General features: G+C 67.0%; 43 protein-coding genes (1 of these 43 only partly in view). 17 read left to right on the top strand and 26 right to left on the bottom strand.

The window, feature by feature from the left end; all coding sequences use genetic code 11:
* Positions 1-78 precede the first annotated feature (78 nt).
* The 7 genes from CHB64_RS12450 to CHB64_RS12420 form a co-directional block, all read right to left on the bottom strand.
* Positions 79-954: a hypothetical protein gene (locus CHB64_RS12450; RefSeq protein ID WP_143266017.1), complete on the bottom strand. Its 876-nt coding sequence runs from the start codon at positions 952-954 to the stop codon at positions 79-81.
* A gap of 138 nt (positions 955-1,092) precedes the next feature.
* Complete coding sequence (locus CHB64_RS12445) at positions 1,093-1,773, bottom strand: TonB-dependent receptor plug domain-containing protein (RefSeq protein WP_159462498.1); 681 nt, start codon at positions 1,771-1,773, stop codon at positions 1,093-1,095.
* Between the two features lie 459 nt (positions 1,774-2,232).
* Positions 2,233-2,850 (bottom strand): 30S ribosomal protein S4, encoded by a 618-nt coding sequence (rpsD, locus tag CHB64_RS12440; RefSeq protein WP_089412938.1) that lies wholly within the window; start codon positions 2,848-2,850, stop codon positions 2,233-2,235.
* Between the two features lie 208 nt (positions 2,851-3,058).
* Positions 3,059-3,676 (bottom strand): VPLPA-CTERM sorting domain-containing protein, encoded by a 618-nt coding sequence (locus CHB64_RS12435; protein WP_089412937.1) that lies wholly within the window; start codon positions 3,674-3,676, stop codon positions 3,059-3,061.
* Positions 3,677-3,882: 206 nt separating this feature from the next.
* Positions 3,883-5,376 (bottom strand): flavin-containing monooxygenase, encoded by a 1,494-nt coding sequence (locus tag CHB64_RS12430; protein ID WP_089412936.1) that lies wholly within the window; start codon positions 5,374-5,376, stop codon positions 3,883-3,885.
* A gap of 65 nt (positions 5,377-5,441) precedes the next feature.
* The gene (locus tag CHB64_RS12425) at positions 5,442-6,200 is read right to left on the bottom strand and encodes a queuosine precursor transporter (RefSeq protein ID WP_089412935.1); all 759 of its coding nucleotides are present in this window, start codon (positions 6,198-6,200) and stop codon (positions 5,442-5,444) included.
* Between the two features lie 40 nt (positions 6,201-6,240).
* The gene (locus CHB64_RS12420; protein ID WP_089412934.1) at positions 6,241-7,020 is read right to left on the bottom strand and encodes an RNA methyltransferase; all 780 of its coding nucleotides are present in this window, start codon (positions 7,018-7,020) and stop codon (positions 6,241-6,243) included.
* 117 nt (positions 7,021-7,137) lie between these two features.
* Between CHB64_RS12420 and CHB64_RS12415 the strand changes: the two genes are divergently transcribed.
* Positions 7,138-8,352: an NADP-dependent isocitrate dehydrogenase gene (locus CHB64_RS12415; protein WP_089412933.1), complete on the top strand. Its 1,215-nt coding sequence runs from the start codon at positions 7,138-7,140 to the stop codon at positions 8,350-8,352.
* A 32-nt stretch (positions 8,353-8,384) separates the two neighbouring features.
* Here the strand turns inward: CHB64_RS12415 and CHB64_RS12410 are convergent, their stop codons facing one another.
* On the bottom strand, positions 8,385-8,588 hold the full coding sequence (locus CHB64_RS12410; RefSeq protein WP_089412932.1) for a hypothetical protein: 204 nt from the start codon (positions 8,586-8,588) through the stop codon (positions 8,385-8,387).
* Positions 8,589-8,778: 190 nt separating this feature from the next.
* On the opposite strand from CHB64_RS12410, the gene topA reads away from it, so the two are divergent.
* From topA to CHB64_RS12355, 11 genes are all read left to right on the top strand, one after another.
* The gene (gene topA, locus CHB64_RS12405; RefSeq protein ID WP_089412931.1) at positions 8,779-11,409 is read left to right on the top strand and encodes a type I DNA topoisomerase; all 2,631 of its coding nucleotides are present in this window, start codon (positions 8,779-8,781) and stop codon (positions 11,407-11,409) included.
* 160 nt (positions 11,410-11,569) lie between these two features.
* Positions 11,570-12,160, top strand: coding sequence for a M23 family metallopeptidase (locus tag CHB64_RS12400; RefSeq protein WP_159462497.1), 591 nt, complete (start codon positions 11,570-11,572; stop codon positions 12,158-12,160).
* A 43-nt stretch (positions 12,161-12,203) separates the two neighbouring features.
* Positions 12,204-14,474 (top strand): ribonuclease R, encoded by a 2,271-nt coding sequence (rnr, locus tag CHB64_RS12395; RefSeq protein WP_089412929.1) that lies wholly within the window; start codon positions 12,204-12,206, stop codon positions 14,472-14,474.
* 66 nt (positions 14,475-14,540) lie between these two features.
* Entirely contained in the window at positions 14,541-15,833 is a 1,293-nt protein-coding gene (locus CHB64_RS12390; RefSeq protein WP_089412928.1) for an MFS transporter, read from the top strand.
* A 96-nt stretch (positions 15,834-15,929) separates the two neighbouring features.
* Positions 15,930-16,799: an RnfABCDGE type electron transport complex subunit D gene (locus CHB64_RS12385; protein WP_089412927.1), complete on the top strand. Its 870-nt coding sequence runs from the start codon at positions 15,930-15,932 to the stop codon at positions 16,797-16,799.
* Positions 16,800-16,820: 21 nt separating this feature from the next.
* Entirely contained in the window at positions 16,821-18,185 is a 1,365-nt protein-coding gene (locus CHB64_RS12380; protein ID WP_089412926.1) for a DUF2330 domain-containing protein, read from the top strand.
* A 487-nt stretch (positions 18,186-18,672) separates the two neighbouring features.
* Positions 18,673-19,248, top strand: a complete 576-nt coding sequence (gene pgsA / locus CHB64_RS12375) for a CDP-diacylglycerol--glycerol-3-phosphate 3-phosphatidyltransferase (RefSeq protein WP_089412925.1) — start codon at positions 18,673-18,675, stop codon at positions 19,246-19,248.
* Between the two features lie 5 nt (positions 19,249-19,253).
* Positions 19,254-19,952, top strand: coding sequence for a response regulator (locus CHB64_RS12370; RefSeq protein WP_234993357.1), 699 nt, complete (start codon positions 19,254-19,256; stop codon positions 19,950-19,952).
* 4 nt (positions 19,953-19,956) lie between these two features.
* A complete protein-coding gene (locus tag CHB64_RS12365) occupies positions 19,957-21,267 on the top strand; it encodes an ATP-binding protein (protein WP_089412924.1) in 1,311 nt (436 codons plus the stop codon).
* 123 nt (positions 21,268-21,390) lie between these two features.
* Positions 21,391-22,578 (top strand): efflux RND transporter periplasmic adaptor subunit, encoded by a 1,188-nt coding sequence (locus CHB64_RS12360; RefSeq protein WP_089412923.1) that lies wholly within the window; start codon positions 21,391-21,393, stop codon positions 22,576-22,578.
* On the top strand, positions 22,575-25,742 hold the full coding sequence (locus CHB64_RS12355) for an efflux RND transporter permease subunit (protein ID WP_089412922.1): 3,168 nt from the start codon (positions 22,575-22,577) through the stop codon (positions 25,740-25,742). The genes CHB64_RS12360 and CHB64_RS12355 overlap by 4 nt, the downstream gene beginning before the upstream one ends.
* A 13-nt stretch (positions 25,743-25,755) precedes the next feature.
* Here CHB64_RS12355 and CHB64_RS12350 read toward each other — a convergent pair whose 3' ends face one another.
* The 4 genes from CHB64_RS12350 to lgt form a co-directional block, all read right to left on the bottom strand.
* Positions 25,756-26,700, bottom strand: coding sequence for a ribose-phosphate pyrophosphokinase (locus CHB64_RS12350; RefSeq protein WP_089412921.1), 945 nt, complete (start codon positions 26,698-26,700; stop codon positions 25,756-25,758).
* Positions 26,701-26,768: 68 nt separating this feature from the next.
* A complete protein-coding gene (gene pgeF / locus CHB64_RS12345; protein WP_089412920.1) occupies positions 26,769-27,554 on the bottom strand; it encodes a peptidoglycan editing factor PgeF in 786 nt (261 codons plus the stop codon).
* Complete coding sequence (locus tag CHB64_RS12340; RefSeq protein WP_200815365.1) at positions 27,551-28,666, bottom strand: class I SAM-dependent methyltransferase; 1,116 nt, start codon at positions 28,664-28,666, stop codon at positions 27,551-27,553. Before CHB64_RS12340 ends, pgeF begins: the two co-directional genes overlap by 4 nt.
* Complete coding sequence (lgt, locus tag CHB64_RS12335) at positions 28,663-29,562, bottom strand: prolipoprotein diacylglyceryl transferase (RefSeq protein WP_234993356.1); 900 nt, start codon at positions 29,560-29,562, stop codon at positions 28,663-28,665. The genes CHB64_RS12340 and lgt overlap by 4 nt, the downstream gene beginning before the upstream one ends.
* Positions 29,563-29,704: 142 nt before the next feature.
* Here lgt and CHB64_RS12330 point away from each other — a divergent pair, with 142 nt between their 5' ends.
* The 3 genes from CHB64_RS12330 (at position 29,705) to proC (ending at position 31,423) form a co-directional block, all read left to right on the top strand.
* Positions 29,705-29,959 (top strand): accessory factor UbiK family protein, encoded by a 255-nt coding sequence (locus CHB64_RS12330; protein WP_089412918.1) that lies wholly within the window; start codon positions 29,705-29,707, stop codon positions 29,957-29,959.
* A gap of 67 nt (positions 29,960-30,026) precedes the next feature.
* Positions 30,027-30,530, top strand: coding sequence for a type III secretion system chaperone family protein (locus CHB64_RS12325; RefSeq protein WP_089412917.1), 504 nt, complete (start codon positions 30,027-30,029; stop codon positions 30,528-30,530).
* Positions 30,531-30,607: 77 nt separating this feature from the next.
* Positions 30,608-31,423, top strand: a complete 816-nt coding sequence (gene proC, locus CHB64_RS12320) for a pyrroline-5-carboxylate reductase (protein WP_089412916.1) — start codon at positions 30,608-30,610, stop codon at positions 31,421-31,423.
* Between the two features lie 71 nt (positions 31,424-31,494).
* Here the strand turns inward: proC and CHB64_RS12315 are convergent, their stop codons facing one another.
* The 11 genes from CHB64_RS12315 to CHB64_RS12265 form a co-directional block, all read right to left on the bottom strand.
* The gene (locus CHB64_RS12315; protein WP_089412915.1) at positions 31,495-34,032 is read right to left on the bottom strand and encodes a glycoside hydrolase family 3 protein; all 2,538 of its coding nucleotides are present in this window, start codon (positions 34,030-34,032) and stop codon (positions 31,495-31,497) included.
* Between the two features lie 60 nt (positions 34,033-34,092).
* The gene (locus CHB64_RS12310; RefSeq protein WP_159462496.1) at positions 34,093-36,534 is read right to left on the bottom strand and encodes a glycoside hydrolase family 3 protein; all 2,442 of its coding nucleotides are present in this window, start codon (positions 36,532-36,534) and stop codon (positions 34,093-34,095) included.
* A gap of 21 nt (positions 36,535-36,555) precedes the next feature.
* On the bottom strand, positions 36,556-37,425 hold the full coding sequence (locus CHB64_RS12305; RefSeq protein WP_089412913.1) for an aldo/keto reductase: 870 nt from the start codon (positions 37,423-37,425) through the stop codon (positions 36,556-36,558).
* A complete protein-coding gene (locus tag CHB64_RS12300; RefSeq protein WP_089412912.1) occupies positions 37,422-38,621 on the bottom strand; it encodes an AGE family epimerase/isomerase in 1,200 nt (399 codons plus the stop codon). The genes CHB64_RS12305 and CHB64_RS12300 overlap by 4 nt, the downstream gene beginning before the upstream one ends.
* Positions 38,618-39,808 carry a glycoside hydrolase family 130 protein gene (locus tag CHB64_RS12295; RefSeq protein ID WP_089412911.1) on the bottom strand — a complete coding sequence of 397 codons (1,191 nt, stop codon included), beginning with the start codon at positions 39,806-39,808 and terminating at the stop codon, positions 38,618-38,620. Before CHB64_RS12295 ends, CHB64_RS12300 begins: the two co-directional genes overlap by 4 nt.
* 29 nt (positions 39,809-39,837) lie before the next feature.
* The gene (locus CHB64_RS12290) at positions 39,838-40,941 is read right to left on the bottom strand and encodes a glycosyl hydrolase (protein ID WP_159462495.1); all 1,104 of its coding nucleotides are present in this window, start codon (positions 40,939-40,941) and stop codon (positions 39,838-39,840) included.
* Positions 40,938-42,809, bottom strand: coding sequence for a sodium:solute symporter family protein (locus CHB64_RS12285; RefSeq protein ID WP_089412909.1), 1,872 nt, complete (start codon positions 42,807-42,809; stop codon positions 40,938-40,940). Before CHB64_RS12285 ends, CHB64_RS12290 begins: the two co-directional genes overlap by 4 nt.
* A 52-nt stretch (positions 42,810-42,861) precedes the next feature.
* Entirely contained in the window at positions 42,862-44,235 is a 1,374-nt protein-coding gene (locus tag CHB64_RS12280; RefSeq protein WP_089412955.1) for a glycoside hydrolase 5 family protein, read from the bottom strand.
* The gene (locus CHB64_RS12275) at positions 44,232-45,176 is read right to left on the bottom strand and encodes an ROK family protein (protein WP_089412908.1); all 945 of its coding nucleotides are present in this window, start codon (positions 45,174-45,176) and stop codon (positions 44,232-44,234) included. The genes CHB64_RS12280 and CHB64_RS12275 overlap by 4 nt, the downstream gene beginning before the upstream one ends.
* A 287-nt stretch (positions 45,177-45,463) precedes the next feature.
* Positions 45,464-46,645, bottom strand: coding sequence for an ROK family transcriptional regulator (locus CHB64_RS12270; RefSeq protein WP_200815364.1), 1,182 nt, complete (start codon positions 46,643-46,645; stop codon positions 45,464-45,466).
* Positions 46,646-46,965: 320 nt separating this feature from the next.
* Positions 46,966-47,349: a hypothetical protein gene (locus CHB64_RS12265; protein WP_089412906.1), complete on the bottom strand. Its 384-nt coding sequence runs from the start codon at positions 47,347-47,349 to the stop codon at positions 46,966-46,968.
* 232 nt (positions 47,350-47,581) lie between these two features.
* Between CHB64_RS12265 and CHB64_RS12260 the strand changes: the two genes are divergently transcribed.
* A complete protein-coding gene (locus CHB64_RS12260; RefSeq protein WP_375790386.1) occupies positions 47,582-49,048 on the top strand; it encodes a helicase HerA-like domain-containing protein in 1,467 nt (488 codons plus the stop codon).
* 9 nt (positions 49,049-49,057) lie between these two features.
* Positions 49,058-49,675 (top strand): CPBP family intramembrane glutamic endopeptidase, encoded by a 618-nt coding sequence (locus CHB64_RS12255; protein WP_089412904.1) that lies wholly within the window; start codon positions 49,058-49,060, stop codon positions 49,673-49,675.
* On the opposite strand, the gene CHB64_RS12250 is transcribed toward CHB64_RS12255, so the two are convergent.
* The 3 genes from CHB64_RS12250 to CHB64_RS12240 form a co-directional block, all read right to left on the bottom strand.
* Positions 49,676-50,473 (bottom strand): NUDIX hydrolase, encoded by a 798-nt coding sequence (locus tag CHB64_RS12250; protein ID WP_089412903.1) that lies wholly within the window; start codon positions 50,471-50,473, stop codon positions 49,676-49,678.
* Positions 50,470-50,856 carry a hypothetical protein gene (locus tag CHB64_RS12245; RefSeq protein ID WP_089412902.1) on the bottom strand — a complete coding sequence of 129 codons (387 nt, stop codon included), beginning with the start codon at positions 50,854-50,856 and terminating at the stop codon, positions 50,470-50,472. Before CHB64_RS12245 ends, CHB64_RS12250 begins: the two co-directional genes overlap by 4 nt.
* A gap of 73 nt (positions 50,857-50,929) precedes the next feature.
* Positions 50,930-51,712, bottom strand: the final stretch of a protein-coding gene (locus tag CHB64_RS12240; RefSeq protein WP_089412954.1) for a 3-hydroxyacyl-CoA dehydrogenase NAD-binding domain-containing protein. It continues 1,425 nt past the right edge of the window; the window shows 783 of its 2,208 coding nt (coding positions 1,426-2,208); its start codon lies off the right edge, out of view; its stop codon occupies positions 50,930-50,932.

Below are 51,712 nucleotides of genomic sequence, written 5' to 3'. Positions count from 1 at the left end.
TCTTCTGGGCGATATCGTTTTCCCGACATTCTCTATCTCCTTGAATGCAGCCATTTGTTTCCTTGTTCGTGGCTGCGTTCAAAGGGGTCGGGTCACGAGGTCAGACCGGCAAACAATGTTGCCCGTCCCGTCGTCCACCGCATCAATGGCCGCATACAAGCGGTCCATGATGATGGCGTTGCCGTCGAACGTATCCGCCGTCGTGCGGCCGTAGTTCACGGCGAGCTCATAACGATAGACGTCGCCGAATTCGCCTTCGAATCCGCCGACAAGCCTGATCGTCTCCCGCTTGACCTCGTCAATGTTCGGGCCGAAATCCGTAAGGTCGCGGCCTACGAACAACAGCACGTCGTCAAGATCGAAAAACGCCGGATTGTCGTTGACGAAAGTCTCAATGGTGGTCCTGAGATTGTCAGGAATGTATGGGTTGTCGATGCGGATCGGGATCGAATCGTAAAAGCTGTTGACCCCGGGACCGGAAGTCGTCGCTTTCGTGCGCGAATATTTCCCTTCAAAGAAGAAAGACATATTCGGCGTCAGATCGTATTTGGCCGTCGTATTGAACGTGAACCGGCGCTCTTTCGGGATCAGCGTAAGCCCGTCGAGCCCCGTATTGGTTCCGTCGCCTCCGAACTGATTGATCTCGTCTGCGATCAATCCGTCAACGAAGGGGCGGGCCGGCCCGCCGGGCGTATCGACGATATGGCACCCTGCAAAGCCGGCGAAACGTTGATTGAGCGTGCCGTTCGCCGTCTGAAGACAGTCTTCGATACCGTTGTTGTCGAAATCGAAGATGAGACCGTCTGCGCCGAGATTGATGCCGGACAGATCGCTTCCGAAGATGTCTGTAAACGGATCGCCCGGATAGTAGGACAGGAACCCGTCGCCGAAAAAGTCGACGCCGATAAGGCTGCCGTAATTCGACACGCCGAAGCGCGGAAATTCGCCCACCATTCGCGGCGGCGCGCCTTCGATGCGCCCGCATAAGACGTCTCGGCCGGCGCCGAGCGTCGTATCTCCTGCGCCGCAGAAGAACTCGATGCTGTCGCCGAGAAGCAAAGGATCGAGACCGAACTGTGCGATATCGGCCGCCTAGATGCGCAAGGCGGGATTCGGCCAATCTGTCGCGATCCGGTCGCCGCGCGTGTGAGCGCGGTCGCCCTGCCTAAGCCGCTCGTTCTCTTCGAAGGTGAACGAGCCGGTAATGTTGCCGCGGCCGTTATCAAAGTTCTTTCCCGCAGTCGCGGAAAAGTAATAGATCCCGGCGTCGCCTTCATCCGAGATGCTGGCCTGTCCGCGCGCGGTTACGCCTTCGAAATCGTCCTTCATGATGAAATTGACGACCCCGGTCACGGCGTCCGCGCCGTAGATCGCCGAAGCGCCGCCGGTGAGAACATCTACCCTTTCCACAAGAGCCGCGGGAATCGTGTTCACGTCCACCGTCGAGGTGCCGGCGACGCCCCCTACGTGCCGTCGACCGTTCACGAGCACCAGGGTGCGTTCCGTGCCGAGATTGCGCAGATCAAGGGTGGCCGCGCCAAACGTGCCGAACGCGACGGAATTCTGCTCGCTGTTGGCGGAACCGATGAGCGCCGGAACGTCGTTGACGATGTCGACGACGTTCACGTCGCCCGAAAGAGTCACATCGGTCGAATCGACGGACTGGACTGGGTTCGGCGATTGAAGGTTGGGGCGCGTGATGCGCGTCCCGGTCACCACGATTTCATCATCCGACGCCGCATCCTGTCCGAATGCAGGCGCGGCCGCAGTCATAGCGAGTACTGACGAACCGGCGCACAGCGCTGCGAGCGCGATGCGTCGATGAGTGTTGATGGTCATGTCCCTTCTCCAGTTCCTCAGCGTCTAACAGACGCAGTTCAGGAAACTCCGAGCATATATCCGGCATCGCAGCGGCGAGCCGTAATGTAATTTTATCGGCGTATGGCGGAACCTCACTGCGGCTTGCTCGCATGTGCAGCAATTTGCGCAGGAAGCCGGTAATCTGGCCGCGATTTTCACGTCAAGCGTTGCCAAGCCGCAACATTGCTATGCTTGGCGATGCGCGGCGAACGAAATCGCAGGCATGCGTCGCCGTCTGCGACGGTCATGTTGCAGCCGGCGAGGCCACGGGCAGGGCCCTCGCGTGAGAACGTATGACGGTTGGCGAAAGGAAAGGCCGCCCTCGAAGGGGCGGCCTTCAGACAGATCCGCAGTAAGGGCGGAGGCGGTCCGTCACGATGCGTAGTATTCGACGACTAGGTTCGGCTCCATCGTGCACGGATAGGGCACTTCGGCGAATTCCGGTACGCGCAGATAGGTCGCCGTCATCTTCTTGGGATCGACTTCGATATAGTCTGGGATGTCGCGCTCGGGGCTCTGCAGGGCTTCGAGCACAAGAGCCATGTTCCTGGACTTTTCCTTGATTTCGACCACATCGCCCGGCTTGCAGCGATAGGACGGGATGTTGACCCGCCGGCCGTTGACCTTGACATGGCCGTGATTGACGAACTGGCGCGCGGCGAAGATCGTCGGCGTGAATTTCGCCCGATAGACGACGGCGTCAAGGCGGCTTTCGAGCAGTCCGATGAGATGCTCGGCGGTGTTGCCGCGCCGGCGCACCGCCTCGTTATAGATTTTCTCGAACTGGCGCTCGGTGATCTCGCCGTAATGGCCCTTGAGCTTCTGCTTGGCGCGCAGCTGCAGGCCGAAGTCGGACAGCTTGCCCTTCCGGCGCTGGCCGTGCATGCCGGGACCGTAGTCGCGCTTGTTGATCGGAGATTTCGGCCGGCCCCAGACGTTCTCGCCGACCCGGCGGTCAAGCTTGTGCTTGGCGCGAATGCGCTTGGTCATCGTTCCTCGCTTTCGGCGCGGCCCGGCCCCGGGGCCCATCCCCGAGGCGATCGCAACGGCGGTCCACGCGCCACCCGTTTTGAGAGGCCGGCTGATAGCGGCCGGCGGGCGGCCTGTCAACGCGAGGCGTCGCGGGTTGAGCGCTTCAAAGGAAAAGGGCCAGCCAAGCGGGCCCTTTCCAGATCCTGCAAACGGAATTCCGGGCGGATTACGCCGTCTTCCTGCGCCGGCCAGCGAAGCCAAGCCCGGCGAGGCCCGCCAGCATCAGCCATGCGGCGGCCGGCAGCGGGATGACGGTTTCACGGTAGTAGACGGAGACGTGGCTGATATCCTGCACCTGCCCGCTCGGCCCGAAGAACGGCGACAGATAAGAGCCCATGATGTCGGCGACCAGATAAGCGATCAGCGGCGCCGGATCGGCGATCGTGCCGCCCTTGAAAACGAGCATCACGTCGAGGCCGGCGAGCGATGAGATCCCCGTCAGCGCCCAGGTCCCGCTCTGAGCGTCCCCGGTCAGGACGAGGCCGAGCGTGTTCGCCCCCTCGTCGACCCCGTCAAGGTCATTGTCTTTGGCGTCGAAAATCCAGTCGCTGAAGCCGAAGAAAGCTTCGGTGTTCACCACCGTCGGCGCCGGCGCGTCATTCTGGAATGTATCGGAGAACTGACAGCCCGCATTCGGCGTCACCCGGCCTGTCACGTCCGGCGACCCGTCGCTGCAGGCGACCGCAGCCGCCTGGGCGGGCGCGGCGGCGGTCAGCGCGAGAAAAGCGGCGAGCCCCGCGGCCGCGCATGTCACGACCGCCGAGGCGGACTTGAAAATTGTCATGAAAACCTCCCCACGCCACCACGGGCAGGCGACACCCGCCCGTCACGATGCACTGACGGAAGAGTAGAGCGCCGATTTGAGCAATTGTAAAGTCGCTGAACAGAGAAAATTCACTTTCCTGCAGCTGGCGCAAATCGTTCTCGCCTGACGACAGTACGGCGCGAAGCGGAACAATCAGAGGTTATGGTTACGATCCCGCCCAGCGATCAGACGGCCGCGGCGACTGTCTCTCGCAGGACATATTCTTTCATGTCCGGCGCCTTCATTTCTTTCAGGAACCGCCGCACCGTATGCGGATAAAGCGTATAGTTCCGCCCGCGTTCGTCGACATACCAGGCGCCGCAGCCCGCCGCCCAGACCCGCTGCGAAAGCTCCCTCTGGATGCGGGCGTCATAGGCTGCGGCCGCTTCCGGCGTCGGCTCGACCAGCGCCGCGCCGCTCGCCTTCATCTTTTCGATAAGCTGCAGGACGTATTTCACCTGCGCCTCGATCATCAACACGACGGAATTGTGCCCGAGTCCGGAATTGGGACCAAGCAGCATGAAGAAGTTGGGAAAGCCGGGCGCGGCCACCGTGCGATGCGCCTTGATTCCGTCGGCCCAGACTTCGCGCAGGCTCGCGCCTGACGGACCGACCGCCTCGACCGATTCCACCAGATTGAACGGCTTGAAGCCGGTGGCGAGGATGACGACGTCGACCTCGCGCAGGCGCCCGTCTTTCGTCCGTATGCCGCTTTCCTCGAAGCGATCCACGCCTTCGGTGACGAGTGCGACATTGTCGCGCTGGATGGCGGGAAAGTAATCGTCGGAGATGAGAATGCGTTTGCAGCCGACCGGATAATCCGGCGTGAGCTTCGCTCTCAGCTCGGGATCGCGCACCTGTTCTTCGAGATGCCTGGCGAACTGTCTGCGCACGAAGCGCTTCATAAAGTTATCGTTCCTGTGAAACGCCAGATGCCGCGACTCGAGAAGGAAGAAATAATAAGCGCGATAGAGCCGCGCGAGCGGCGGGATCATCTTGAACAGCTTGCGCGCCCAGGCCGGATAGGCGTAGCTCTGGCGCGGCATCACCCAGTTGGGCGTGCGCTGATAGACGTCGAGCCGCGCGACCTTCGGCGCGATCTCGGGAATCGCCTGCACGGCGCTCGCCGCCGAGCCGATGATCGCGACCCGCTTGCCGGCGAGATCGACGTCGTGGCGCCAGCGCGCGGTGTGAAAAACCGGCCCGGCGAACGACTCCATGCCGGGGAAATCCGGAATGTTCGGCTCATGCAGCCCGCCGAGCCCGCTGACCACGATGTCGGCCTGCGCGGTCCCGCCGTCGGCGAACTCGATCGTCCAGCGCCGCCCGTCATGCCGCAGGCGGACGGCTTTTCGGCCGAACTCGGTCTTTTCGTAAAGCCCGTGCTTTCGGGCGCAGCGCCGCATGTAGTCCCAGATCTCCTGCCCGGACGAATAGCGGCGCGTCCATTCCGGATTGATGTCGAAGGAGAAAGAATAAAGATGAGACGGCACGTCGCAAGCCACGCCCGGATAGGTGTTCTCCCGCCAGGTGCCGCCGACGTCGTCGGCCTTTTCGTAAATCACGAAATCATCAAAGCCGCGCCTTTTGAGCGCGACGGCCATGCCCATGCCGGAAAAGCCGGCGCCGAGTATGGCGATCCTGAAGCCGCTGTCCGGCCGGGTCTGATCGAATGGCATAGACTGAGGAGTTTACTTGCATACGCCGCGCCGCGCCACGGCGAACAGCAGCGGCGAAACCAGGATCATAGCTTGAACGGCGTAAAATCGGCGTTCCGGTCGTAAACGTCCACGCCTTCGGCCTTTTTCAGAAAGCCCACCACCCGATAGGTGACCGGGGTCAGCGCCGCCTCCCAGCCCACCTTGAGGGCGTAGTTCGTCGCCATGACGGCCAGAACCACCTCGTTCGCCCAGACCCCGCCGAAGGCGAGAGGGTAGAAAATGAGCGTGTCGACGCCCTGCCCGACCGCCGTCGAGCCGATCGTGCGCCGCCACAGATGCCGGCCGCCCGAGGCCACCTTCATCCGCGCCATGACATAGGCGTTCGCCATCTCCCCCGCCCAGATGGCGAGACACGAGGCGAGCACGATGCGCGGCGCCTGCCCGAAGTCGAGCGCGAAAGCGGTCTGCCGGTCGATCCCGCCGATATCGACGTTCCACCCCGGCGCCGGCGGCATCGCCGTGATGAAGGCGGCCATGCCGGCCGCGAAGGCCGCCGAAACGAAACCCGCCCAGACCGCCCGGCGCGCCCGCTCATAGCCGTATACCTCCGTCAGCACGTCGCCGAGCACATAGGACAGCGGAAAGAACAGCACGCCCGCGCCGAAGGCGAAGCCCGCGACGCTCGCCACCTTCCCGGCGCCGATGATATTGGAGCAGACGATGATGACGCAGGTCGCCGCCAGCGCGAAATCGTAATAGCGGAACCGATGGTCTTTCAGCGTATCCGCGCGGTCGATGCGCCTGATCGAGGCCGCGTCAGTCTTGCCGTCCGCATCATTCATGGCAAATAATCCGCATAATGATTGAATTTCGGATGCGGTCTCAACACTCCTTACGCGGCCCTCCTGCGAGCGCCTTGACGACGCCGCGCAGCGTGCGAATCTCGCCTTCGGCGAATCCGGCCCGCGTGAAGGCCGCGCGCAGATTGCGCTCCATCACGGGACGCTTCTCCGGCGGAAAGAAATAGCCGGCCGCGTCGAGCGCGCCGATGAGCTGATCGAGCAGTCCCTCGAGCGCCGCGCGCGTCGCCGGGACGGCTTCTTCGAGCCCGCTCGCGAAGCCTTCGCGCCCGTCCGCCTTCGCCCATTCATAGGCGAGCACGGCGACCGCCTGAGCGAGATTGAGCGAGGCGAAAGACGGATTGACGGGGATCGAGACGATCGCGTCGGCGCGCGCCACCTCGTCGTTGAGCAGGCCCGAACGCTCGCGCCCGAACATGACCGCGCAGCGCGCGCCCGCGTCGATGCGCGCCTTGAGCGCCGCGGCGGCTTCTTCCGGCGACAGCACGGGCAGCAGGATTTCGCGCGGGCGCGCCGTGGTCGCCAGCACGTAATTGCAATCCGCCAGAGCTTCCTCAAGGCGGCCGAAGACCTGCGCGCGCTCGATTACGACATCGGCGCCCGAGGCCGTCGCGGCCGCGGCCGGATTGGGCCAGCCGTCGCGCGGCGCGACGAGACGCAGCTGTGCTGCGCCGAAATTGAGCATCGCGCGCGCGGCCGCGCCGATATTCTCGCCGAGCTGGGGCTCGACCAGAACGAACGCCGGCGCGGGCCTGAGCGCGCCCCGCCCGTCGCGTCTGCTTGTCCTACTCGCTTGGGCCATTGCGTCCCGCCGCCCCTTTTTTCCCGCGGCGCCCGGTGCTATAGGCGCCGAGCCTCCTCCCCGGCGCCGCTCCCGCGCGCCCGTCATGCTGATTCGCGAAACCCGGTAGGACCTTCGATGCAGAAAATCAAAGTCGAAAATCCCGTCGTCGAAATGGACGGAGACGAGATGACCCGGATCATCTGGAAGATGATCAAGGAGAAGTTCATCCATCCCTATCTCGACATCGAGCTGAAATATTTCGACCTCGGCATCGAAGAGCGCGACCGCACCAACGATCAGATCACCATCGAGGCCGCGGAAGCCACGAAGAAATACGGCGTCGCGGTGAAGTGCGCGACCATCACGCCCGACGAAGCCCGGGTCAAGGAATTCAACCTCAAGGAGATGTGGCGCTCGCCCAACGGCACGATCCGCAACATCCTCGGCGGCGTCGTGTTCCGCGAACCGATCATCATCCGCAACGTGCCGCGGCTGGTGCCAAGCTGGACGCAGCCGATCATCATCGGCCGTCACGCCTTCGGCGATCAGTACCGCGCCACCGACATCGTCTTTCCCGGCAAGGGCAAGCTGACCATGAAGTGGGAAGGCGAGAACGGGGACGTGATCGAAAGGGAAGTCTTCGACGCGCCGTCGGGCGGCGTCTATCTGGGGATGTACAATCTCGACTCTTCGATTCGCGACTTCGCCCGCGCCTGTTTCAACTACGCCGTCCAGCGGAAATATCCGCTTTATCTGTCCACCAAGAACACGATCCTCAAAAAGTACGACGGGCGCTTCAAGGACATCTTCCAGGAGATCTACGAGACCGAGTTCAAGGCGACGTTCGACGAGCTCAAGCTGACCTATGAGCACCGCCTGATCGACGACATGGTGGCGGCCTCGCTGAAATGGGCCGGCGGCTATGTCTGGGCCTGCAAGAACTATGACGGCGACGTGCAGTCCGATACGGTCGCGCAAGGGTTCGGCTCGCTCGGCCTGATGACCTCGGTGCTGATGACGCCGGACGGCAAGACCGTCGAGGCCGAGGCCGCCCACGGCACGGTGACGCGCCATTACCGGGCGCATCAGCGCGGCGAGGAGACTTCGACGAACCCCATCGCCTCGATCTTCGCCTGGACGCGCGGGCTCGCCCATCGCGGCAAGCTCGACGGCAACGAGGCGCTCATCAGTTTCGCCCGGACGCTGGAGGAGACCATCATCAAGACGGTCGAGGCCGGCCACATGACGAAGGACCTTGCGCTGCTCATCGGCGCCGAGCAGAGCTGGCTGACCACCACCGGCTTCCTCGACAAGGTGGACGAGAACTTCCGCAAGGCGATGGGCGTCTGAGTCGGCCGCAAACCGGAACCCCGGCGCGGCGGTCAGCGGCCGAGGGCCAGCCGCCGCGCTTCGGCCTCCGCCAGGCGCAGAAGATCGCGCAGCCTTTCGAGACCGGGCCCGGCGGCGAGATTCGCCATCTCCCGCGTCATTTCCTCGATATAGCCGGCGCGCTCGGCCGGGCCGGCCTTTCTCCAGAAGGCCGGCGGCGCGGCCGGCGCGCCGCGTTTGCTGCGCGTGAGCGACATAAGGGGACCCCTCTTTCGGCGCGTGTCGTTCCGATCCTGCGGCAACAACCTTTAATAACATATAACGCTGATACCTATACCATAGGTTGCGCGCCGGACAACCCGGCCAGTTGACAGCCGGCCGGCGCCCGACGCAGGGTCGCCGCCCGCCGCTCACCCGTCCCTCAGCCGACACGGAGCCTTCCGGCGCATGCAGGTCGTCATCGTCGAATCGCCGTCCAAAGCGAAGACCATCAACAAGTATCTGGGCGCCGGCTACAAAGTGCTCGCCTCGTTCGGGCATATCCGCGACCTGCCGTCCAAGGACGGCTCGGTGCGGCCCGAGGAGGATTTCGCCATGACCTGGGAGCTCGATCCGGGCTCCAGAAAGCGGGTCAACGAGATCGCCGAGGCGGTGAAGAAGGCGGACCGGCTGATCCTCGCCACCGACCCCGACCGGGAAGGCGAGGCCATCTCCTGGCACATCATCGAGGCGCTCGCCCGGAAGAAGGCCCTCAAGGACATCCCCGTCGACCGGGTCGCCTTCAACGCCATCACCAAATCCGCCGTGCAGCAGGCGATGGCCAATCCCCGGCGCATCGACCAGTCGCTGGTGGACGCCTATCTGGCGCGCCGGGCGCTCGATTATCTCGTCGGCTTCACCCTGTCGCCGGTGCTGTGGCGCAAGCTGCCGGGCGCGCGCTCGGCCGGCCGGGTGCAGTCGGTGGCGCTCCGGCTCATCTGCGAGCGCGAGATCGAGATCGAGCGCTTCACGCCGCAGGAATACTGGACCGTCGCCGCTCAGGTCGCGGCGGAGGACAGCCAGCCCTTCGAGGCGCGCCTCGTCGCGCTGAACGGGGAGAAGGTGCAGAAATTCTCCCTCGGCGACGAGAAAGCGGCGATGGCGGCCAAGCGCGCGGTGGAGACCGCCGCCTTCACGGTCGAGGCGGTCGAGGCCAAGCCCGCGCGGCGCAATCCGCCGCCCCCCTTCACCACCTCCACCCTGCAGCAGGAGGCCGCCCGCAAGCTCGGCTTCAACGCCGAGCGCACCATGCGCGTCGCCCAGCGCCTTTACGAGGGCGTCGAGATCGACGGCGAGACCACCGGCCTCATCACCTACATGCGCACCGACGGGGTGGACATGGCGCCGGAGGCGATCGCCGAGGCGCGCCGGGTGATCGGCCGCGAATTCGGCGCCGACTACGCCCCGGAAAGCCCGCGCGCCTACAAGACCAAAGCCAAGAACGCGCAGGAAGCCCATGAGTGCATCCGGCCCACTTCCTTCGCGCGCCTGCCCGAAACCCTGCGCCGCCTCGACGACGACCAGCGCCGGCTCTACGAGCTCATCTGGAAGCGCGCCATCGCCGCCCAGATGGAGTCCGCGAGGCTGGAGACGACGACCATCGACCTTCTGTCTGCGGACAAGAAGACGGCTCTGCGCGCGACCGGATCGGTCATCCTCTTCGACGGCTTTCTGAAGCTTTATGAGGAAGGCCGGGACGACCCGGAAAGCGAGAACGGCGCGGGCGTGCTGCCCAAGGTCCGCGTCGGCGCCGAAGCCGAAGCGAAGGAGGTGAAGGCCGAGCAGCACTTCACCCAGCCGCCGCCGCGCTATTCCGAGGCGAGTCTGGTCAAGCGCCTCGAGGAGCTGGGCATCGGCCGGCCCTCGACCTACGCCTCCATTCTCTCCACCCTGCGCGATCGCGGCTATGTGCGCATGGAGAAGAACCGCTTCATCCCGGACTCGAAGGGCCGCATCGTCACGGCGTTTCTCGAAAATTTCTTCCGACGCTATGTCGAATACGACTTCACGGCCAATCTCGAGGAGACGCTCGACGAGATCTCCAACGGCGAGGTCGACTGGAAGGCGTTCCTGCGCGATTTCTGGAGGGACTTCCACGCCGCGGTCGAGGATATCGGCGATCTGCGCGTCTCCGACGTGCTCGAAGCGCTCAACGACTCCCTCGCCCCGCTCATCTTTCCGTCCAAGGAGGACGGATCGGACCCGCGCGCCTGCCCGTCCTGCGCCGACGGCCGGCTGTCGCTGAAGCTCGGCCGTTACGGCGCCTTCATCGGTTGCTCGAACTATCCCGACTGCAATTACACCCGCCAGCTCTCCGCCGCGGAGAACGGCGAGAACGGCGAGGCGCAGGCCGACCGCGCGCTCGGCGTCGATCCCGAAACGGGCGAGCAGGTGTTTCTCAAAACCGGCCGGTTCGGACCTTACGTTCAGCTTGGCGAGCAGGACAGGGACTCCGGCGAAAAGCCCAAGCGCGCCAGCCTGCCGCGCGGCTGGAGCCCTGACGACGTCGATCTCGAAAAGGCGCTGCTGCTGCTTTCGCTGCCGCGAACCGTCGGCCCGCACCCGGACGACGGCGAGCCTATCGAGGCCGGCATCGGCCGCTACGGGCCTTATGTGAAGCACGGCAAGACCTACGCCAATCTTCCCTCCGTGGACGATGTGTTCGAGGTCGGCCTCAACCGCGCCGTCGCGCTGATCGCGGAAAAGCGCGCCAGTCCGCGCGGGGCCCGGACGGCCGCCAAACCCCTCAAGGAGCTCGGCGCCCATCCCGAAACCGGCGAGCCGGTCAACGTGATGAACGGGCGCTACGGGCCTTACGTCAAATCGGGCAAGACCAACGCCACCCTGCCCGCCGGCGTTGATCCGCAGACCGTCACGCTCGAAGAAGCCCTCGCTCTCGTCGCCGCCAAACAGAAGAAACCGGCGAAGAAGAAGGCGACCAAGAAGACCGCCGCGAGGAAAAAATCTGCGACGAAGAAAACCGCCAGGACCCCTGCAAAGACGCCAAGCAAGACGGCGAAAAAGGCGGCGGCGAAGTAATTCCCCGACGCACGACTTCGCCCGCTCGTCCCGGCGAAAGCCGGCATTCATGCCGCGCCGTACTTTCCGCCGCGCGCCGCTTCGCTTCCAGGTCCGCGCGATTCTCAAATCTTCTCGCCGGATTAACTTCCCGTGCGGGCTTCGCCGCTTATCATGGGGCATGGTCGCGTTGGTTCCGTCGTTGCGTATCGTCGCCCCCGCTGTCGCTCTGGCTGTCCTCGCCGGCTGCGCCACGGCGCCGCGGCCGGCGGGCGGCGACTTTCCGCAAACGCTGCGTCTGTGTCCCGGCGGCGGGATCGCGAACGCGCCGCCCGCCCATGGCGACGGGCGCGTTCGGGACTTCGACCCCATGATCGTCGCGCGCGGCGTCATGCTGGCCCGGGCGCCCGTCGAGGGATGTCTTTCTTCCGGCTACGGACCGAGACGCGGCGGCGCCGGCGCGTTCCATAAAGGCGTCGATCTCTACACGGGCCGCCCGCGCCCGGTGCTCGCCGCCGGCGACGGGATCGTGGCCGAAGCCGGAAAGCGGCGCGGCTTCGGCGACACGATCCTCATCCGCCACCGCAACGGGGTGGAGACCCGCTATGCGCATCTGTCGGGCTTCGCGCCTGGCATGCGGCGCGGGGCGCGCGTCAGAGCAGGCGACGTGATCGGACGGACGGGGCGGACCGGCAACGCCACCGCCGTCCATCTGCATTACGAAGTGCTGATTGACGGGAAGGCGTTGAATCCGCTTACGGTCGGCCGTTAGCCTCTCTGGCCCGCGCGCGCGCAGGCCGTTATGAAAGTCGGTTGTGGCCAAGCGATCCCAATCCTCCTCTCTGCCGACCAAACAGGAGATTCTCGACTATCTGGACGCCCATCCCGGCGAGGCGGCGCGGCGCGACATCGCGCGCGCCTTCGGCGTGAAGGGCGCGCAGCGCACGGCCCTGCGCGCGCTGCTGAAGGAGATGGAGCGCGCCGGCGAGCTGCGGCGCGCGGGCGCGCGGCGGGTCGCGCCGGCCGACCGCCTGCCGCCGGTGACGCCGGTCGACATCATGTCCGTGGACGAGGACGGCGACATGCTGTGTCTGCCGGTCGGTTGGAAAGGCGACGGCAAGCCGCCGCTCATCCGTCTGTCGGCGCGGGCCGCAGCGAAGATCAGGCCGGCGCCGGGCGTCGGCGACCGCTTTCTCGCCCGCCTGCGCCCGGCGGGCGACGAGGGCTACGGCGCGCAGTTCGTCAAGGCGCTCGGCAAGGGGGCGCATCGCTTTCTCGCCGTTTACCGCGCGAACCGGCATGGCGGCGTCGCAGAGCCCGTGGAGCGGCGCGCGCGCAACGTCTTCACGATCGACAAGGGCGACGCGGCCGGCGCTTCGGACGGCGATCTCGTCTGGGTGGAGACGAAGCACGCCCGCGGGTATGGTCCGGCCCGCGCGCGGGTGCGCGAGATCGCGGGCCATGTCGAGGATCGCGGCGCCTATTCGCTGATCGCGCTCGCCAATCACGGCATTCCGATCGACTTTCCCGAAGAGGCGCTCAAGGAGGCCGAGCGGGCGCGCCCGCCTGCCGCGCAGGGCAGGCTCGATTTGCGCGACACGCCGCTTCTCACCATCGACCCTGAAGACGCGAAGGACCATGACGACGCGGTCTGGGCCGCGCCCGACGACGACCCGGCCAACGAGGGCGGCTACAAGGTCATCGTCGCCATCGCCGACGTAAGCTGGTTCGTGCGCCCTGGCGGCGCGCTCGATCGCGAGGCGCTGCGAAGGGGAAACTCCGTATACCTCCCGGACCGCGTCGTGCCGATGCTGCCCGAGCGGCTGTCGAACGATCTGTGCTCGCTGCGCGAGGGCGAGGATCGGCCCTGCCTCGCCGTCGAGATGACCGTCGACGCCAAAGGCCGCAAGCGCGCGCACCGCTTCCATCGCGCGATCATGCGCTCGGCCGCGAAGCTGTCTTACGGCGATGCGCAGGCGATCATCGAGGGCGGCCAGGCGCCGGCGGCGGTCATGGCGACGGTGCGCCATCTCCACGCCGCCTTTCGCGCGCGCTGGGAGGAGCGCAAGCGCCGCGCGCCGCTCGATCTCGATCTGCCCGAACGGCGCATCGTGCTCGGCCCCGACGGCGCCGTGGCGCGCGTCGAGCGGCGCGAGCGCTTCGACGCCCATCGCGTCATCGAGGAGTTCATGATCCTCGCCAATGTCGCGGCGGCGGAAACGCTGGAGCAGCGGCGCACGGCGCTGATCTACCGGGTGCACGACTCGCCCGACCCGGAGAAGCTGGAGGCGCTCAGAGACTATCTTGCGAGCCTCGATTATTCCTTCGTGAACAGCCCCGCGGTGCGGCCCTCGCATTTCAATCAGATCCTGCGCAAGGCCGAAGCGCGCGACCAGAAGGAAATGGTTTCCGAAGCGATCCTGCGCTCCCAGAAGCAGGCGGTCTACGCGACGGAAAACCTTGGCCATTTCGGCCTCAACCTGCCGCGTTACGCGCACTTCACCTCGCCCATCCGGCGCTATGCGGATCTGACCGTGCATCGCGGCCTCGTCGCCGCCTGCAAGCTCGGCGCGGGCGGGCAGACGCCGCAGGAGGCGGCCGCCCTGTCCGATATCGCCGAGAAGATTTCGGACTTCGAGCGGCGCGCCGTCGCGGCCGAGCGCGAGTCCAGGGACCGCTATCTCGCAGGCTATCTCGCCGGCCGGGTGGGCGCCGAGTTCGACGCGCGGATCACGGGCGTGACGCGCTTCGGCGTCTTCGTGGCGCTCGACGAGACGGGCGCGGACGGCTTCACGCCGATGCGCGCGCTCGGCTTCGAGCGCTTCCGGTTCGACGAAAAGTCTCACGCCGTCGTCGGCGAGACCACGGGCGGACGCTACCGGCTGGGCCAGACGGTGCGGGTGCGCCTCGCCGAGGCCACGCCCCTCACCGGCGGCCTGCGCTTCGAGATGCTGTCCGATCCGCTGCCGCCCGACGCAGGAGCCAAATCGCGGCGCAGGCGCGCACCCGGCGGCAAGAGCGACGGGAAAAGCAAGATGCGGCGCAGGAGCGGGAAAAAGACCGCGCGCAAAAAATCCCGCGCGTGACGGCGCGCGGTTGCATCGCCGCCGCGCGCGGTTAGATATGCTCGCCTCTTTCCGCTCCCCCGCTTTATGGCCCTCGCACCCTCTCTCGCCGTTTTCCGGCACAGCGCCTATCTGCGCTACTGGATCATGCGCCAGCTCCTGTCCGGCGGGCGCCAGATGCTGGCCGTGGCCATCGGCTGGCAGGTCTATGACCTTGCGCGCCTGACCCGCTCGATCGAGGAGTCGGCCTTTCTGCTCGGGCTCGTCGGACTCGTCCAGTTCCTGCCCGTGCTGCTGCTTTCGCTGGTCGGCGGACAGGCGGCGGACCGCTTCGATCGCAAAACCATCCTGATCGTTAGCAATCTCGTCCGGCTTGCGGCCGTTCTCGGCCTGCTGGCGACGGCGGGGATGCCGGCGAACATCGCGCTGCCGGCGATTTTCGTCGTCGCGGCGGTCTTCGGCGGGGTCAACGCCTTCACGCCGGCGGCGAGCAATTCGCTCTATCCGACGCTTGTGCCGCGCGCCGAGCTCCATCAGGCCATCGCCTGGAACTCCCTCGGCTATCAGGGCGCGGCGATTCTCGGCCCCGCCCTCGGCGGCGTTCTTTACATCTGGGGTCCGCAGGTCGTGTACGGAACCGCGGCGGCGATGACCGTCGCGGCGATCGTCTCGATCGCGGCGGCGAACACCCCGAAGCCGGCGCCGGTCGCCGGCGCCCGCGGCCTGGCGATGGTCTTTGAGGGGCTTCGCTATGTGCGCGACAACAAGACCGTCTTCGGCGCCATCTCGCTCGACCTCGTCGTCGTGTTGTTCGGCGGGGTGACGGCGCTGCTCCCGGTCTTCGCCCGCGACATCCTGCATGTGGGCTCGGAAGGGCTGGGCGCGCTGCGCGCCGCGCCGGCCCTCGGCGCGGCTCTCGTCGCGGCAGCCCTCGCCGCGCGGCCTCTTTCGCGCAAAGTCGGCCCGTGGATGCTCGGCGCGATCGGCGTCTATGGCGCGGCGATGCTCGTTTTCGCCTGGTCGCCGCTGTTCTGGCTGTCCATCATCGCGCTCGCCGTCACCGGCGCCGCGGACATGATCTCGGTCTATGTGCGCCAGTCGCTCATCCAGTTCGCCACGCCGGACGCGATGCGCGGGCGCGTCTCTTCGGTCTCCTTCATCTTCATCTCCGCCTCGAACGAGCTCGGCGAGTTCGAATCGGGCGTGGCGGCGCGTTTCCTGGGCCCCGTCGGCGCGGTCGTGCTGGGCGGGACGGTCGCCATCGCGACGGCGCTCGCCTGGACGCGCCTGTTCCCGCAGCTCGCGCGCGCCGACCGCTTCGAGGACGCCGCCCTCGCCGCGCCGGCCGCGCCCGAGGCCGCCGCCGCAAAACCCACCTGACGGCGCCGGATTTGCGCCCCATTCCTCGGGTCTGATGCGCATCGGGGCGGGGCTTCGCCGCAAGGCTGGCGGCGGGCCGGGAAAGGGAGCCGTCTCTTGGCGATCATCCGGACAGCAGCGCTCCTGCGCGACGCCCGCCATTTTCAGATCGCCGGGCTCGCCGCGTTCTTGTGCGTCGGGCTTTCGGTTCGCGCCTTCGATGTCGGCGCGGCGCAGATCGCGACCATTCTCGTCGCCTGCATGGCGACGCAGCAGCTCGGCGCCGCGCTCAACGCGATGCGTTTCGACTGGAAGAGCCCGCTCATTACGACCCTCTCGCTCGCGCTGCTGCTGCGCGCCGACGGGCTCGCCCCGCTCGCCGCGGCGGGCGCGATCGCCGTCGGCTCGAAATTCGCGCTGCGCCTCAACGGCAAGCACGTCTTCAATCCGGCGAATATCGGCATCGCCGCGACGGTCCTCTTGACCGACGCGGCCTGGACGACGCCCGGCCAGTGGGGATCGGCGCTGTGGCTGGCCGCGTTCATCGCCGGCGCCGGCGCGATCGTCGCCCATCGCGCCGCGCGGCTCGGCGTGCCGCTCATCTTTCTGGGAACCTATGCGGCGGCTCTTTTCGTCCGGGCGCTCTATCTCGGCGATCCGCTCGCCATTCCGCTTCTGCGCCTGCAAAGCGGCGCGCTCGTGCTGTTCGCCTTCTTCATGATCTCCGATCCCAAGACGACGCCCGACGGGGCGCGCGCCCGCGCGGCCTTCGCGGCCGGCGCGGCGATCCTCGCCTACGTCCTGCAATATCATTTCTTCCTCGACGAGGGACTGTTTTACGCCCTGGCGCTGATGAGCCTCGTCCGTCCGCTGATGGAGCTGTTCGATCCCGCGCCGCGCTATCAATGGGGCGACGCGCCGCCCGCCTTTTCCGCGCCGCGCCTGGGGCCGCGAAAGGCCGCGCCCCGCATCCTTCCCGCCGAGTGACCGCCCTGAGAGGAGAGACCCATGCGACGCACGCTGAAGAAAAGCCTCATCGCCGCCGTTTCCGCCCTGGCCGCGGTCGGCGCGGCCGGAGGCGCGGCCGCGTTCTGCGGCTTTTACGTCGCCAAGGCCGACACGAAACTCTTCAACAAGGCGTCCAAGGTGGCGATCGTGCGCGACGGCGAGCGCACGGTCATCACCATGGCCAACGACTATCAGGGCGAGCTTGAAGAGTTCGCCCTGATCATTCCCTCGCCCGTGGTTCTCGAGCGCCAGCAGATTCACGTCGCCGACAACGCGATCCTCGACCATCTCGACGCCTACACCGCGCCGCGGCTGGTCGAGTATTTCGACGAGGATCCCTGCCGGCGCTACGAATACGACATGCTCGCAGCCTCGCCGGCGGCGGAAACCCGCGCAGGCCCGCGCCGGCGCGCCGACGCGCTCGGCGTCACCGTCGAGGCCGAATACACCGTCGGCGAATACGACATCCAGATTCTGTCGGCGAAGGAGTCCGACGGGCTCGCCGCATGGCTGACAGAGAACGGCTATCGCCTGCCGCCGGGCGCCGAGCCGGTTCTGGAAAGCTACATCAGGCAGGGCATGAAATTCTTCGTCGCCAAGGTCAATCTCGAGGAGCAGGCCGCCACGGGACTCAAATATCTCCGCCCGCTGCAGATCGCCTATGAAGATCCGCGCTTCATGCTGCCGATCCGGCTCGGCACGGCGAACGCCGACGGCAAGCAGGAGCTTTTCGTCTTCACCCTGACCCGCAAGGGACGGGTCGAGACGACCAACTATCGCACGGTCAAGCTGCCGTCGAATGTCGACGTCCCGATCTTCGTCAAGGAGGAGTTCGGCGATTTCTACAAGGCGATGTTCGAGACCTCCGTGGAGAAGGAGAACGAACGCGCGGTGTTTCTCGAATACGCCTGGGACATGAACTGGTGCGATCCGTGCGCGGCCGATCCGCTCTCGGACGCGGAATTGCGCGAGCTCGGCGTTTATTGGATCGGAAGCGGCGTCGAAGGACGCCTCGCGCCGGGCCCGGCGCGCGACGTGTTCGTCACGCGCCTGCATGTGATCTATGATGCGGCGCATTTTCCCGAAGACCTGATGTTCAAGGAGACCGGCGACCGCTCGAACTTCCAGGGCCGCTACGTGCTGCGCCATCCCTATAAGGGCGAGGCGCGCTGCGAGGCGGCGAAGGAATACCGCGCTTCCCTGCCCGACCGCTTCGAAAAGGAGGCCCAGACCCTGGCCAATCTCACCGGCTGGGACATCGACGAAATCCGTGGAAAGATGAAAGACGCCGATCAGCCTTTCGAACCTGCGCCGAAACAGCCGTGGTGGAAACGTCTGTGGGGGAACGATTCCAGGGACGGTTGAGCCCTCGTTCTGCAAACGCGTCCGTAACACGCCGATTCCTCTGCGCAGTCCGTAAAGCGCCGGCGCCGGAATAAGGCGCCCCGGCGCGGAGTCCCGCCAGCATAAGCCGGTTCGAAAGGGCGGGGATAAGTCCGCCTCATGGAGGTGGATAAGTCGGACCGTCCCCGAATAAACGCCGCCGGATCAACCGCTTGCCTCGCCTTCCGCGGCGCGCGCTTTCGTATACGATGCGCGAAAACGAAGGAGCGCGAAGCGATGCGACGCAGACACGCAATTGCAATCCGCTCGCTCCTCGCCCTGACAGCGCTGGGTCGTGGATCGGCGATGCGCCGCTGCACGTCATATCGGATTGAGGCGCGATGAAGCGGAAGCGACCTGATCGCGGATCAGCAGCGCAGCATTTCATGCTGCGCGGCATCCGCGATGACCTTATCCTCTTTCCTATCTCCTCTTTCCTATCTCCTCTTTCCTCATTTAGGCTCCCTGCATGGCGACTCTTCTCACTATCGCACGCATCCTCGCGGTCATTCCCTTCGCCGCGCTGTTTCTGGCGAACGCGCCCTGGAACATGAAGGCCGCCTTCGTCGTCTTCGCCCTTGCGGCGCTTACCGACCTTCTCGACGGCTACATCGCGCGCCGGCGCGGCGAGGTCTCGGCGCTGGGCGCGGCGCTCGATCCGCTGGCGGACAAGCTGCTGATCGCCGCGGCGCTGTTTCTGCTCGCGCGCAACGGCGTCATCCGCGAGGCGGGAATCGTCGCCGCGCTCATTATCCTCCTGCGGGAAATCCTCGTCGGCGGCCTGCGCGAGGCGCTCGCGCAACATGGGAAATCTCTGCCCGTCACCGCGCTCGCCAAGATAAAGACCGCCGCGCAGCTCGTCGCCGTCGGCTTTCTTCTCGCCGCTGCGCCGGGCGGCTTCGCGGGGCCGCGCCTCGCCCCTGTCGCCGACGGTTTTCTCTGGCTGGCCGCGGCGCTTACCTTATGGACCGGAGCCGATTATGTTCTGCGCGGCGCGCGCGCGCTCGGCGCCGGCGCGCGCCCCGCAGCAGGCAGCGAGAGCTGAGTTCGATGGCCGCTATGCGACAGGCCGGCGAGGAGTCGGCGCACATCCTGATCGTCGACGACGACGACCGCATCCGCTCGCTGCTGAAGCGGTACCTCGCCGAAAACGGCTATCGCGCTTCGGCGGCGGCCAACGCCGAGGAGGCGCGCGAGCTTCTCGCCTCCATGGCCTTCGACCTCCTCATCATCGATGTCATGATGCCGGGCCTGTCGGGCTTCGAACTGACGGAGAAGGTGCGGGCCGCCTCCAACGTGCCGATCCTGCTGCTCACCGCGCGCGGCTTGCCCGAGGACCGCATCGAAGGGCTCGAGCGCGGCGCGGACGATTATCTGTCGAAGCCTTTCGAGCCGCGCGAGCTTCTGCTGCGCGCGGCGAACCTTCTGCGCCGGGCCGGCCCCACGCATCCGACCCGGCGCACGATCACTTTCGGCGAGTGCGCATTCTCCCCCGCCCGCGGAGAGCTGCGACGCGGCGGCGAGATCGTCAAGCTCACCTCCGGCGAACTCGCCCTGTTGCGCGCCCTCGCCCAGAAGCCGGGCGAGGCGATTTCGCGCGCGGCCCTCGCCGAGCAGACCTCCGCCGCTATGGAGCGTTCCGTCGACGTTCAGGTCACGCGGCTTCGCAAGAAGATAGAGAAAGATCCGCGCGCGCCGATTTATCTCCAGACCGTGCGCGGCGTCGGCTACGCTCTCATGCCGGACTAGCGCGATGCTGAAGCGCTACCTTCCGAAAAGCCTTTACGCGCGCGTCGCGCTGATCGTCATTCTGCCGATCTTCCTGATGCAGTCTTTCGTGACTTATGTGTTCTTCGAGCGGCATTGGGATCTCGTCAGCGCCAACTTGTCCGCGAATGTGGCGAGCCAGATCGCGCTCATCGCCAAGCTCTATCGCGAAACGACCGACCCTGAGGAACGGCGCGCCATAGAAAGGCTTTCGACCGAGGAGCTCGAGCTCAATGTCCGCTTCGAGCCGCGCAAGACGATTCCCGACGCCGACAAGCTGTCCATCTTCACTCTGCACAACCGCACGCTGGAGCGCCAGCTCGACGAACGGCTCGAGGAGGATTTCTGGTTCAACACCTATAGTTGGCCGGCCTATGTCGAGATCCGGGTGCAGCTTGACGACGGCTATCTGGTGTTTCTGCCGCGCCGCGACCGGGTTTTCGCGACCACCGGGCCGATCTTCGTGATGTGGCTCATCGGCGTGACGCTTCTGCTAGGCTCGATCGCCATCGTCTTCCTGCGCAATCAGGTGCGCTCGATCCTGCGGCTCGCGGAAGCGGCCGAGGCGTTCGGGCGCGGCCGCGACGCGCCGGACTTCCGCCCCAGCGGCGCGGCCGAGGTGCGCCGGGCGGGCCTCGCCTTCATCGCCATGCGCGAGCGCATCAAGCGGCACATCCATCAACGCACGGCGATGCTCGCCGGCGTCAGCCACGATTTGCGCACCCCGCTGACCCGCCTCAAGCTCGCCCTCGCCATGCAGCCGGATTCTCCCGACATGGAAGCGCTGCGCGCCGACGTCGCCGAGATGGAGCGCATGGTCGAATCCTATCTCAGCTTCGCGCGCGATCTCGCCTCCGACGAAGCGCCGGGCGAGGTCGATCTCGGCGCGCTGCTCGGCGAGATCGTCGAGGACGCGGCGCGATCCGGAAAGGAAGTGGCGCTCGACGTCGCGCCGGGCCTGAGGCTGGCGGCCCGGCGCAACGCCCTCAAGCGCGCGATCAACAATCTCGTCGAGAACGGCCTCAAATACGCCGATCATGTCTGGCTGTCGGCGAAGCGGACCGGCGGAACGGTCGAGATCGTCGTCGACGACGACGGACCGGGCGTGCCGCCCGAGCGTCATGAGGAGGCCTTCAAACCCTTCGCCCGGCTCGACGAGGGCCGGCGGCGCGATCCTGACGGCGTGGGCCTCGGCCTTGCGGTGGTGCGGGACGTGGCGCGCAGCCATGGCGGCGAGGCGGCGCTCGCGCGCGCCCCGCAGGGCGGATTGCGCGCCGTTCTGCGCCTGCCGGGATGATTCCCCGATGTCGCAGGGCCCGGCGACGGATTTCCCGCGTATAAACGTATTAGTGAGATACCATATATCCGCGGGGGGCTGCGTCCTTCCGTGATTATCCGGCGCCGAATCGGGATCGAACGCATGGCGGCATCGCCTACTTCTCACGGCCGCGGCCAGTCAGGAGCGGCTTTTCGCTGGAGCTTCCTGGGAATAGCGCTCATCGCGGCCATTCTCGCGATCGCGGCGATCGCGCTGGTGACCGGCCGCGGCGGCGCGTCCGGGTCCGAGGCTGCCGGCGCCGATGGAAACGGCGGAAACGGCGCCGCGTTCCAGGCCCGTCGCCAGCGCCCGCCGGCCGTGGCGCTCGCCCGCGTGGAATTCGCCCCCGTCGAGCGGACCCTCAGCGCCATCGGCGCCGGCCGCGCGCTGCAGAGCGTCGAGCTCAATGCGGAGGTCGCCGGGATCGTCGCCGGGATCCTCGTCGAACCCGGCCAGCGGGTTAAGAAGGGCGAGCCGCTTTTGAAGCTCGACAGCCGCGCGCAGGAAATCGCGCTCGCCAAGGCCCGGGCCGAATATGCGATCGCCAAGACGAACGCCGAGCGGTTCTCCGGCCTCGTCGCGGACGAGGCCGCCTCGGCGCTGGAGCTCGAAGCGGCGCAGAACGCCTACGCCGCGGCCCGGGCGGCGCTGCGCCAGGCCGAATACGAGCTTGACCGGCGGACCGTTCGCGCGCCCTTCGACGGCGTCGTCGGCCTCGTCGATCTCGACGTCGGCGACTTCCTGACGGTGGGCGCGCGCATCGCCACAGTCGACAATGTAAGCGCGCTGCTTGTCGACTTCGCCATTCCGGAAGCGGCTTCGACCTTCGTCCGGCCGGGACTTGAATTCACGGCGAGCGCGCCGGCGGCGGGCGGGCGCGCCTTCGCCGGAACCATTCGCGCGATCGACAGCCGCATCGATCCGGTCACGCGCACCAGGCGCGTGGAAGGCGTGCTCGTCAATGAAGACCAGGCGCTGGTTCCCGGCGCGACCTTCGCGATCTCGATCTCCGCGCCGGGAGAGCGGGCGGTCAAGGCGCCCGGGCTCGCCGTACAGTGGGACCGCGCGGGCGCTTATGTGTGGAAGCTGAGCGCGAACGGCGTCGCCCAGCGCACGCCTGTGACGATCCTTCAGCGCACGGCCGATTCAGTGCTGCTCGACGCGCCGCTGACAGGCGCCGATTACATCGTCGCGGAAGGCGCAGACATCGTCCGCGCCGGCATGCCCCTGCCGCGCCCTGACGAAGCGGCTCGCGCGGGCGACGCGAACGCAGCCGCCGGTTACAGATGACAGACTCCCCGTCCCCTGCGACAATCACCGCTTCGTCGAGCTTCGTAGCGCTGTTCATCAAGCGCCCGATCCTCTCTTCTGTCCTCAGCATGCTGATCGTCATCGCCGGTCTCGCCGCGCTGTTCGGCGTCGAGGTGCGCGAGCTGCCCGACGTCGACCAGCCTATCGTGACGGTGAGCACGAGCTATCCCGGCGCGACGCCGGAGTCGATCGACGCGGAAGTGACCGCGATCATCGAGAACGCCGTCGCCCAGGTGGACGGCGTCCAGTCGATTTCCTCAAGCTCGTCCTACGCCCGCAGCTCGGTGACGATCGAATTCTCGCCGAATGTCGACATCAACATTGCGGCGACGGACGTGAAAAACGCTGTCTCAGCCATTCAGCGCAACCTGCCCGTCGGCGCGGAGGAGCCCTCGGTCGTCAAGGCCGACTCCGACGGCTCGCCGATCATGCGCCTCGCCGTCTTCGCGCCTGGCATGGCGGAAGGCGCGCTGGGCGATCTCATCGAACGCATCATCCAGCCGCGCCTTCAGGCCGTCGAAGGCGTCGCGTCGGTCGACGCCTACGGCGTGCGCAAGCGGGTCATTCGCATCCGGCTCGACCCGGTGCAGCTCGCCGCGCGCGGCGTCGCGGTCGACGACGTGGCGCGGCTCGTCGCGCGCTCCACGCTGAGCGCGCCGTCCGGCACGCTGATGAGCGGCCGGCAGGAGCTGCTCATCCGCACCGAGGCGCCGGCTGCGACGCCGGAAGAGATCGCCGGCCTGCGCATCAACGAGGAAACGCGCCTCGGCGACATCGCCGTCGTCGAATGGGACGTGGAAAAGCAGACGCGCAGCACCCGCCTCGACGACGCCCCGGCCGCCGGTCTCGCCATTCTGCGCCAGGCCCAGTCGAACACGGTCGCTGTCGCCGACGGCGTGCGCGCGGCGATCGCTGAGCTTGCGCCGACCCTGCCGCCCAATGTGGAGATCCGCGTGTCCACGGACGATTCGATCTTCATCAAGCGGGCCATTGAAGAAGTCGCGATCACGCTCGGCATCGCGGTGCTCATCGTCGTCGGCGTCATCTTTCTCTTTCTAAGGTCGGCGCGCGCGACGCTCGTGCCCGCCCTCGCCATACCGATCTCGCTGATCGGCACGCTCGCGGCGATCTATCTCGCCGGCTTCTCGATCAATATCCTGACGCTGCTGGCGCTGGTGATGGCGACCGGACTCGTCGTCGACGACGCGATCGTCGTCACTGAGAACGTCGAGCGCTGGCGGGCGATGGGCTACGGCCGACGCGCCGCCGCGCTCCTCGGCGCGAAGGAGATCGTCTTCGCCGTCATTTCGACGACGGCGACGCTGGCGGCCGTGTTCGTTCCGATCTCCTTCCTGCCGGGGCAGGCCGGACGGTTATTCTCCGAGTTCGGCTTCGTGATGGCCTTCGCCGTGCTGATCTCGTCCTTCGTAGCGCTGACGCTGTGCCCGATGCTCACCGCCAAGCTCGCGCCGAGCGCGGCGCCCGGCGGCGCGAAAAAAAAACCGGGTCCCATCGAACGTTTCGGCCATATGGCGGCGGGCGTCTATGCCGGCGCACTGCGCGCGCTGCTGCGCCGGCCGCTGCTGCCCTTCATCGCCGCCGGCGTCTTCGCCGCCGGCGCGGTGACGACGTTCAACATGCTGCCCAAGGAGCTCACCCCGCCGGAAGACCGCGGCCGACTGTTCATCCAGGTCCGCGTCCAGCAAAGCGCGAGCTTCGATTATCTGGAAGAGAAGATCAGGCAGGTCGAAGACCGGCTCGCGCCGATCGTCGAGAGCGGCGACGTCAGGGGCGTTCTGTCCATCGCCGGCGCCGGCGGCGGCAATAGCGGCTTCATCATCGTGCAGCTCAAGGACTGGTCGGCGCGCAAGCGCACCCAGCAGGAGATCGAAGCCGCCGCCGAGCCGCTCATTTCCTCCGTGCCCGGCGCGCAGGTGTTCCTGCGTCGGGGAAACAGCCTGGGCATCCGCGGCGCCGGCCAGGGCCTGCAATTCGCGGTCGCGGCGGACGATTACGAAGCGGCCGCCGACGTCGCCGAGGAAATCGCGGCGCGTCTCGACGCCGACCCGAGATTCACCCGCGCCGCGCTCAACTTCGAGCTTTCCCAGCCGCAGCTCGACGTCCGGATCGACCGCGACGCCGCGGCGAAGCTCGGGGTCGACGTCTCTTCCGTCACGACGCTGCTCAGCGCGATGGCGGACGAATATCGCGCGGCGGAAATCTTCGCCGGCGAGACCATTGTCGAGGTGCTGTTGTCCGCCCAGGGCGAGCGGGTGGACGATCCGTCCGATCTCGCCAATCTGTTCGTGCGCACGTCGAGCGGCCAGTTCGTGCCTTTGTCGATTCTCGTCGATATCGAAGAGACCGCCGTGCCGGCTCGCCTTTCCCGTGAGGAACGACGGCGCGCGGCGCCCGTGACCGCGAGTCTCGCGCCGGGAACCTCGCTGGGCGAGGCGACGCGCGCGCTGCGCGAGGCCGCGGCGGAGATTCTGCCGAACAATATGGCGATCCTGCTGCTCGGCGAGGCCAGACTGCTGCAGACGGCGACGGACAGTTCGCTTATCGTCTTCGCCTTCGCAGGACTCGTCGTGCTGCTCGTGCTCGCCGCCCAGTTCGAAAGCTTCATCAGCGCTCTCGTCATCATGGCGACCGTTCCCTTCGGTCTGGCGGCGGCGATCTACGCCATGGCCGCGACGGGCGTGTCGTTCAATTATTACAGCCAGATCGGACTGGTGCTGCTCATCGGCATCATGGCGAAGAACGGGATTCTGATCGTGGAGTTCGCCAACCAGCTGCGCGACGAGGGCGCGGACGTGCGCGCGGCGATCGAGGAAGCGGCGCGCACCCGCCTGCGGCCCGTGCTGATGACGGCGCTGTCGACCGTGCTCGGCGGATTGCCGCTGATCCTGAGCTCCGGGGCGGGCTCGGAGGCCCGTTCGGCCCTCGGCTGGATCGTGATCGGCGGGCTCGGCTTTTCGACGCTGTTCACGCTGTTTCTGACGCCGTCGGCCTATCTCATGCTCGCCCGCTTCGCCGGCGCCCGCGCGCGCGAAGGCGCGCTCGTCCGTCGCGAGCTCGCCGAGGCCGCGGCGCGAAACGCGGCGTCCGCCCTGCGCGAGCCGAAAGGACTCGCCGCGGAATGATGCGCGCGCCGGCTTAATCGAACAGGCTCGACACCGACTCTTCGTTGGCTATGCGGCGGATCGCTTCGGCGAGAAGATCGGCGATGGTCACGATCTCGATCTTCGCGCAGGCCGCGACCTCTTCGCGCGCCTTGATGGAATCGCTGATGACGAGCCGCGCGAGGGCGTCGGCCTTGGCGATCCGTTCGACGGCGTTTCCCGAGAGCACGCCGTGGGTGACGAAGGCCGAAACGCTTTTCGCGCCCTTGCCCATCAGCGCCTCGGCGGCGTTCACCAACGTGCCGCCCGAATCGACGATGTCGTCGAACAGAAGACAGTGCCGACCTTTGACGTCGCCGATGATGTTCATCACCTCCGACACGCCCGCCTGCTCGCGCCGCTTGTCGACGATGGCGAGCGGGCGGTCGTCGAGGCGCTTGGCCAACGACCGCGCGCGCACCACGCCGCCGACGTCGGGCGAGATGATGGTCACATCGTCGAGCTCGCCGCCGTGGATCTCGCGGATGCGCCGTTCGAACACCTTCACGGCGTAAAGATTGTCCGTCGGAATGTCGAAGAAGCCTTGGATCTGCCCGGCGTGCAGATCGACCGTCAGCACCCGGTCGGCGCCCGCCGTGGTGATGAGATTGGCGACCAGCTTGGCCGAGATCGGCGTGCGCGGGCCGGCTTTGCGGTCCTGCCGGGCGTAGCCGAAATAGGGAATGACGGCGGTGATCCGACTCGCCGAGGCGCGCGTCAGCGCGTCCATGATGATGAGAAGCTCCATCAGATTGTCGTTCGCCGGGGTGGAGGTCGACTGGATGACGAAGACGTCTTCCCCGCGCACGTTCTCGCGGATCTCGACGAAGACCTCGCTGTCCTTGAAAGTGCGGATGTCGGCCGCTGAGAGCGCCGTGGCGAGGCGCTTGCCGATCTCCTCGCTCAACGGTCGATTGGAGTTCCCGGCGATCAGCTTCATGGAGCCCTCTTTATCGTTGCGCGCCGGCGGGTTGTGACGCTTTCCTGACGGACGATCAAGCCCCGCCTTCAACCGCCGTTTTCAGGCCGGACGATCGCGGAGAGGTTGCGGCCATAGGCCTGCGCGCCGCGCCGGCGCCCGTCGCGATAGCTGAAATAGCGGTCGGGTTCGCCGAGCGTGCAGACGCCGAGATCGTCGAAGGCCGCCACCCCCGTCTCGGCGAGGCGCCAGCGCGCGAAGCCGGCGAGATCGAGCTGGCGCTTCTCCGGCCGCGCGCCGGGGGCGAAGAAGCGCTCGGAAGCGGGATGACGGGCGAGAAAAGCCTCGACGAGATCGAGGCCGACCTCGAAATTCGGCTGGCGCAGGCAAGGCCCCAGCGCGGCGACGATCCGCGCCGGCTTCGCCCCCAGCGAGGTCATGAGCGCGACCGTCGACTCGAGAATCCCGGCGAGCGCGCCGCGCCAACCCGCATGGGCGGCGCCGATCACGCCCGCTTCCGGATCGGCGAACAGGACCGGCATGCAGTCCGCCGCGAGCACGCCGAGCGCAATCCCCGGCCGATCCGCGACCATCGCGTCGGCTTCCGGTCCCGGCCCCTTCCATGGCTCGGCGACGACGATCGCGCGCGCCGAATGGACCTGGCGCAAGGTGACGAGACAGTCCGGCGCGACGCCGAGGGCGCGCGCGCAGCGCGCGCGGTTCTCCGCCGCGCAGGCGGGATCGTCGCCGGAAGCAAGGCCCGTATTGAGGCTCGCATATTCCCCTGCGGAAACGCCGCCCGTCCGGCCGAAAAAGCCGTGGCGAACGCCCGTCGCGGCGAGTCGGGGCGAGACGAGATGCGGCGGCGCGCTCACGGCGCTTCGAATCCGGCGGGCGGCGGCAGATCGGGCGATGCTATGCACATCGCCTTGAAGACCTCTCCCATCTGTTCCGGCGCGGCGATGCGATGCGCGCCCTGACGGATGGCGAGCGCTTCCTCAGCGGTCTTGCCCGCGCACAATCGCTCGACGCGCAGCGCAAGGCCGAGCCGGTCGAGAAAGGTCCCTTGCGGGACAGGCCCCCAGACCGCGGCGCCGGCGTCCAGGGCCGCGCGCGAAAGCGCCTCGAAATCGACATGAGCGGTGATGTCGGCGAGCCCCGGCGATGCCAGCACCGGCCAGTAGCGGTGGCGACGCACCGCCTGCAAGGTGTCGCCAAGCCCCGAGGCGATATGGCCGTAATCGATGATGAGCGCGCGCCCGCCGTTCTCGACCAGAAAAGCGGCGATCTCGGCGGCGAGCGCCCGGCCCGGTTCGCAAATCTCGAAGATCGCGCCTTCTGGCGTTTCCTCCGCAGACGGAAGGTCTATCTCCGGCGGCGGCGGCGTCTTCGCGTGGACGAAGGCGAGCGCCTCGCCGTCAGGCGCGACGCCGATGAGCCGCTCGCGCCAGCCGGCGCCCGCGCGCTCGAACTGGCGGACGGGCAGGCAGTCGAACAGCTCGTTGGCGACGATGAGCGTCGGATCGGGCGGAATGTCTGCAAATTCGTCCGCCCATAGCGGGCGCGGCCGGAAGGAGCGCAGGCGCTGCTGCTGCTCATGGCGCAGCCGGCCGCTGGTTTCGACGAGCCAGAGCGTAGCGGCGTCGAGAAAGGCAGGACGCACCGACGCCGCGCGCAGGATGTCGACCATCAGCACGCCCCGACCGGGTCCGAGTTCGACGAGGTTGAACGTCGCGGGCTGGCCAATGTCGAGCCAGCTCTGCACCAGCCACAGGCCGATGAGCTCGCCGAAGATCTGGCTGATCTCCGGCGCCGTGGTGAAGTCGCCCGCCGCGCCGATGGGCGCGGCGCGCATGTAGTAGCCCTCATGGGGATGGCCGAGGGCGTCGGCCATGTAATCGGCGACCGTGATCGGGCCGTTCGCCCTGATGAGCGCGATGAGCCGTTCTTCGAGAGGCGTCCTTTCGGCGGCCGGCTCGCGCGTCACGGCTTGGCCGCCTCCCGGCCGGCCCCTTTTGTCCGCGTCCGCCATATCAGCCAGAGCCCAAGCGCCAGCATCGGCAGGGACAGGATCATGCCCATGGTGAGGCCGAGAGGAAAGTCGGGCATGTGCGCGTCGGGTTCGCGGAAATTCTCGACGATGATCCGCGAGACGGCGTAGCCGGCGAGAAACAGCCCGATGCTCGCGCCTGGCCGCTTCAGCAGGCCGAACGCATGGGTCGCGACCCGGATGACGATGAAGAGGACGATCCCTTCGAGCGCCGCCTCGTAAAGCTGGCTGGGATGGCGCGGGACCTGAAGCGGATCGGTGGGAAACGCCATCGACCACGGACCGTCCCAAGGCCGGCCGTAAAGCTCGGCGTTGATGAAGTTCGCCACGCGCCCGAAGAACAGCCCGATCGGCGCGGCGCAGGCGAACAGATCGCCGAGGGCGAGCGCGTCGAGCCTGTATCGGCGCGCGAACAGCCACCCGGCGAGCGTAACGCCGATGAGCCCGCCGTGGAACGACATGCCCCCGCGCCAGAGCATCAGCGCCGGCGGGATGTGTATCCAGCCGATCAGCGTCTTGAGAAAGCCGGGCGCCATGTTCGCTCCGAGCGATTCCCAGGGCTGTATCAGCAGGCTCGGCTCGTAGAAGAACACATAGCCGAGACGCCCGCCGGCGATGACGCCTAGAGCGACCCAGAAGATCACGTCGTCGAGCTGACGCCGGTCGAGCGGCGGGCCTGCGGCCGGTTTCCACAAACGCGCATTGTTGAGCAGCCGGACGAGATACCACCAGCCTAGCGCGATGCCGCCGATATAGGCGAGCGAATACCACCGAATCGGCAGCGGGCCGATGCGGAAGGCGACCGGGTCGATCTCGGGATAAGGCAGACTCATCGCCGCCTGCTTAGCCCATATGCCCCCGCCGTCCCAAGAGATTTGACGCGCTTTGATCGCCCGGCGGGCGCACCGCGCGGTTTCGCCCTGTCGCCTTTGGCCCTCCCCCGCCGTAAAGTGCGGCCGGAAAGGACCCTCGCCCATGCAGACCCAGAACCCCTTTCTCGACGAGCTCGCCAAGCTGATGACCGAGGCCGCCGGCGCGGCCGACGGCGTGCGGCGAGAGGCCGAGACCGTCATTCGCGGCAATCTCCAGCGGCTCATCGCGGACATGGACTTCGTGCCGCGCGAGGAATTCGAGGCCGTGCGCGACATGGCCCGCGCCGCGCGCGAAGAGAACGAGGCGCTGAAGGCGCGAATCGCCGCCCTCGAAGAATGGCTAGGGAAAACTTCCTGAGACGAATCATTGCCCCCCTCGGCCGACTCGCCGCGTCATCAGGGTGCACCTGACCGAGAGGGTATTCATGTCCATCGAGCTGCTCGACGCGCCGGTCGCCCTGGCCGATCCCCTGGAGGCGCTGGAGATCGCCGCTGACGCCCTCGGCGCGGAGGCCGAGCGGGCGGATCGAAGCGAACTCCATCTCGCCGTGTCGGGCGTCTGGCGCGACGTCGGCCTGTGGTTCACCTGGCGCGACGAGGTCTCCACCCTGCAGATGGGCGCCCCGCTCGAGCTCAGGGCGCCGGCCAATCGCCTGCTCGAGGCGAGCCGGCTCGTGACCATGGTGAACGAGCGCCTGTGGATCGGCCATTTCGACCTGTGGTCGGAGGACAACAACATCGTTTTCCGCAACGCCATCGTGCTGCCGCCATCAGGCGCGCTGGACGCCGCGCAGGCGCAATGCCTGGTGCGCGGCGCGATGGAGGCGATCGACCGGTTCTATCCCGCCTTCAATTACTTCGTATGGGGCGGAAAATCGCCGGACGACGCCCTCGAAGCTTCGCTGTTCGACACGGCGGGCAACGCCTGACGACGGCGCCTGCGCGTTCCACGCGCGGCGTCGAAAAGCGGTTTTCGACCCGCGGCGCAGTGCGATAGACTGCCTGCATGACCAAAGAAATCTCCGTCGCGCTTGTCGGCGCCGGCGCCATGGGCGGCGCGCTGTTGCGCGGCTGGCTGTCGGCCGGAACCATCGATCCCGCCGCTTCCGCCGTCTTCGATCCGGCCGCCGACGCCGCGCTCAAGAAGCTCGCGCGCCGGCATGATTTCGCGCTCAACCCTTCGCCGGAAGGGATCTCGGTGGACGCGCTGGTCCTCGCCGTGAAGCCGCAGGCGGCGGCGAGCGTGCTGCCGGCCTACGCCGCGATCGCGCGCAGCGCCCTGGTGATCTCGGTGATGGCGGGCATGAGCCTCGCCGCGATCGGGCGCGCGTTGGGCGATCCGCCGCGCGTCGCGCGCGCGATGCCCAACCTGCCGGCGGCGTTCGGCGCGGGCGTGACCGGACTCTATGCGCCGGCGACGGTGAACGCGCATGGACGCGACGTCATCGACCGCCTGATGGCGGCGACGGGCGAGACGGTCTGGGTGCGCAGCGAGGAAGAAATCGATTTCGTGACCGCCGTTTCGGGCAGCGGCCCGGCCTATTTCTTCCTTCTGACCGAGGCGCTCGCCGAGGCCGGCGCCGCGCTCGGCCTTGAGAAGGAGGCGGCGCAGCGGCTTGCGCGCGCGACCGCCTCAGGCGCGGGCGCGATGCTCGCCGCCGATCCGCGCAGCCCGGCGGACATGCGCAAGGCCGTGACCTCGCCCGGCGGCACGACCGCAGCCGCCCTCGGCGTGCTCGATGGCGACGCCAAGGCTCTGCGCCGGTTGATGAAGGAGGCGGCGGCGGCGGCCGCGAAACGCGCGGCGGAGCTGACGGAGTAAACCCGCGCCGTATCTCGGCCGCCGCGGGCGGAAACAAGCGTTTCGCCTTTTCCCCGCCCGCGGCGCGCTCGTCAGCGACAGGTCATCGTCCCCGCCTCGGCCGGCGCGAGCGCGATGGCGGAGAAGTCGAAGCCGAGCGCGCCGGCCGTTTCGAGACGGAACGGCGCCGTCACGCGGGCGGGATCGAGCCCGTCGGCGACGAAGCACTGAAGGCTCACGCTGAGGCGCCCCCAGCCGGCGCCCTCCATCGCCGCGAGCGTATCGGCGACGTCGACGCCGCCCTCGCAGCCTTCCCCGCAGGCCATGGCGAGGCGCGCCGGCGCCGCAGGCGCGCGCGACACGCGCGCGTCGATCGTCAGCGCAAGGCCGGCTTCGACTGCGTTTGCGAGATCAAGCGGGGCGTCCGTCGCGATCATCACGTAAGCCGCCCCCTCGCCGTTCCAGCGAGCGGCGCGCGCGTCTTCCTGCGCCGCCCGGTCGAAGGCCGCGAGCGACAGCCCGCCGCCGGGGGTTTGCGCCGAAGGCGCGGCCGCTTCCGCTTCCTTCCCCCCCGCTTCGCCGATCACGAGCCTCATGCCCGTCGCAGGAGCGCCGCGCGCAAAGAACGTCGATGCGCCCGCTTGCGCCGCGACGCTTTCTTCCGGCAGTTCAGGCAGCTCGGTCCTGTCGGCGTAGGTCAGGCCGTAGCCGAAAGCGAACAGGGGCTCGTAAGGCTCGTCCCCGACATTGAGCGGCGTCTGCGTGGGCTCAGCCGGCCAGGAGAAGGGAAGCTTTCCCGTGAAGTCGTAACGCACGCCGCCCGCCTCGTCGCGGAACAGAACGTCGGCGATCCCGCCGCCCTCCGTTCCCGGCAGCCAGGCCGCGACGAAAGCGTCGGAGGCGTTGAGTTCGGGATTAGCCCACAGCGGCCGGCCCGAGAGGAAGACCGTGACGACCGGAACGCCGTCGGCCCTCAGCCGGCGCATGGCCGCAAGCAGCGCCGGATCGCGCCGGTCGAAATCGACCGTCGGCCGGTCGCCGTATCCTTCCGCATACGGCTCTTCTCCGATGACGAAAATCGCGACGTCTGGTCTTTGCGTATATTCGCCGTCCGGCGCATGTTCCACTGCGCCGCCGGCGCTTTCGACCGCGGCGCGAATCCCGGCGAAAATCGTCTCGCCGTTCGGGAATGCGTCGTTATCGACGCCCGTTCCCTGCCAGGTGAGCGTCCAGCCGCCCGACTGCATGGAGATGCTGTCCGCGCCGTCGCCGGCGACGAGCACCCTCCTCCCCGGCTGCAGCGGCAGCACGCCGCCGTTGTTCTTGAGCAGCACGAGCGATTCCCGCACGGCCTGGCGGGCGAGCGCGCGATGGGCGGGCGCGCCGAGCAGCTCCGTGCGCCCGGCGAGCGGCCGCGCGGAAGGCTTCGGCTTGTCGAACAGGCCCGCGCGCAGCTTCACGCGCAGGATGCGGCGCACCGCGTCGTCGAGCCGCTCCATCGGTATCTCGCCGCTGCGGACCTGTTCGAGCGTATTGTGATAAAGCCCGCGCCAGCTGTCCGGCGCCATGAACATGTCAAGGCCGGCGTTGAATGAGGCCGGGCAGGATTCGTTCGTGCACCCCTCTACCTGGCCGTGGCCGTTCCAGTCGCCCACGATGAATCCGTCGAAGCCCCAGCGCTCCTTGAGAACGCCCGTCAGAAGGCCGCGCCGGCCGTGCATCTTCTTTCCATGCCAGCTGTTGAACGAGGCCATGACGGTCTGCACGCCCGCCTCGACGGCCGCCGGATAGCCTGCGGCGTGAATGTCCCTGAGCTCCTCCTCCGTCGAGAGATTGTCGCCCTGGTCGACGCCGTCCTTCGTGCCGCCGTCGCCGAGGAAATGCTTGGCGGAAGAGACGACCCTGCCGGGCGAGAAAAATTCATCCGTGCCGGGAGCCCCTTGCAGTCCTTCCACAATGCCGCCCGAATAGGACGCGACGACCTCCGGCGCTTCGGAAAAGCCCTCATAAGCCCGGCCCCAGCGGTCGTCGCGCGGGACGGCGACGGTTGGAGCGAAGGTCCAGTCATGGCCAGTCACGGAAAGCTCCACGGCGGTGGCCTCTGCGATGCGTCGCGCGAGCGCCGGATTGCGGGTCGCGCCGAGTCCGATATTGTGCGGAAAGATCGTGCCGCCGACGACGTTGTTATGTCCGTGCACGGCGTCGATGCCGAAAAGCGGCGGGATGCGCACGGCGCCTTCAGGCCCCTCCATCGCCGCTTCGTAATAAGCGTCGAGAAGCTCCAGCCACTCTTCCGCTGCAGCGTAGGCTTGGCCCTTGGGCGCGGAGTTCCCGCCGCTGAGCACCGAGCCCAGCTTGTAGGTTTTGAGATCCTCAGGCTCGATCGCGCTGCTGTCGGCCTGAATGATCTGGCCGACCTTGTCTTCAAGGCTCATCCGCGCCATCAGCGCGTCGATGCGCGCCTCGAGGGCGGGATCATGCGCGAAAGGCGGCGCGACTTCCGGCCATTTTTCGGGATGAGCGACAGGCCCCTCGCCCCCCGTCTCCACCGGCGCCGAGGCGCAGGAAATCATCGCCGACGCCAACGCTGCAACGGCGGCGCGCAAGAACAGTCTTGATACGGCAGTCATGGTCAAACCCCTCCCAATGATCTAACGGGCTCCAAACGCGACTCTTCCCGGCGCATGCGATCAGTCCTCCTGACTCGCCTGCGCGCCCGCTCTTTCCCGCATGGCGATCCGTATGTCCGACAGGCGCAGGCCCAACGGTCCGTCGCTCTCGACGACGAAGGGCGCGACGACGGCGCGCAGCGCGTCCGCTTCTGCGACAAGATCGGAAAGCAGGATCTCCGCCCGCCGCCAGCCCTCGCCTTCCGCCGCGCGGAATGTTTCCATCATGTCGGCGAGGCCCGCGCCCCGTTCGCCGCATTCGATCCCGACGCGGACCGCAGCGGCGGGCGCGACGTCCACGGCGTAGGAAAAGACGAGCGCCATGCGCGCGCTCGCCTGGCGCGTCAGATCCTGCGCCGGGCCTTCGACCGCGAGCCTGCCAGGCCCCGTCCATTCGACGAGCCGCGCGTCCTCTTGCGCCTTCCGGTCGACGGCGCGCAGGCGCAAGCGCCCGTCGGCCGTCGTCGCGGCCGCGCCTTCGACCGCGACCGTCTCGTCGCCGGCGCTGAGGATCATCCGATAAGGCGGCCTCGCCCGGCCCGCGCGCACGATCTCGCCGGAACCGTCTTCTGCGGAAGGATCGAACGCCGCCTCGTCGAGCCGCGGGAGATCTTTCGGGTCGCGATAGGAAAGCCCGTAGCCGTAGGGAAACAGCGGGTCGTAATCGGGATCGCCCCGGTTGAGCGGGGTTTGCGTCGGCGTTTTGGGCCAGGAGAAGGACAGCCGACCCGTGAAGTCGTGATTGACGGCGCCGTCCGGTCGGCGCAGCAGCACGTCGGCCACGCCGCCGCCTTCCGTTCCCGGCAAGAAAGCCGCGACGAACGCGTCGGCGGCGTTGATCTCCGGATTCACATAAAGCGGCCGACCGGAGAAAAAGACGGCGACCACGGGCACGCCTTCGCCCTTCAGCCGGCGCATGAGCCGAAGGGGCGCTTCGTCCTCGAAGTCGAGATGGCGCCGGTCGCCCTGAAACTCCGCATAGGGATTTTCGCCGAACACGACGATCGCCGCGTCAGGCTTCTCGCGCCAGCGTCCGTCCTCGCTGAGGATCGCCTGTCCGCCCGCAGCCTCGATCGCCTCGCGCAGGCCGTCATAGATCGACTGGCCGTTCGGGAAGTCGTCGTTGACGTTGCCCTCGCCGAGCCAGGTGATCGTCCAGCCGCCGCACTGCTTGGGAATGTTATGCGCGCCGTCGCCGGCGACGAGAATGCGCCCGCGCGGATCCAGCGGCAAAAGCCCGCCATTGTTCTTGAGCAGCACGAGCGATTCCCGCACGGCCCTGCGCGCGAGGGCGCGATGAGCGGGCGCGCCGAGAAGCGAAAAATCGCCAGCGTTGGGCCGCCCGGACGGCCGTCCGCGCTCGAACAGGCCGTAGCGGACCTTCACCCGCAGAATGCGCCGCACGGCGTCGTCGAGCCGCGCCGTCGAAATCTCGCCGCTGCGAACCTGTTCGAGCGTATTGCGATAAAGCGCGCGCCAGCTGTCCGGCGCCATCACCATATCGACGCCGGCGTTGACGACCGGGGCGCAGGAATCATTCGTGCAGCCCTCGACCTGGCCGTGCCCGTTCCAGTCGCCGACGACGAAGCCGTCGAACCCCATGCGGCCTTTCAGAATATCCGTCAGCAGGCTGCGATGGCCGTGCAGCTTCTCCCCGCGCCAGCTGTTGAACGAGGCCATGACGGTCTGCACGCCCGCCGCGATCGCCGGCGGATAGCCGGCGGCGTGGATGTCGCGAAGCGCTTCCTCCGTCGCTGGATTGTCGCCCTGATCGACGCCGCCCTTCGTGCCGCCGTCGCCGAGAAAGTGTTTCGCCGTGGCGATGACATGCTCGCCGCGCAGAAAGTCCGCCGTTCCGAGCGCGCCCTGCAATCCCTCGACCATCGCCGCGGCGTATTCGGCGACGATCTCAGGGTCTTCCGAATAGCTTTCGTAAGTTCGACCCCAGCGATCGTCGCGCGCGACGGCGAGCGTCGGCGCGAAGGTCCAGTCCATGCCGGTCGCCTGCATCTCGCGCGCAGTGACGCGTCCGATCTCGCGGATGAGGTCCGGATCGCGCGCCGCGCCGAGCCCGATATTGTGCGGAAAGATCGTTGCGCCGACGATGTTGTTATGGCCGTGCACGGCGTCCGTTCCCCAGAGCACGGGGATCGCCGCGGCGCCGCCGGCCGGATCGACCGACGCCTCGTAGAAAGCGTCGGCCAGCGCGAGATAGGCCGAAGCCGGCGCGTGATTGTCGCCGCCCGGCGCGGAATTGGCGCCGTTGAGAATCGATCCCAGACGATAGGTCAGAAGATCCGCCGGCTCGATCGAGGCGATGTCGGCCTGAATGATCTGGCCGACCTTCTCCTCCACGGTCATGCCGGCGAGCAGCGCGGCCACGCGCGTCTCCGTCGCTTCATCGCGCAGGCCCGCCGGCGCGCAGACCGGCCACAGATCAGGACGAACTTTCGTTTCGGTCATGATATCCGCTGTCATCTTCGTTCAGGGCAGCCTCTCGCCGAGCGACGCCTGCAAAATTTCGTACCACGCCCCGCGGTCGAGTCGGACGCGCGCGGCGGCGACCGCCTCGCGCAGGCGCGTCACGCTCCGTGTGCCGATGATTGGCGTGGGCCGCGCCGGATGCCGCATGAGGAAAGCGAGCGCCATGGCGCCGACCGCGCAGCCGGCGGCTTTGGCGTGTTTCTCAAGCGCCGTCCTGACGCGTGCGGCCCGCCCGTCCGCCGGGTCGAACAGCCGCCCCCCGCCAAGAGGCGACCAGGCGTAAACCGACATGTCCCACGCCATCGCCTGATCGAGCGTTCCATCGAAAAAGGGCGCCGTCGCCAGCGCCGACAGCTCGATCTGGTGGGCGGCGAGCGGCGTTTTCAGAAAGCCGCGCAGCGCTTCGATCTGCGCCGGCGCATAGTTGGAGACGCCGACGCGCGCCGCCTTCCCGCCTGCGACGAGCGCATCGAGCGCTTCTGCGACCTCTGCAGGATGAGCGAGCAGATCGGGGCGGTGAACATAGAGCAGATCTACGCGCTCAGCCCCGAGTCGGCGCAGGGAGGCGTCGACGGCCCGAATAATATATTCCTTAGACGAATTATATGGCGTTCCGCGCTCGACGCCGACTTTGGTTGCGATCTCGACGCCACCCAGCAGCGACGGCGCGCGGCGACGCGCCTCGCCCAGAAGCGCTTCGGCCGCGCCGAAATGGCCGCGTCCGCCATAAACGTCCGCCGTGTCGAAATGGCTTATCCCCGCCTCGCGGGCGGCCCCGATCATCTCGATGGCGAGCGCGAGATCGTCCGGCCCATAGCGCCAGAACCCGTAAGCGATGGGGAACGCCCCGCGGGCGTCGGACGCGCTCATGCAGGAGCTCCTTCAAGGCGGCGGATCATCTCCATCATCGCGCGGCCGTTATGGTAAGGCCCTTTCCAGAAGCCCGCCTTGTAGGGTCCGCTTTTGGGCGCGTCGGCCCGCGCGAGCCACAACCACTCGCCGCGCTCTTCGTCTATATGTTGTGTACGGATGAAATGCCAGACCCGTGCGGCCGCCTCGGCGTAGCGCGCCTCGCCGCTGAGCTGATGAGCATTATAAAACCCGACCAATGCTTCGGCCTGCGGCCACCAGTGCCGCTCTGCGACGAGCCCGCGCGCGTCCGCATGGCGTTCGTAGACGAGCCCGCCCGCCCCATCGAGGGCGTCGAGCGCGGCCTCGGCGAGCGTCAGCGCGGCCGCGCGCGCCTCAACCTTGCGATCCGCATCGCCGAGCGTCCCTGCGGCCTCGCATAACAGCCAGCTCGTCTCGATGTCGTGCCCATAGGACTCGTCGGCGCACAGATCGCGCCAGTCGGCGGAATAAAACAGCGAAACATGGGCGCCGCGCGGGCGTACGAACCGCTCAAGGAAAAGATCGAAAATCCGCGTCAGACAACGCCGGGAAAAGTCGTCGCCGACCAGCGCATGCAGGCTTGTATAGGCTTCGAGCATGTGCAGATGGGTGTTCATGGTCTTCGGCGCGTTGAGATCGCGCGCGCTGAGGCGCATGTCCTCGACCGGCGACCAGTCGCGCGCGAAGGCCTCGAGATAGCCGCCCTGCCCCTGATCCCAGGCGCGCTCTTCAAGAAGGCGGGCGAGCGCGAGGGCGCGATCGCGAGCTTCGACGTCATCAAAGGCGGCGGCGCAGGCGCAGAAGGCGTAGATCGCGAAGGCCTGCGCGTAGACCTGCTTGCGATCGCGCGTCCAGGTCCCGTCCGCCGCGACGCTCCACACGAGCCCGCCATGCTCAGCGTCGACGAAGGTCTCGGTCACATAGCGGTAAAGCCTTCGCGCGGCGGCGCGGGCGCATTCGGAAGGGCGCGCCCGGGCGAGCGCGCTGAAGAACCACAGCGCGCGGGTCTCAAGAACGGCGCCGCGCTCGGCGTCCGCGCGCACGGCGTTATCCTCTGCGATCTCGCCGTGCGCGCCGCCCGTTGCGGGATCGAGCCCATGTTCGAGCCACCACGCCGCGATGGCGTCAAGCCCGCGCTCGAAATCCGCCTGGCGGAGGTCCGAGGTCGGCGTCATGGCGCGCGCCCTTTCCGCATCAGATCGAGATTGCGGCGGGCGAGCGCGATGCGCTGCTTCACGCAAGCCGACGAGGAAAGCCCGTCGGGCGGGGTGTTCCGGGCGTAGTCAAGAAGCCGTTCGACGGAACTTGTCGCCACGTGAACGCGCGTGTCAGACGAGGCGTAATAGATGAAGACGCGCCCGTCCGGTTCGGCGATCCAGCCGCTCGAGAAAACGACGTTCGACACGTCGCCTGTTCGCTCTTCGCCTTCCGGGGCGAGAAAATAGCCGCCGGGCGCATATTTAACCGCCCACGGACGGTCGAGCTCGGTCACGAAGAGATACAGAACGTAGCGCAGGCCGGCCGCCGTGCCGCGCACGCCATGGGCGAGATGGATCCAGCCTTCGGGGGACTTGACAGGCGGCGGCCCCTGGCCGTTCTTCGCCTCCTTGACGGTGTGATAGACGCGCGGATCGAACACCTGCTCCTCGGCCACGACGGCGCGCTCCATGTCGTCGGCGAGCCCCCAGGCGAGCCCGCCGCCGGAGCCCGCGTCGATGAAACCGTCCTGCGGGCGCGTGTAGAGGAGATAACGCCCGTCCACGAATTCCGGGTGCAGAACGACGTTGCGCTGCTGCGAAGCCGGCGTGACGACGTCCGCGAGCCGCTCCCACCGGTCGAGGTCGCGGGTGCGCGCCACGCCGCACTGCGCGACCGCGGCGGAAGGATCGCGCGGCCGGCTGTCGTCATGGCGCTCGACGCAAAAGAGCCCGTAGATCCAGCCGTCCTCATGGCGCGTCAGCCGCATGTCGTAAACGTTCGTCGCCGGCTCTTCAGTCTCGGGCAAATCGATCGGCAGCTCGCGGAAGCGGAAGCCGTCGACGCCGCTTGCGCTTTCCGCCACGGCGAAGAAGGATTTTCGGTCGACGCCTTCCACGCGCGCGACCAGCGCGTAGCGCCCGTCCATCTTGATCGCGCCCGGATTGAAGACGGCGTTGACGCCGAGTCGCTCCATGCCGTGCGGGTTGGTCTTCGGATCGAGGTCGTAACGCCAGTGCAGGGGAACATGCGCGGCGGTCAGCACCGGATCGCGCCAGCGCTCGAACACGCCGTTTCCGCCTTCGACCGGCGCGTTTTTGCGCACGAAAAGCGCTTCCTGCGCTTCCTTCAGTCGCCTAATGCGGGTCTCGAACATGCTCGTCATAACCGCTCCGTACGCAGACGCGCCCTCACTCACAACAGGCTCGCCGGGCAGCGCGCCGCCGCAGGCGCGCGCCGCGAATCGGGATCGAGCCGCGCGGCCGGCGGCCAGTCGACCTCATGCAGGGCGAGAGTCTCCTCGAGCGCATAAACGGCGGCGACATCCTCCGCCTCGTTGCACAGCGCGCAGGGCTCCGGCGCCCATCGTTTGTCGATGAACTCCCCGCCCCATAACAGGAACCAGACGGGCCTCACGCTCCGGAATATCTCCGCATTCGGCAATAGTCCGATCTCGGCGAATGCGAACAGACCGGACGAATGAAGCGGGGCGATGTTGCTTTTCGCCGTTTCGTACATGGGGCCGTCACGATCTTCCGTATAAATGTCGGCGCCGACGACGTCGACATAATCGTCGCCCGGATAATACTTCGCCGCGTCCTCGGACCCCTTGTCGGACGACCAGACCCAGACGAGCTCCGAAAGGCCGTGGGTTTCGGCGAGGCGCTCGCGCAGCATCCGCCACAACCGCGGGAAGTCATCCTTCCGCCCCCACCAGAACCAGCCGCCGTTCATCTCATGATAGGGCCGAAAGATCGGCGCGATTCCCATCGCCTGCATTTCCTTGAGAACTCCGGCGACGGCGTCGACGTCGCGCGCCCACAGCGCGTGCTCCTTCGTTGACGGATCGAGAAGACGCGCAAGCTCCTCCTCGCTCATCGGCGTCTGCGAGCAACGATAATACTCCCCGCGCGGGCATACCCGGATCGGGTTCCGCGCATGCCAGGTGATCGCGACGATTCCGCCGCGCGCGGCATGGTCGCGCGCGCGGGCCAGGAAGTAGTCCTTATAGGAAGGATTTTCGATGATGAACATGAGCTCGAGGCCCAGGATCGCCGGCCACGCCCCGACAAGCTCATGGATTCGCTCGAAAGAAGTGCAGCGAATGAAGACCTCGTACTCGTTGACCTGCTGGCCGGAGAGAGATTTGCCCTCCCGCGCCGTCTTCTCAAGCAGCGCAAGGAGCGCGGCGCGGCTCTGGCCGTAATCCGCCCGCGCAGAGGCCGGACGGTCCGCCGGCGCCGCGCAGGCGGCCGCGGCGAACGCCAGAAAGGCGGCGATCGTTCGGCGCAAACTCACAAGGCCGCTCCTTTCGCGGCGGTCGGCGCGCCGGCGCGCTTTCCCGCCGGGGCGTCGTCCGGCGCGTCCTTCAAATGATCGTACCAGGTGAACTTGAGAATGACCGTGCCGGCCGCCGCGATCGCCAGCGCGATCCACATGCCCGTCATATCGCGGATCACGAGATAGACCGGCGCGGCGACGAGCGCGGTCTGCCAGACGATCCCGACCGCGACGTTGAACATGTCGCGCGCGAAGTCCCGATTGGGCGCGACAGGAGTTCCTTTGGCGTCGAGCGCGCGGCGCACCGGGCCCCAGAAGCCCCAGGGCCGCGTGCGCTCATAAAACTTCATCAGCGTCTCCATATCGGTCGGCGGGGTAAGCCTGGCGCCGAGCACGCAGGCGAGAACCGTCAGCGCGAACATCGCCGGAAACGCATAGAGCGCGGAGACGTTCGGCTGATTGGCGAGCCACAGCGCGCCGGCGACCCCCACCGCCATGCCCCAGAAATAGCCGTAGCCATTGAAGCGCCACCAGTACCATTTGAGCACGTTCGCCGCCGCATAGCCGCCCCACAGCGCGCTTACGATCCACAGGATGATCTTGTTGAGCGAGGGCATCTGCAGACCGATCAGGGTGCCGACGATGACAAAGACGGCGGCGGTGACGTAACTCGCCCAGACATAGACCTTCTCCGGCGCGTTCGGATTGATATAGCGGCGATATACGTCGTGCACGACGTAGGCCGGCGCGGCGTTCACCGTCGCCGCGAAGGTGGACATGAACGCCGCGAGGAGCCCCGCGATGAGCAGGCCAAGAAGTCCCGGCGGCACGTAATTTTTGAGCGCGAACGGCAGGATCAGCTCGAAATCGGCGTCCGCCCCCTGCGCGCGCAGCGTCGGCGCGAAGAAGGCGAGCGCCAGCACGGTGAGCCCCGCGACCAGCAGATAACGCGGCGGGTTTAGCACTACGCTGACGAGCGCGCTCATTTTCGCCGCCTCCCTGGGCGAGCGCGCCGAAAGGATGCGCTGCATGTCGTAATTCGGCGCCGGCCCCGCGAGGCTTATCATCACGCCCTTGAACAGGGTCAGCATGAAGAAGATTGCGAAGGGCGAATAATCCTCGCTGACCAGAAGATCGTTCGCATGAGGCAGAATTTCGCTCCAGTCGAGATCGACTTCATAGCCGAAAAACGGATTCGCCCAGCCCTCCGGCACGGCGGCCCTGAGCATCTCCGGGCTGACCGCGTTCATGGCGATGACCGCGACCGCGACGCACGCCACCGTCATGATGAGAAACTGCATCACCTCGGTGATCACCACGCTGAACATGCCGCCCTTGATGACGTAGATCGACGTGACCCCCACGATGAGCAGGCCGTAAAAGATCTCGTTCTGCCTGGGATCCGCGCTGAGCTGAAACGGCAGGAAAGTCGCCGCGAACTTTCCGATCCCGACGAAGCCGTAGGCGAGGAAGCCGATCACCGAGACCAGGGCGAACACCACCACGACGAGATGGGAAAGCCGCGCGCCCGGTCCGTCGCCGAAACGGAAGGTGATCCATTCCGCGCCCGTCATCACGCCCGACCGGCGCAACCAGGCCGACAGGAACACCATCAGGAAAATCTGGTTGAAGGTCGGCCACAGCCAGGGAATCCACAGGCTTTTCAGGCCGAAGACGAAGAGGAGGAGGACCAGCCACATGGTGCCGGAGATGTCGAACATGCCCGAGGCGTTCGACACGCCGAGCGCGTACCAGGGCAGCTTGTTGCCCCCGAGAAAGTAATGGCGCGTGCTCTTCGCCGCGGCGCGCGAGACCCAGACGCCGAGCCCGACGGAGGCGGCCAGATAGACGAGGATGACGCCGAGGTCGATCGCGCTCAAGCCCACGAGCAGGTTCCCTTCCCTTTCCGCGGCGCTTTACGCGGCGCCGTCATGGTTTCTATTGCGCGGAACGGCCCTTTTCTTTCGCGCTCAATCGTTCCGCATGCGCCTTTATCAGCGCGAGCGTCGACTCGTCGACGTCGAAGATCGAATTGCGCCCCTGCGGCTCCTGCGGCGGGTCGCCGGTGAACTGCGTGTCGCCGACGCGCCATTCGAAGTCGTCATGCTCGGCGCGCCCGGCCCCGCCCCAGGACCAGACGTTGGTTCCGGCGAACGGCCCGCCGGCGCGCGCGTCGGCTTCCACGGCTTCAAAAACGGTCCGCAGATAGGCGTCGCGATAGGTCGTCGGCGTTCCCGGCGCAAGCGCTTCGCCGTCGCGGTCGAGGCCGAACTCTTCGAGCACGACCGGTTTTCCCAGCCGGCGGGCGTAATCGACGTGACGGCGCATATAGTCCTTCGTGCGCTCGATGGTCCGCTCGAAGGTTCCTTCCGGGTCCGCAGGATCGTACCAGCTCCAGTTGCGAGGCCAGATATGGAAGGTGAGATAGTCGATCTCAGGCGGCGCATGCGCGCCGAGAAAACAATGCTCGCTTTCGTTGCAGCCCATCAGGCCTTCATTGCCGGTCGAAACGAGATGGTTGGGATCGAGCGATTTTATGTAGGCCGCCGTCAACCGAACCCAGTCATGGAACGCCGCCATGCGGGGGTCCCCGTCGCGCGCCTCGAACGCCGGACGCGGCTCATTGGCGAGCTGCCAGGCCATGATCGTCGGATCATCTACATAACGCCGGCCCGTCACCGTGTTGGTGCGCGTCACCACGGCCCGGATATAATCCCGGTAAAGAGCGTTTGCCGCCGCGCTTTCATAGAATTGCGCCGTGAAGTTCGGAAAGGCCGACCAGGGATGCGCCGGATCGCCGAGATCGACGAAGGTTCCGCCGTTCGTCCAGTAGAGGTAGGTCCCCATCCCCCCCGACCACTCCCAGAAATTGTTGAGAAAGACGACGGCGCGCATGCCGCGCTTTTCCATCTCGGCAAGAGCGTAATCGAGCCCCTGCAGCAGGGTTTCGTTACAGGCCTCGCTCCGGTCGCGGAACGTTTCCGACAGCGATCGTTTGAAGGGGGACTTTTCCGAAGCGCCGAGAATACGCAGGTTGGTCGCGCCTAACGCCCGCAGTCGGTCGAGCTCGCTCTTGAGCCGCTCCCGGTCGCCATAATCCGCCGGCGCGCCAAGATAGGCCGCATACCACAGATTGACGCCGGCGAAGCGGTAAGGCTCGCCGTCCACGACGAACTGCGTCCCCTCGACCGCGACGAAGCCGGCGGGCGGGCGCTCCGCTTCTTCGGCCGTCGCGGCGACGGCGCAGCACAGCGCGCCGGCGATCGCCAGCAGACTCCGCCCGGCCATGCGCTTCAGGTCGCCCAAGCTCATCGCCACTCCTGCGCCGCCGGCCTGCGCGCGGCCGCTTCGACAGGGCGCGGCGCCGGCCATAGCCGCGCCGCCCCGCGCACGCCCGACGAATCGCCCCACTTCGCGGGAACGAGCCGCGTCCTCAACGCGTCGGAAAAAACATAGCGTGCAATCGCTTCGGGCGTGCGCTCGTAGATCTCCTCGACGTTCGACATGCCGCCGCCGAAAACGATCACGTCGGGATCGAGGATGTTGCACAGAACCGCGAGCGCGCGGCCGAGGCGATCGATGTAACGGTCGAGCGCGGCGGCGGCCGCGTCATCCCCGCTGCGGGCCGCTGCGACGATTTCCTCGGCCTTCAGCGCCCTGCCTGTCGCACTCTCGTAATCGCGAGCGAAGCCCACGCCGGATATCCAGGTCTCAAGGCAGCCCTGCTTGCCGCACCAGCACGTGGAGCCCGGCAGTTCATCTTCGCCCGGCCAGGGAAGCGGCATGTGTCCCCACTCGCCGGCGATATGATTGGCGCCCTCGATGAGTCTGCCGTCCACGGTGAGCCCGCCGCCGCAGCCTGTACCGAGAATCACCGCGAAGGCGACCTTCGCGCCCATCGTGGCGCCGTCAGTGGCTTCCGATAAAGCCAGACAGTTCGCATCGTTGGCGAGGCGGATTTCGCGGCCGAGCGCGGCGGAAAGATCCTCGCGAAACCGCCGGCCGTTGAGCCACACGGCGTTGGCGTTGCGCATGGTTTTCGAACGGAGCGAAATCGACCCTGGCGCGCCGACGCCGATCAGACCCGTCCGGCCGGTCTCGCGCTCGATACGCGCGACAAGCCGGCGGATCGCGGCGATCGCCTCCTCGTAATCTCCCGGATTCGGTTCGCGCTCGCGCGCCAGAAACCGCCCGTCCGCATCGAGCGCGGCGACCTCGATCTTCGTTCCCCCGAAATCAACCCCGATCTGCATCCGCAATCCGTGTCTTGTGTACATACGACGAGGCCCGCCGACGCGCGCGCGCGCAACGCGCCGCCGAACGCCTGTCTCCCTTTAGGCGAGCAAACCGCCCTTGTTCCCCTGCGCTCGTTCCGGTTCCGCGCCGCCTCTTCACCCGTCCGCCAGTCTTGCTGCGTCATGGCGCGCCTCCCGCGCCGCGACAGTTTCGCCAAAGCACACAGCGGTGGCAATAACAAAAAATAAAAAAGATATTCTATTGGCCATTGCTCGCCATCCGCCTACCCGTCCCCTCCCGCCTGCTAGACGGTCGTTTTAAGGAGCGCGGCGCGGGTGGGGAACAGGAGATCGCTGAAAGGCAGAATCGCCGCGCCCACCGCCGGCGCGTCCTCCGCGATCGCTGCAAGCTCGACCGGGCAGACGGCGGGAATCTCCCCCGCGCGGCGGGCGATCGCGGCGTTAAGCTGCTGGGTCAACGCCCTCGCCGCTGAATGAGGAAGCCGCCCTCCGATCAGGATCGCGTCAGGGTTGACGAGGCAGTTGATGGCGACGAGCGGCCCTTCAAGCTGCCTGGCGGCGAGCTTCGTCCACGCGTCGAGCGCGCGCTGAATGCGCGGTTCGGACTCGTCGAGATCCTTGAGCGAGGCGGCCTCGACGCCGCTGGCGGCCAAGTGCTGATGGAGCGCGGAGAGCGACACGACGTCCTGAAGCTGGCCGCCGGTTTTAACGCCTTGCAGCGGCAGGAAGCCTATCTCGCCGCTGCGCCCGGTCGCGCCCCTGAAATAGGCGCCGTCCAGCACGAGGCCGCCCCCCAGCCCCCAGGATACGAGAATGTAGAAAAAGCTCGACCGCTGCAGCCCGCCGCCGAACTGCATTTCGCCGATGGCCGCAGCCGTCGCGTCATTCTCCACATAAACCGGAAGCGGAAGAATTTTCGCAAAGAGCGCTGCGACGTCGACATCATTCCATGCGCCGTAACTGGCCGGACGCAGCGGCAGCTCAACCTTGCCGAGATCGTCAGGGGCCGCCACCCCGATCCCGATCACCTTGTCGCGCGGCACGCCTTCCTTCTCGAAAAAGCGCTTCGTCTCCTGCCGAAAAAACCTGGCGACAGCAGCGGGAAGCGCGAAATCCGCCTCGCGCTCGGCGCGCGCCCGCACCCGGCCAAGGAGATCGAGCGCCACCATGGTGATATGGTCGCGGTCGATATTGACGCCGATGGAAAAGCAGCCGTCCGGGTTGATCGCGAGCATTTTCGCCGGCTGACCTCGCCCGCCGCGCACGCGCCCTACTTCTTCGATCAGGCCGGCGGCGAGCAGCTTTTTGGTGATGTTGGCGATCGCCGGCGAGGTCAGACCCGTCATCTCGGCGAGATCGACGCGGGTGATGGGACTGTTTATGCGAATCGCCTGAAGGGTGACGCGCTGGTTGTGTCCGCCGGCCAGTTCCAGATTCGTGCCCGAGAACGAACCCGGCCCGCCCAAGCGACGTCTCTTCCCATTCTCTCCGGAAACGCCGGATCGGACCCCGTGATTCTTTTTGTTTTCTGCGTCCACGTCCATACGCCAGCCTGCTGAACGTATGACCCGACCGTAAGTCGCAGGGAAGGTCAAGCCCTGCGCGCGGTCGCGCCGCGACGGGGCGCGCAAGCCAAACCCCTCGGCGGCCATTTTCGTCCTCGCGGTTTGCGATCCGGGTGCGGACGAACCGGCCCAACCCGACAGGCGTAAAGAAACGCCGCCCCCAGGGAGGGGCGGCGCTCGTCATTTCAACCCGCCGGAGCGGCGGCCGAACGATCCGACGCCTAGCCGTTCGGATTGCTCGGATCTTCCTCGGTCGGCTCTTCCGCCGCCTCTTCGACCTCGGCCTCGACTTCTTCCGCCGCCGCATCGGCTTCCGCCGCCGCTTCTTCCGCGGCTTCGCCCATGGCGCCGACAGCCTCTTCGGCGGCTTCACCCATTTCGGTCATGGTCTCGTCGGCCGATTCCGCCGCTTCCGTCACGGCCGCGCCGACGTCCTCGGAGGATTCAGACAGCGCATCGCCGACGTCCTCCATCGCTTCGCCCGCCGCTTCCGTCGCGTCCGAAGCGGCCTCCCCGGCCTTCTCGGCGCCGTCGCCGCCCGTAAGCCGCATCAGGCCGTACACGACCGCCAGCGCGACCACGATGATAAGCAAGATTCTAAGCATGCACCCCGTCCCTTTCCGATGTCCCCGTTGCAGATGAGCGCCGCCGCGCCCGTTACGCGACGACGGCTGATCATCGCGGGAATTTACGAATTTTATCATTCCCAGTAAACGTCCTTTTACTTGATTTTTGCTCATGTTCGGCGTTTGCCCCTTGAAAATTCTGGATAATTCGGCCCTTGCCCCCGGCGACAGGCCCGCTTACACGGCGCTGTAAGCGGCAGATGAGGCCATGGTGTCGAGCGAATCCCGGATCTTTATCGGCAAGGGCGAACGCCCGGTCTTCCTTTCTCTCAAATATGCGAATCGCCACGGCCTGATCGCCGGGGCAACGGGAACCGGCAAGACGGTGAGCCTGCAGATCCTGGCGGAAGGGTTTTCAGCCGCCGGCGTTCCCGTCTTCACCGCCGACGTGAAGGGCGACCTGGCGGGACTGCTTCGTCCTGGAACGCTGGGCGACAAGCTCATTGCGCGAGCGCGGACCATCGGCCTCGAGCCTTACGAGGCGCGCGGCTTCCCGGTCTGCTTCTGGGATCTGTTCGCAGAGCAGGGCGCGCCGATTCGCGCGACTGTTTCGGAAATGGGACCGCTGCTGCTCGCGCGCCTCTTGCAGCTCAACGAAACGCAGGAGGGCGCGCTCGCCCTCGCCTTCCGCTACGCCGACGACGAGGGGCTGCTGCTGCTCGACCTTAAAGATCTGCGCGCGCTGCTCGTCGAGATCGGCGAGCGCGCGCGCGAGCTTGCGACCCGCTACGGCCATGTGGCCAGAGCGACCATCGGCGCCATCCAGCGCCGTCTTCTGGCGCTGGAAGAACAGGGCGCGGATCGATTCTTCGGCGAGCCGGCCCTTGATCTGGCGGACTTCATGCGCGTCGACGCAAGCGGGGCCGGCGTCGTCAACATCCTCGCCGCCGACCGGCTGATGCAGGCGCCGAAGCTCTACGCCACCTTCCTTCTATGGCTGCTGTCGGAGCTTTTCGAGGAGCTGCCGGAGGCGGGCGATCTCGACCGGCCGAAGCTCGTCTTCTTCTTCGACGAGGCGCATCTTCTGTTCGACGCGGCGCCCAGGGCGCTGATCGAGAAGATCGAACAGGTCGTTCGCCTCATCCGCTCGAAGGGCGTGGGCGTCTTTTTCGTCACCCAGAATCCGCTGGACGTGCCGGACAGCGTTTCAAGCCAGCTCGGCAATCGCATCGTGCACGCGCTGCGCGCCTATACGCCGCGAGAGCAGCGGGTCGTCAAGGCCGCCGCCGAGACGTTCCGGCCCAATCCGGCCTTTCGCGCCGCCGACGTCCTGACCGAGCTCGGCGTCGGCGAGGCCTTGGTCTCGACCCTCGAAGCGAAGGGCGCGCCCTCCAGGGTCGAGCGCGCGCTCATTCGCCCGCCCGCCTCGCGCATCGGGACGATTAGCGAGGCCGAGCGGGCCGAAGCGATCGCCGCCTCGCCCATGCGCGCGCGCTACGCCGAGGCCGTCGACAGGGAGTCCGCATACGAAGTGTTGAAGGCGAGCGCCGAAAAGCGCGCCCGGGAGGAGGCGAAATCGCCCGGGAGCGGACGCGCAAAACAGCCGCGTTCACGGCGCTCCTCGCGCCAGACATACGCCGAAGCGGCCGCCAAATCGTTCCTGCGCTCTCTTTCCTCCGGACTCGGACGAGCGATCCTGCGCGGCGTGCTGGGCGGCATGCGCCGCGGGTCGCGATAGGACGCGGCGATGGAGGGGCCGCTCAGAAAGCTCGAAAGCAGGGGCGCGGCCGGCGAGAACCGCGTCTTCGCGATCGTTCTCGCCGGCATGGGCGCGACGGCGCTGGCCGCCGTCGTGCTGAGCCTGCTGCTCGACACGCCGCTTGGCCCTCAATTCCAATGGCGCTGGCGGGACGCGGCGATCGGCGTCGCCGCCACGATCCCCCTGCTCGGCCTTCTGCAGTGGTTCATGCGCTCTCGGATTCCGGCGGTCGAGGCCTTTCGCCGGGCGCAGATCGAATTCTTCTCCACCATCGGCTTCGCCTTCACGCCGTCGCGGATCGCGCTGATGGCCGTCGGCGCGGGGGTCGGCGAAGAGCTTCTCTTTCGCGGCGTGCTGCAAAGTTGGGCGGAGGGCTTCCTGCCACTCGTCTTCGCGATCGTCCTGCCCAACATCCTGTTCGGGGCCTTGCACGCGCGCACGATCGCCTACGCGGCCATCGCCGGTCTCGTCGGCTGCTATCTCGGCGTCCTGTTCTGGCTGACGGAGAATCTTATCGCGCCGATCATCGCGCACGCTCTTTACGATTTCGTCGCGCTCGACGTCACCCGCCGCGCCATCATCGGGAACGACCAAGGCAAAGGCTGATTAACCCCGCAGCGCCGTCTCGAGCGGTTCTTCCGTAACCGGATAGCCGAGATCGTCCGGTATCGTCAGATATTCGACGCCGCCGCGCGCGACGACTTTCGGCTGCACCGGCTCGATGCGCCGGCGGCGCGCCCAGTCGAGCGCCTCGGCCGTCGAGCGGCTGACCGCGAGCAGCTCGACATTGCGCGCGGTGGGAAAGATCATGCGCCGCGTCCCGCGCTCGCGCGCGGCGAGCGCGGATTCGGGCTCGATCCATAGCGCCTCGGTCGTCTCGTCGCCGTCCTCGCGCGCTTCCTGGCCTTCGGGGCGGGCGGCGGCGAAGAACAGGGTGTCGAACCGCTTGTGCAGTCCCGGCGGCGCGATCCAGCGCGCGAAGAGGACGAGCCGGTCGCAGGCGAGCGCGAGACTCTCCGCCCGAATCATTTCCAGAAACCTCCCGTCGTCGCGCTCGACATCCCGTCGCAAGGGATCGAGGGCGGCGGCCCGCGCGCCGTCCACGAGGGGCGCGCCAGGCCCGCGTCCTTTCTGGCGCGCGAGCAGGATCCCCGTCTCTTCGAAGGTTTCACGCGCGGCGGCGATCATGCCTGCGCGCATCGCCGGGTCCCGGGTCTCGCAGCCGTCGAGATGCGCCGCCCACGCCGGATCGCGATCGCCGGGGTCGATCCGGCCTCCCGGAAACACCAGCGCCCCGCCCGCGAAGCTGATGTCGGCGTGCCGCTCGACCATCAGCACCTGAAACGCCGGCGCGTCGCGCAGAATCAGAATCGTCGCGGCGGGGATCGGCCGCTCATTGCTCATGCGAAAGGCTCCTGCCGGGTCGGCGGCCGCGCATGGCTCGCTTTGGTCAGACGGATCGCCGCCCAGCCGCCCGCGCCGATCGTCAACACGGCGCCAAGCCACGCCCAGAGCGGCAAAACCGCGTTCATCAGCGTCATGACGGCCTGAAAGAGAATCGTCGCCGCCGCCAGCCAGCCGACCGGGGCCCATCGCCGCGCCATCAAAAGCGCCGCAAACGCAGCGACGAAGGCGCCCAGCCCCCAGCCGACGATCAGCGCGCCGGCATGAAAGTCCGCCGCGCCGTCGCCCGAAATCCGCAGCGCGAGTCCCGCGCTTTCGACCAGTTTTGCGACGGCCAGCCCGGCGATCACGGCCACGATGACGGCGAGCAACGACCTCAGCATGACGCGCACTAGAAAGCAAAAACGCGCCGGCGTCCAGCGCCGGCGCGTTCGCCTGGACTCTTCTCCGGCGCCGTCAGGCCGCCTGCTTGTAAAGCGCTTCGTTCTTCTCCGCCATGTCGCGGAACTTCCGCGGCGGGTTGAAGCGCTCCCCGTATTTCTGGGCGAGGCTTTCGGCCTTGCGCACGAAGGCGTCGACGCCGATCATGTCGACATAGCTCATGGGCCCGCCGGTCCAGGGCGCGAAACCCCAGCCGAAGATCGCGCCAAGATCCGCAGACTGAGGATCGGGCACGATGCCTTCGGCGTAGCAATGGGCGGCTGGGATGAGCTGGGCATAGAGAAGGCGCTCCTTGACCTCTTCGACGGCTGGTTGCTCATCAGCAAGCGGGAAATGCTCGGCGAGGCCGGGCCAGAGATATTTCTTGCCCTCTTTCGGATACTCATAGAAGCCGCCGCCGGACTTGCGGCCCTTGCGGCCGAGCTTCTCCACCATGGTTTCGAGAAGGTCTTCGACGCCCGTCGGCTTGTAGTCGTCGCCGAGCTCGCGGCGGGTCGCCTTCATGATGCGCAGGCCCAGTTCGAGAGAGGTCTCGTCGACCAGCGCGAGCGGACCGACCGGCATGCCCAGGAGCTTCGCCGCATTCTCGATGAGCGCCGGCTTGACGCCCTCCTTCACGAGCAGCATCGCCTCGTTGAGATAGGGCGGCACCACGCGGTTGGTGTAGAAGCCCCGCGTGTCCTTCACGACAATAGGGGTCTTTTTGATCTTCGCCACATAGTCGAGCGCCATGGCGAGCGCGCGGTCGCCGGTCTTTTCGCCCGGAATGATCTCGACGAGCGGCATCTTGTCGACCGG

The organism is Amphiplicatus metriothermophilus, assembly GCF_900199215.1.
Classification (GTDB): Bacteria; Pseudomonadota; Alphaproteobacteria; order Caulobacterales; family Parvularculaceae; genus Amphiplicatus; species Amphiplicatus metriothermophilus.
The sequence above is the reverse complement of the archived record's forward strand: the minus strand, read 5'-3'. Positions and strand labels throughout refer to the sequence as shown.

Excerpts from the sequence above, each read along its gene's own strand:
- proC (WP_089412916.1), top strand. The coding sequence starts at position 30,608 with ATGACCAAAGAAATCTCCGTCGCGCTTGTCGGCGCCGGCGCCATGGGC.
- CHB64_RS12380 (WP_089412926.1), top strand. The coding sequence starts at position 16,821 with ATGCGACGCACGCTGAAGAAAAGCCTCATCGCCGCCGTTTCCGCCCTG.
- CHB64_RS12415 (WP_089412933.1), top strand. The coding sequence starts at position 7,138 with ATGCAGAAAATCAAAGTCGAAAATCCCGTCGTCGAAATGGACGGAGAC.
- CHB64_RS12445 (WP_159462498.1), bottom strand. The coding sequence starts at position 1,773 with ATGACTGCGGCCGCGCCTGCATTCGGACAGGATGCGGCGTCGGATGAT.
- CHB64_RS12435 (WP_089412937.1), bottom strand. The coding sequence starts at position 3,676 with ATGACAATTTTCAAGTCCGCCTCGGCGGTCGTGACATGCGCGGCCGCG.
- CHB64_RS12300 (WP_089412912.1), bottom strand. The coding sequence starts at position 38,621 with ATGACGCCGACCTCGGACCTCCGCCAGGCGGATTTCGAGCGCGGGCTT.
- CHB64_RS12355 (WP_089412922.1), top strand. The coding sequence starts at position 22,575 with ATGACAGACTCCCCGTCCCCTGCGACAATCACCGCTTCGTCGAGCTTC.
- CHB64_RS12255 (WP_089412904.1), top strand. The coding sequence starts at position 49,058 with ATGGAGGGGCCGCTCAGAAAGCTCGAAAGCAGGGGCGCGGCCGGCGAG.
- CHB64_RS12280 (WP_089412955.1), bottom strand. The coding sequence starts at position 44,235 with ATGAGCTTGGGCGACCTGAAGCGCATGGCCGGGCGGAGTCTGCTGGCG.
- CHB64_RS12250 (WP_089412903.1), bottom strand. The coding sequence starts at position 50,473 with ATGAGCAATGAGCGGCCGATCCCCGCCGCGACGATTCTGATTCTGCGC.
- rpsD (WP_089412938.1), bottom strand. The coding sequence starts at position 2,850 with ATGACCAAGCGCATTCGCGCCAAGCACAAGCTTGACCGCCGGGTCGGC.
- CHB64_RS12400 (WP_159462497.1), top strand. The coding sequence starts at position 11,570 with ATGGTCGCGTTGGTTCCGTCGTTGCGTATCGTCGCCCCCGCTGTCGCT.
- CHB64_RS12350 (WP_089412921.1), bottom strand. The coding sequence starts at position 26,700 with ATGAAGCTGATCGCCGGGAACTCCAATCGACCGTTGAGCGAGGAGATC.
- CHB64_RS12325 (WP_089412917.1), top strand. The coding sequence starts at position 30,027 with ATGTCCATCGAGCTGCTCGACGCGCCGGTCGCCCTGGCCGATCCCCTG.
- CHB64_RS12305 (WP_089412913.1), bottom strand. The coding sequence starts at position 37,425 with ATGAGCGCGTCCGACGCCCGCGGGGCGTTCCCCATCGCTTACGGGTTC.
- CHB64_RS12390 (WP_089412928.1), top strand. The coding sequence starts at position 14,541 with ATGGCCCTCGCACCCTCTCTCGCCGTTTTCCGGCACAGCGCCTATCTG.
- CHB64_RS12330 (WP_089412918.1), top strand. The coding sequence starts at position 29,705 with ATGCAGACCCAGAACCCCTTTCTCGACGAGCTCGCCAAGCTGATGACC.
- CHB64_RS12410 (WP_089412932.1), bottom strand. The coding sequence starts at position 8,588 with ATGTCGCTCACGCGCAGCAAACGCGGCGCGCCGGCCGCGCCGCCGGCC.
- CHB64_RS12420 (WP_089412934.1), bottom strand. The coding sequence starts at position 7,020 with ATGGCCCAAGCGAGTAGGACAAGCAGACGCGACGGGCGGGGCGCGCTC.
- pgsA (WP_089412925.1), top strand. The coding sequence starts at position 18,673 with ATGGCGACTCTTCTCACTATCGCACGCATCCTCGCGGTCATTCCCTTC.
- CHB64_RS12295 (WP_089412911.1), bottom strand. The coding sequence starts at position 39,808 with ATGACGAGCATGTTCGAGACCCGCATTAGGCGACTGAAGGAAGCGCAG.
- CHB64_RS12360 (WP_089412923.1), top strand. The coding sequence starts at position 21,391 with ATGGCGGCATCGCCTACTTCTCACGGCCGCGGCCAGTCAGGAGCGGCT.
- CHB64_RS12275 (WP_089412908.1), bottom strand. The coding sequence starts at position 45,176 with ATGCAGATCGGGGTTGATTTCGGGGGAACGAAGATCGAGGTCGCCGCG.
- CHB64_RS12365 (WP_089412924.1), top strand. The coding sequence starts at position 19,957 with ATGCTGAAGCGCTACCTTCCGAAAAGCCTTTACGCGCGCGTCGCGCTG.
- CHB64_RS12315 (WP_089412915.1), bottom strand. The coding sequence starts at position 34,032 with ATGACTGCCGTATCAAGACTGTTCTTGCGCGCCGCCGTTGCAGCGTTG.
- CHB64_RS12245 (WP_089412902.1), bottom strand. The coding sequence starts at position 50,856 with ATGCTGAGGTCGTTGCTCGCCGTCATCGTGGCCGTGATCGCCGGGCTG.
- lgt (WP_234993356.1), bottom strand. The coding sequence starts at position 29,562 with ATGAGTCTGCCTTATCCCGAGATCGACCCGGTCGCCTTCCGCATCGGC.
- CHB64_RS12425 (WP_089412935.1), bottom strand. The coding sequence starts at position 6,200 with ATGAATGATGCGGACGGCAAGACTGACGCGGCCTCGATCAGGCGCATC.
- CHB64_RS12310 (WP_159462496.1), bottom strand. The coding sequence starts at position 36,534 with ATGACCGAAACGAAAGTTCGTCCTGATCTGTGGCCGGTCTGCGCGCCG.
- CHB64_RS12450 (WP_143266017.1), bottom strand. The coding sequence starts at position 954 with ATGGTGGGCGAATTTCCGCGCTTCGGCGTGTCGAATTACGGCAGCCTT.
- CHB64_RS12370 (WP_234993357.1), top strand. The coding sequence starts at position 19,254 with ATGGCCGCTATGCGACAGGCCGGCGAGGAGTCGGCGCACATCCTGATC.
- topA (WP_089412931.1), top strand. The coding sequence starts at position 8,779 with ATGCAGGTCGTCATCGTCGAATCGCCGTCCAAAGCGAAGACCATCAAC.
- CHB64_RS12430 (WP_089412936.1), bottom strand. The coding sequence starts at position 5,376 with ATGCCATTCGATCAGACCCGGCCGGACAGCGGCTTCAGGATCGCCATA.
- CHB64_RS12265 (WP_089412906.1), bottom strand. The coding sequence starts at position 47,349 with ATGCTTAGAATCTTGCTTATCATCGTGGTCGCGCTGGCGGTCGTGTAC.